This is a genomic window from Paracoccus sp. (in: a-proteobacteria), from assembly GCF_030538495.1.
Taxonomy (GTDB): domain Bacteria; phylum Pseudomonadota; class Alphaproteobacteria; order Rhodobacterales; family Rhodobacteraceae; genus Paracoccus.
Genome location: NZ_JAUNTW010000004.1, coordinates 110,099 through 163,520 on the forward strand (window position 1 = coordinate 110,099; position 53,422 = coordinate 163,520).

Consider the following 53,422-nt stretch of genomic DNA (forward strand, 5'->3'; position numbering starts at 1 on the left):
TGCTGCTGGGTTACGCCAATCATCCAGCGGCGATGACGGATGCGCTTCCCGACATGTACATCTACGGTATGTTTCATTGCCTTACCTTGGCTACACTCATGCAATCTGTAATGGTGTTAGCGGTGCTGGTTGCAGTTTGCGAGTGTAAACAGCGTTAACAGGCCGAATTATGCCTAAAAAGACAGGGTGTAAGATGTCAATGTTGAACTATAATTTCAAAATAGGGCTAATCTGTGAACGAAAATTTTCCGCCTGAAAATTGGCAGGCGATCATACCTATACTTTGTCAGGTCGCCGAGGTGGTCGAATCGCCGGTTCCACAGCGGCAACCGGGGCATGTTCTGGTCCATATGCAGGCGGCGGCGCTGAATTTCGCCGACCTGCTGCAGGCCGAGGGAAAATACCAAGAGGCCCGCCCGACCCCCTTTGTTCCGGGGCTGGAGGGGGCCGGCGTTGTTATGGAAACCGCCCCCGGCTGCGATCTGGCCGTGGGCGACCGCGTGGCAGTGTGGTCGCCCGGCACGATGACGCGGGTGATGTCCGTGGCCGCCGATCGCTGCATCAAAATCCCGGACGGCATCAGCTTTGAACAGGCCGCCGGGTTCCAGATTGCCCATGGCACCAGCCATCTGGCGTTGACGGCGCGCGCCGCGCTGCGTTCGGGCGAAATCTTGGCGGTCTTGGGCGCGGCGGGCGGCGTCGGTCTGACGGCGGTTGAAATCGGCCGCGCCATGGGCGCGCGCGTTATCGGCATCGCGCGCGGGGCTGACAAAGTGCAGGCTGTTCGCGACGCAGGCGCGGATCATGTGATCGACAGTGCGGAATGTGACGATCTGAAAGCGGCACTGCGCGCCCTTGGCGGCGTTGATGTGGTCTATGACCCCGTGGGCGACGTGCCGGGGTTGCAGGCGTTCGGCGCGCTGAAACCCGGCGGGCGGCATCTGATCATCGGCTTTGCCGGGGGCAAACCGCCCGCGCTGCCGCTAAATCATGCTTTGGTTAAGAACATCGCGATCCACGGGTTTTACTGGGGGGCCTATCGCGACATGGACCGCGACGCGCTGTATGACAGCCTGCGCGAACTGTTCCAGATGGTTCAGGATGGCCGCCTGAACCCGCAGCCGGGCCATATCCTGCCCCTGGACCAGATCGCGCAGGGCTATGCGATGCTGCGCAATCGTAAATCCATTGGCAAGATCGTGATAACCATGTGACAAAGCCGTCAGAGACGGCAATCCGGCATTGAAAAACCGGGGCCGCGCACCGATATTGGACCCATCAAGACAGGGGCGCGCGCCCCATCACGACTACGAGGGGAATTATGGCAGATTTCAACACCTATCGCAGCGCCGCGCCGGGCGTCGGCACCCGGCAGGCGGTGATCGATCAGGGCCTGCGGGCCTATATGAACAAAGTGTATGGCCTGATGGCCGTTGGCATGGGCGTGACCGGCGCGGCCGCATATGGCACCGCAACCATGGCCATGTCGAACCCGGCGGTTGCGCAGACGCTGTATGGGTCGCCCCTGAAATGGGTGATCATGTTCGCGCCGCTGCTGGTCGTGTTCGGCTTTGGTGCCGCGATCAACCGGTTGTCGGTGCAGGGCGCAACGGCGGTGTTTTACGGCTTTGCCGCGCTGATGGGCCTGTCGATCAGTTCGATCTTTCTGGTCTATACCGGCATTTCGATCGTTCAGACGTTTCTGGTGACCGCGATTGCCTTTGCCGGCCTGTCGCTGTGGGGCTATACCACGAAAAAAGACATTTCGGGCTGGGGCAGCTTTTTGATCATGGGCGTGATCGGCCTGATCGTGGCGTCCATCGTGAACATTTTCCTGCAAAGCTCGGGGATGCAGTTTGCGATTTCGGTTCTGGGCGTGCTGATTTTCGCCGGTCTGACCGCCTATGACACGCAGAACATCAAAAACACCTATCTGCAAATGGCCGCAGGTGGTGCCGATCAGGATTTCCTGGGCAAATCCGCCATTATGGGCGCGCTGAGCCTGTATCTGAACTTCCTGAACATGTTCATGTTCCTGCTGCAATTCCTGGGCAACCGCGATTAATCGCCGCCCACGGAAAATGCCAAAGCCGGGCCACGCGCCCGGCTTTTTTCATGCGCGCCGTCATGAACAACCCCGGCGCGGGGCCGGGGCTCTGGATCAGAACGGGATTTCGTCGTCGTAATCGGCGCGGCTGCTGCCGCCGCCCTGCGATTGCCCGCCGCCCGACGGGCCACCACGGCTGTAATCGTCATAACCGCCGCCCTGATTGCCGCCGCCGTAACCGCCGCGATCACCGCCGCCGCCGTCGCCGCGACCATCCAGCATCACCAAGGTGCCGCCATAGGCACGCAGAACAACCTCGGTCGTGTAGCGGTCCTGACCGGATTGGTCTTGCCATTTGCGGGTTTCCAGCTGGCCTTCGATGTAAACCTTGCTGCCCTTTTTCAGATAGCGTTCCACGACATTCACCAGACCTTCGGACGTGATGGCAACGCTGTGCCATTCGGTCTTTTCGCGGCGTTCGCCGGTGTTGCGGTCTTTCCAGTTTTCCGACGTGGCGATGCGCAGATTGGCGACCTTACCCCCGTTCTGGAATGTGCGGATTTCCGGGTCGCGGCCCAGATTGCCGACCAGAATCACCTTGTTCACGCTGCCTGCCATTGGTCCGGCCCCCTTGCTGTCTTGTGTTGGCATGGGCTTACCCAGCCAAACCCCGACACGCAAGCGGATGATTGCCATTGCTGCGCCAATTGGCCCACGGAAATGCTGGCGAAACTGGCGTTATGATGTATAAGATCGGCCAAAGGGCAAAGACCCAACACAGGAATGAGGGTGCAAATGCGGATCGGTTTTGCAGGCAAAGCGGGGCTGTATGCGGTGCTGATCACTGCCTTGGCCGCGCCGGTGCAGGCGGATGGGCTGCGTCTTTCGGGCAGTTCGTCGAAATCACGGGCCGAGACATTCGCCCGCCAAACCCGCCTGATGGATTCGCGCATGGCGACGCAATATCAGGGATCGGCGCGGCTGCAACCGAATGCGGGCGCTGCGGCAGCGGTCACCGCGGCAGCCCCGGCGACCACGAATATTCCGCGTTACACGGGCCGGCGCACTGAATATCTGCCCCATGCCCGCGCGGCGGCACAACGCCACGGCATCCCCGAAGATCTGTTCCTGCGTCTGGTGCAACAGGAATCGGGCTGGAACCCGAACGCCCGGTCGCACAAAGGCGCCATGGGTCTGGCGCAGCTGATGCCGGGGACGGCGGCCAAACTGGGCGTGAACCCGAATGATCCGGTTCAGAACCTGAATGGTGGCGCGCGCTATCTGCGGATGATGTATAACCAATTCGGCAGCTGGCATCTGGCCCTTGCCGCCTATAACGCCGGTCCCGGCGCGGTCCAGAAACACAAAGGCATCCCGCCTTACCGCGAAACCCGAAATTACGTCCGCGTCATCTTGGGCGGCTAACGCCAAAAAAAACCAACAAAAAAGGGCGCACCGAAAACCCGGCGCGCCTTCTTTATATGCGGACGAAACCCCGCCCTATCTCTTGTGCCTAAATATCCCGGGGTGAGACGGATCAGAAAAAGGTCCAGTGGACCTTTTTCCGTCGAACGCCCGCCCCCGTGGGGCGGGCTGGGGGGCTGGCCCCCGGCCTATCCGACATAATCACACCTCTTCGATGCGCAATTCCACCGGGTCGTTGACCAGAACGCCGGTGCGGGGCAGGGCCTCGATGGCAAAATCAATCGCGTCGGGGGTGGTTTTGTGGGTCACGATCAGCACCGGCACGCTTTCGGGGCTGTGCTGGCCGTATTGGCGCATCCGGTCGATGGAAATACCGGCATCGCCCAACACCGTGGCGATTTTCGCCAAAGCGCCGGGTTTGTCCTGCAATTCCATACGGATATAGTATGCGGCGGGAACGGCGGTGCGGGCGGGTTGCGACGCGATCAGGCTGTCGGCGGGCTGGCCAAAGACCGGCAGACGGACGCCGCGCGCCACTTCGACCACGTCGGACAGGACGGCGCTTGCCGTGGGGCCTTCGCCCGCACCGGCGCCGCGCAGGACGATCTGGCCGACCTGATCGCCTTCGACCACGACCATATTCGTGCCGCCCGCCAATTGGCCCAGCGGGCTGTCGGCGGGGACCAGACAGGGCGACATGCGTTGTTCCAGGCCCCGCGCGGTCATTTGCGCGACGCCCAGCAATTTGATGCGATAACCCAGATCGGCGGCGCGGCGAATGTCGTCGATGCTGACGCGCTCGATCCCTTCGATTTCGACGGCATCGAAATTGACCTGCGTTCCGAACGCAATCGACGACAGGATCGCCAGCTTATGGCCCGCGTCGATGCCGCCCACATCCAGCGTCGGGTCAGCTTCAAGGTAACCCAACTGCCGCGCCTCTTCGAACACGTCGTCATAGGGCAGACCGGCGTTTTCCATCCGCGTCAGGATGTAATTACAGGTGCCGTTCATCACGCCCATAACGCGGTTAATCTGGTTCCCGGCCAGCGATTCGGTCATGGTCTTGATCACCGGGATGCCGCCCGCGACGGCGGCCTCGAACCGGATGACGCGGCCGTGCTGTTCCGCCAGCAGCGCCAGTTCCTGACCATGCATCGCCAGCAGGGCTTTGTTCGCGGTGATCACGTCTTTTCCGGCGCGCAGAGCGGCCTCGATGCTGTCTTTGGCAATGCCGTTATCGCCGCCGATCAGTTCGACATAGACATCAACCGCATCATCGGTTGCCACATCCATGGCGCTGTCCATCCAGCGATAGCCCGACAAATCCGCATCGCGGTTTTTCATTTTGTCGCGCGCGGTGATGGCGGTGATTTCGACCGGACGCCCCGACCGTTTCGCCACCAGATCGGCGTGTTTCTGAATGATCTTAACGACACCGATCCCAACGGTGCCAAGCCCGGCAATACCAAGGCGCAGGGGGGACGACATGACAGCCTCTTGTCTTATATCTGCTGGGTGTTAGCGCGGCGGGCGTCCGCTTGCAACGCGCAAACGCCGGTCAGGTGGCGTAACGGATGCGTTCTTCGACCACCTCGAACGGAACGGCGGGTTCGTCCTTGGCCGCGCGGATGACCAGAGACGTTTTCACGCTGGCCACATTCGGGGCGGATGTCAGGTGGTTGGTCAAAAACCGCTGAAATCCCGACAAATCCGGCGCCACGCATTTCAGGATAAAGTCAATCTCGCCGTTCAGCATGTGACATTCGCGGACCAGAGGCCAGCCTGCGACCAATTCTTCGAACGCGGACAGGTCGCGTTCGGATTGCGAAGCCAGCCGGACCATGGCAAAGACCTGCACCTCGAACCCCAATTCGCGGGCGTTCACGTCGGCGTGGTATCCGCGGATGAATCCCAATTCCTCAAGCACGCGGACGCGGCGCAGGCAGGGGGGGGCGGAAATGCCGACACGGCGCGCCAATTCCACATTGGTCATGCGTCCGTCGGCCTGCAATTCGGCCAAGATTTTGCGGTCGATGTCGTCCAGTTTCGCGCCGGCCATGCTGCTCTTTCACGGGTTTTCGTTTATTTATCGGAAACTACAATGCGAACGCCAAATGCGCAACAATATTTCTGTTGTCGCGCGCGCGTTGCACAAGACGGGGTGGGGCATTACCTAGGCCCCAAACCAAAAGGGGCGCAAGATGACGGAACATGTAAAACTGCTGATCATTGGGTCGGGGCCTGCGGGCTATACGGCGGCGGTCTATGCGTCGCGGGCGATGCTGAACCCCATGCTGATTCAGGGGATGCAGCCCGGCGGCCAGCTGACCATCACGACCGAGGTTGAAAACTGGCCCGGTGAAACGGAAATCCAAGGCCCCGAATTGATGGTCAAGATGGAGGCGCACGCCCGCGCCATGGGGGCCGATATTGTCACCGATATGGTCACCCGTCTGGATCTGGGGCAGCGTCCCTTTGTCGCCGAATGTGACAGCGGGCGCGTGGTGACGGCGGATGCGGTGATTCTGGCGACCGGCGCACAGGCTCGCTGGCTGGGTCTGCCGTCGGAAGAAAAGTTCAAAGGCTTCGGCGTCAGCGCCTGCGCGACTTGTGACGGGTTTTTCTATCGCGGGCGTGATGTGATCGTCGTGGGCGGCGGGAACACGGCGGTCGAAGAGGCCCTGTTCCTGACCCGATTCGCGTCCAAAGTCACGCTGGTTCACCGCCGCGACAGCCTGCGCGCGGAAAAGATCCTGCAAAAGCGGCTTTTGGAAAACCCCAAGGTTCAGGTGATCTGGGATCACGAACTGGCCGAGGTGACGGGAACCGACGCCCCCCTTGGCGTCACCGGCGCAACGCTGCGGTCCACGAAGGACGGCAGCACGCAGGCCATTGCGGCGGATGGGGTGTTCATCGCGATTGGCCACGCCCCGGCCAGCGAATTGGTGCAGGGTCAGTTGGAATTGCACAATGGCGGCTATGTCCGGGTGGAACCGGGCAGCACGCGGACTTCGGTTCCGGGCGTGTTTGCGGCGGGCGATCTGACCGATCATGTCTATCGTCAGGCGGTGACCAGTGCCGGAATGGGCTGCATGGCGGCATTGGACGCAGAACATTATCTGGCCGCATTGGACGACTGAACGAAAAACGCCCCGCGTTAAGCGGGGCGTTTGGTGTGGCGTTACCGAGGCCCGCCGGACCGTTTGCGCTGCGGCAATTCGCCGGAATGTTCAAACGCGCCCGACGGGTATTTGTCGCGTTCGGTTTCCGCCAAGGCTTTCTTGCCGGGGTCGGCGTCCGGGTCGGACGGATGCAGGGGGCTGCCATCCTCCATCATCGGGTTTGATTCGGCGTTTTCGTCCTTCAGCGCCATGGCTTTTTCGGCCAGCTCTTTTTGCGTCACTTCGTCCTCGGCGTCCTCGGCCGCGCTGTCGCATTCGGTGCCGCGGCTGTCGCGTTCGGCGCGCGCGCGTTCCAGGGCTTCGTTCAGAAAGCTGTGTTTCGACATCGTGCCGGCATTGCCCTGATCGTTGCGGCTTTGACGGTTGCCGATGTCACGCGCGCGGTTGCGGCGGTCGCGCAGGCGGGAAATCAGATCCGACAATTCACGATCCGACAGATTGGACAGCGCCGGGTTGCGCGCCTGATCGGCCAGTTCCAGTTCGTCACGCGACAGGGCGCGGCGTTCATCGGCACTGGCGGGGGCGTGGTGTTGGGTCATGATCGTTCTCCGTTATTTTTTGTTCAACGCGGGGGGCGGACGCGGGTTCCATGGGCAGCGCGCTGCGTTATGGCGAAAAAGCGCCGTTAACCGTTTTCCCCAACTTGCATAACGCGGCAGGGGGCGTTATTCCGCGCCGGGAAGACGCTGGGCCATGATCGCCGCAGCGCAGATATCAACGTGAAATCAAGGCTGAAACCATGACCCATCCGAATCAAACGCCGATTCCCGAACTGTATGTATCCCCCGAAACCGCCGACGCGCTGAAGCATGAGGCCGGGAATCTGCAAAGCTGGGATCTGACCCCGCGCCAGATTTGCGATCTGGAATTGCTGATGAATGGCGGGTTCAACCCGCTGAAAGGGTTCCTGAGCCAGGCCGATTATGACGGCGTGGTCAACGACATGCGCCTGTCGGATGGGTCGCTGTGGCCGATGCCGATCACGCTGGATGTCAGCGAAAAATTCGCCGACGGTCTGGAACCCGGCACCGATATCGCCCTGCGCGACCAAGAGGGCGTGATTCTGGCCATCATGTCGGTGACCGACAAATGGACCCCGAACAAAGCGCATGAGGCGGAAAAGGTCTTCGGCGCCGACGATCTGGCGCATCCGGCGGTGAATTACCTGCACAACGTCGCGGGTCCGGTGTATCTGGGCGGCCCGATCAAGGGCTTGCAGGCACCCACGCATTACGATTTCCGCGCCCGCCGCGAAACGCCGAACGAACTGCGCGCGTTCTTCAAAAAGATGAACTGGCACCGCGTGGTGGCGTTCCAGACCCGCAACCCGCTGCACCGCGCGCATCAGGAACTGACCTTCCGCGCGGCACGCGAAGCGCAGGCCAACCTGATGATTCACCCCGTTGTCGGCATGACCAAACCGGGCGATGTGGACCATTTTACCCGCGTTCGCTGTTACGAGGCCGTTCTGGACAAATACCCGGCGGCAACCACGCATCTGTCGCTGCTGAATCTGGCGATGCGCATGGCTGGCCCGCGCGAAGCCGTCTGGCACGGCCTGATCCGCCGCAACCACGGCGTGACGCATTTCATCGTTGGCCGCGACCATGCCGGCCCCGGCAAAAACAGCGCGGGTCAGGATTTTTACGGCCCCTATGACGCGCAGGAACTGTTCAAGAAACATCAGGACGAAATCGGCGTCGAGATGGTGGACTTTAAGCACATGGTCTATGTGCAGGAAAAGGCCAGCTATTTCCCGGCGAACGAAATCCCCGAAGGCAGCACCGTTCTGGACATCAGCGGCACCGAACTGCGCCGCCGCCTGCGCGAAGGTCTGGACATCCCCGAATGGTTCAGCTTCCCCGAGGTGGTGACCCAGTTGCGCCGCACCTCGCCCCCGCGCGCAAAACAGGGCTTTACCGTGTTCTTCACCGGCCTGTCGGGCAGCGGCAAATCAACCATTGCGAACGCGCTGATGGTCAAGCTGATGGAAATGGGCGGCCGTCCCGTGACCTTGCTGGATGGCGACGTGGTGCGCAAACATCTGTCGTCGGAACTGGGCTTCAGCAAAGAACACCGCGACATCAACATCAAACGCATTGGTTTCGTGGCGTCGGAAATTACGAAAAACGGCGGCATCGCGATCTGTGCGCCGATTGCGCCCTATACCGCGACCCGCCGCGCCGTGCGTGAGATGGTCGAATCCGGCGGCGCCTTTGTCGAGGTTCACGTCGCCACCCCGATCGAGGAATGTGAACGCCGCGACCGCAAGGGTCTGTATAAGCTGGCCCGCGAAGGCAAGATCAAGGAATTCACCGGCATTTCCGACCCCTACGAAGAACCGACCAACCCGGAACTGCGCGTTGACACCACCGACATCGACGTGGACAGCGCCGCGCAGGAAGTCCTGCTGAAACTGGAAGGTATGGGCCTGATCGGTCTGAACTGACACTAAAAAAACCGGCCCCCATGCGGGGCCGGTTTCGTTTAATGCACGCTGACCGGGGCCAGTTCGTTCTGGCGCGCCAGCATGAATGCCATCTGCCGGTCCAGCACCAAGGCCAGACGTTCGCCATCCGTGTCATGAACGGCATAGAGCGTTTCCACCCCGTCCAATTGATCGCGCAGATCCTGCGGCAAGGTTTTGGCCGCGACTTTGCGGACGTAAACGGTGGGCAGACCCGGAGGGTCGGCAAAGTTAAACTTGGTTTCCATATCTGATCCCCTAATTTCGGCTGATCGGGATGGTCTGAACGACGTGTTCGGGGCGGCTGCGGATCAGGTCGATATGCAGCAAGCCGTTTTCCAATTGCGCGGCCTGAACCTGCACCCCATCGGCCAACACAAAGCTGCGCTGAAACGCGCGCGATGCGATGCCCCGGTGCAGGAAAACGCGCCCCTCATCGGGGTCTGCGATTTTGCCGCGGATGACCAGCGCACGATCTTCGGTCGTGATGGTCAGATCGCTTTCCGCAAAACCGGCCACGGCCAGCGTGATGCGGAACCCATCGGGCGCGTGGTGTTCGATGTTATAGGGCGGGTAACCGTCCCCTTTCGCGGCGCGTTCGGCCAACCGCTCTAACTGATCGAAACCCAGCAGATAGGGATGCGATCCCAGCGTTATTTTCGTCATGTTCAGCCCTTTGCGACAGCGACTGTTTCCATACGGCCCCATTATGGCGGCCCTTGTCTTTCGATATGGGCGTCCAACCCCCGGGAAACAAGGGATAATGCAGATGGCAGTTAACAGGCGGGTTTTGCTGCGCTATAACGGCGGGAAATGATTTGATGACGGTCCGCCATGCAGCATATGACCCATGACGAAATTCTGCGCACCAAGCTGGCGGCGTTGCGGGCCGAACATCGCGAATTGGACAACACCATCACCGCGATGCATCAGGAACAGCGCATCCATTCCCTGACCCTGCAACGCCTGAAACGGCAAAAGCTGGCGTTAAAGGACCAGATCACCCGGCTGGAAGACGAGATCACCCCCGACATCATCGCCTGATTGCGGGGGCCTGATTGCGGGCGGGGGGCGGTCGCGTTATGGCGGGGCAACAATCACTAAGGGGGCGTTATGTCAGCACCTGTCGGAATCATTATGGGCAGCCAGTCGGATTGGCCCACCATGTGCGAAGCGGCCACCATTCTGGACGAATTGGGCATCGCCTATGAAACGCGCATCGTCAGCGCGCATCGCACCCCGGACCGGTTGTGGGATTATGGCAAAACCGCCGTTGAACGCGGGTTGCAGGTGATTATCGCGGGCGCGGGCGGGGCGGCGCATTTGCCCGGCATGATGGCGTCGAAAACGCGGGTGCCGGTGATCGGCGTGCCGGTGCAGACGCGCGCGCTGTCCGGGGTGGATTCGCTCTATTCCATTTTGCAGATGCCGAAAGGGTATCCCGTCGCCACTATGGCGATTGGCGCGGCGGGTGCGGCAAATGCGGGGCTGATGGCGGCGGGGATTTTGGCGATCAGCGACGCGGGCATTGCCGAGCGTCTGGATGCGTGGCGTCAGGCCCTGTCCGACAGCATCCCGCAGGAGCCGGTCGATGATTGAAACCATCGGGATTCTCGGCGGCGGTCAGTTGGGGCGGATGCTGTCGGCGGCGGCCAGCCGGTTGGGGCTGCGTTGTCACATCTTTGAACCCGGCCCGGCGATTGCGGGCGATGTGGCGCATCAGGTGACGACGGCGGACTATTCCGACCATGACGCGCTGCGCCGGTTCGCGGAATCGGTCGATGTAATCACCTATGAATTTGAAAATGTGCCGACTTCGGCGCTTGATCTGCTGGAATCGCTGCGGCCCATTCGTCCGAACCGGCGCGCTTTGGCCGTGTCGCAGGATCGGCTGACGGAAAAGCAGTTCCTGAACGATATTGGCCTGACGACTGCGCCCTTTGCCGATGTGCCGGATCGGGACGCGCTGATGGGTGCGTTAGACCAGATCGGCGCGCCCGCGATTTTGAAAACGCGGCGCATGGGCTATGATGGCAAAGGGCAGGTGCGGATCACCGACCCTGCCACGGCCGACTGGACCGGCGCGCCGTCGGTTCTGGAAGGTTTCGTCGATTTCAGCGCCGAAATCAGCGTCATCGTGGCGCGGGGGGCGGATGGGCAGGTCGCGGCCTTTGATCCCGGCCTGAATGTGCATCGCAACGGGATTTTGCACACAACCACGGTGCCGTGTGGGCTGGCGGGGCGGGTGACGACCGACGCGGTGCTGATCGCGGCGAAAATCGTCAACGCCTTGGACTATGTCGGTGTGATGGGGGTCGAATTGTTCGTGACCCCGCGCGGGCTGGTGGTGAACGAAATCGCGCCGCGCGTGCATAATTCGGGCCATTGGACGCAGGCGGGCTGCACCGTCGATCAGTTCGAACAACATATCCGCGCGGTTGCGGGCCTGCCTTTGGGCGACGGGTCGCGTTACGCCGATGTGGTGATGGAAAACCTGATCGGCGATGATGTCGCGCAGGTGCCGGCGCTGCTGGCCGAACCCGGCGCGCAACTGCATCTCTATGGCAAAGGCGCGCCGCGACCGGGGCGCAAGATGGGCCATGTCAACCGGATCACAAAATGACCGTCCGGCTGGCCGTCCGCGCGGCGATTTTGCATTACGACCGGCTGTTGATGGTCAACGCCTATCCGGGGCAGGCCTCTGATCTGTGGTGCCTGCCGGGCGGAGGCGTCGAACCCGGCGCATCGCTGCCCGACAACCTGATCCGCGAAGTGTCCGAGGAAACCGGCCTGACCATCGACGTTGGCGCGCATATCCTGACGAACGAATTCCACGATCCCGACCGTGGCTTTCATCAGGTCGAACTGATCTTTCGCGCGACTTTGGCGGGGCCGGACACGCTGACGCTGACCGACCCGACCGGAGTCGTCAACCGCGCCCGCTGGGTGCGGCGCACGGAAATTGCGTCGGTGCGTCACAAACCGGGGATGCTGGCCCGCGCCGTTTGGGGCCACGGCGCGGCGCTGTATGATCCGCTGGAACGGATCGTAACCTGATCAGGATTTCGCGGTTTCGCTGCCGGGGCGCATCTCGAACCCCTTTTCCAACTGATCATGCGGCGCGACGGGATAGTCGCCCGAAAAACACGCATCGCAATATTGCGGGCAGGCGTCGTTGCGGCCCTGCGCTTCGCCCGCCGCGCGATACAGCCCGTTCAGCGACACAAAGGACAGCGAATCCACCCCAATCCAGTCGCGCATTTCGTCGGTCGTCATGGTCGCGGCCAACAGTTTCGTGCGGTCGGGCGTGTCCACGCCGTAAAAACAGGGCCACGCGGTCGGGGGGCTGGCGATGCGGAAATGCACTTCGGCGGCGCCTGCGTCCAGAATCATATCCTTGATCTTGCGGCTGGTGGTGCCGCGCACCACGCTGTCATCGACCAGAACCACCCGCTTGCCCCGGATCAGGGCGCGGTTGACGTTCAGTTTCAGACGCACGCCCATATTGCGGATCTGGTCGGTCGGTTCGATAAAGGTGCGGCCCATATATTGGTTGCGGATGATGCCCATGCCGAACGGGATGCCGCTTTCCTGCGCGTAACCGATGGCCGCGGGGGTGCCGCTGTCGGGGACGGGACACACCAGATCGGCGTCAACCGGGGCTTCGCGTGCCAGCTCCACCCCGATCTGACGGCGGGTTTCATAGACGGACCGCCCGCCGATGATCGAATCCGGGCGGCTGAAATAGACATGTTCGAATATGCAAAACCGCCCCTCGGACGGCCCAAACGGGCGCGAGCTTTCGATATGGCCCTTGGAAATGACCACCATTTCGCCGGGTTCGATTTCGCGGATAAACTCCGCCCCCACGATGTCTAAGGCGCAGGTTTCCGAGGCCAGAACGAACCCGTCATCCCCGATCTGCCCCAGAACCAGAGGGCGCACGCCCAGCGGGTCGCGCACGCCGATCAGTTTGGTGCGGGTCATGGCGATGACCGAAAACGCACCTTCGACGCGGCGCAGCGCGTCCTTCAGCCGTTCGGACAGGTTGCGCTGAATCGACCGCGCCATCAGGTGAATGATACATTCGCTGTCGCTGCTGGATTGGAAAATCGAGCCGCGTTCAATCAGTTCGCGGCGCAGCGCGGCGGCGTTTGTGATGTTGCCGTTATGGGCAATCGCGCAGCCGCCCATTGAAAACTCACCAAAAAAGGGCTGCACGTCGCGAATGGCGGTGCTGGCCTTGCTGCCTGCGGTCGAATACCGCACATGCCCGATGGCCAGAGGGCCGGGCAGGGTGGCCATCACCTCGGGTCGGGTAAATTTGTCGCGGACATAGCCGAACCGATGCGCGCTTTGAAACCCGTGTTCGGTGTCATAGGACACGATGCCGCCCGCCTCTTGCCCGCGATGTTGCAAAGCGTGCAGACCCAAGGCCACGAAATTCGCGGCGTCGGACACGCCGATCACGCCGAAAACGCCACATTCTTCGTGCAAACGGTCGCTGTCGAAGGGGTGGGCCAGAAAAGGTTGCATCGGCGCGGTCCTGATGGCTGGAGGCTGTCCGGGCTATTTAAGGGCGGTTCCCCCTAAAGTCACGCCCCCACATGGCTGTGAGGGCGCTTTTTTGTCATGTCACTGTCGCAAAGGTTAATTCGCGGTGCAGTGCTGCACCAGCTGTTCATAGCGCGTCACGATCCAGCCCGGCGGATCGGCGGGCAGTTGGCCATCCATATTCACGCGCATCCGTTCAAAGACCTGCGCCGAACGTGATTCTTCGACGATGGCAAGCTGCTGGCTGGTCATCACGCGGTCGTAAACGATGAAGGCAATGGCGACCAACAAAATGCCGCGCGCCACGCCGAACATGAACCCCATGCCCTGATCAATGCCGCCCAGGGCCGACCGCTGCACCACCGACGAAAACAGCGGCGTGATGATCGAAAACACGACCAAAGCCAGTGCAAACACCGCCGCAAAGGCCGCGATCGTCGCCAGTTCACAGCTTTCTTGCAGCGTGCCGCCCAGAACGGGCAGTTGCCCCAGCATCGGGCGCACGACCGGCGCGAACAGGAATGCCAGAACCGCCGCCGCGATCCAGCCCAGAATGGCCAGTGATTCGCGCACAAAGCCGCGCGACCATGCCAGAATGGCCGACAGGACAATGACCCCTGCCACCACTGCGTCAATAATCGTAAATCCGTCCATAAACTGCCCTATGCGCCGGTTTTTGTTAACCTTTGGGGGCGTTCAGCCGGCGCCGAACACATCCCCGACAAATCCTGTCAGATCGGACACGCGCCGGATTGCGGTGCCGTCCATGCCTTCGGGTTTTTGGGCCTCGGGCAAAATCGCTTGTGTGAAACCAAGTTTCTGCGCCTCTTTCAACCTGTTTTCACCTTGTGCAACGGGACGTAACGCGCCCGACAGGCTGATTTCGCCAAAAAGAACGGCATCGGGCGGCAGGGCGCTGTCTTCGCGCGCCGACAAAAGCGCCCCGGCAATCGCCAGGTCGGCGGCGGGTTCGATCACCCGCATCCCCCCCGCGACGTTCAAAAACACATCCAACCCCGCAAAGGGAATCCCGCAGCGCGATTCCAGCACGGCCAGAATGGTGCTGACCCGCCCGCTGTCCAGCCCCACCACCGTTCGGCGCGGACTGGCCAGCGTGGACGGCGCGACAAGCGCCTGAATTTCCGTCAGAACCGGGCGCGTGCCTTCGATGCCCGCAAACACCGCGCTGCCGGGGATGGGCTGGCCGCGTTCGGACAAAAACAGGGCGGATGGGTTCGCGACCTCGGCCAGTCCCGACCCGGTCATTTCGAACACACCGATTTCACCCGCCGGACCAAAGCGGTTTTTTACGCTGCGCAGGATGCGAAACTGATGGCCGCGTTCGCCTTCGAAATACAGCACCGTGTCAACCATGTGTTCGACGACGCGGGGGCCGGCGATCTGGCCTTCTTTGGTGACATGGCCGACCAGAACCACCGACACGCCCCGGCTTTTGGCGAAGGTCACCAATTCATGCGCGGCGGCGCGGACCTGCCCGACGCTGCCCGGCGCGGCCTCGACCTGATCGGACCACAGGGTCTGGACCGAATCAATCACCGCCAGATCGGGGCGTTCATTGTCCAAGGTGGTTAAAATATCGCGCAAATTGGTTTCCGCGCCCAGCCGCACCGGCGCATCGGCCAGACCCAGCCGCTGCGCGCGCATACGGACCTGCGCCGTTGCTTCTTCGCCGCTGATATAGATGGCCTGCGCGCCGCGCCGCGCAAAGGCCGCCGCCGCCTGCAACAGCAGCGTGGATTTGCCGATCCCCGGATCGCCACCAACGAGCAGTGCCGACCCCGGCACCAGCCCGCCGCCCAGAACCCGGTCCAGTTCGACCATCCCCGACAGGCTGCGCGGGGGCGGGGGTTCGGATGTGTTCAACCCGGCCAGAGGCACCGCGCGCCCCTTGGCCGCGCCCAATCCCCGGCCCGGCCCTTGGGACAGAGGGGCTTCTTCGATCACGGTGTTCCATGCGCCGCAGGCATCGCAGCGCCCGGCCCATTTTTTATGTGCAGCACCGCAGGCGGTGCAGGTGAATGCGGTCACGGGTTTTGCCATCCCGCCTTGTTGCACCCAGACGCGCGCGGCGCAAGTTGAGTATTTATGCACAGAAGAAGCCCGGGTCACGTTATTGTCGGCTTGATCTTTGTGCGGGGGGCGGTCAGTTTCGCGCCGAGTTTGTAAGGCAATGCCCGATGTCCAATCCCGCACCGTTTTCCCGATATGAATTTCTGATTGCGTGGCGATATCTGCGCGCCCGCCGTGCCGAAGGCGGCGTCAGCGTGATGACGTGGATCAGCCTGATTGGCATTGCGTTAGGCGTGATGGCGCTGATTGCGACGCTGGCCGTGCGGGCGGGGTTCCGGGCCGAATTTGTCGGCACCATTCTGGGCGCCAATGCGCATACGACCGTGTATATGGCGCCGCAGCGCATCGTGAACGAATACACCGATGACGTGATCATCGTGCCGGGGCGCATCGCCGATTATCAGGATATGGCCGCGTCGTTGGCCGCTGTGCCGGGGGTGACGCGCACGGCGGCCGTGGTCAAAGGGCAGGTGATGGCATCCGCCGCCGACCGGTCGAATGTCGCGCAGGTGTTTGGGATTTCCGCCGATGATCTGGCCGCGATGCCGCGCATTGTGGACCCGGCCACGTCATTCGGGGATCTGGCGCGGTTTGGCGACGGCATCGCGATTGGCACCGGCATTGCGCGCGAATTGGGGGTGACGGTGGGCGACCGGGTGCGGCTGATCTCGCCTGATGGTGCGCGCACCGCTGTGGGGGTGTCGCCCCGCGTCAGCGCCTATGAGGTGGTGTTTATCTTCAGCGCCGGGCGCTATGACATTGATCAGACCCGCATTTATATGCCGCTGGCCGAGGCGCAGGATTATTTCAACCGCGCCGACACCGTGGACGAAATCGAGGTGTTCGTCCGCGACCCCGAACGCGTCAATGACTGGACGCTGCCGCTGTTGCAGGTGGCGGGGCCATCGGCGCAGGTCTGGACCTGGCGCGATTCATCGGGTGAGTTTCTGGCCGCCCTTGATATGGAAGACGACGTGATGTTCGTCATCCTGTCGGTTCTGGTGCTGATCGCGTCCATGAATATCACGTCGGGCCTGATTATGCTGGTGAAAAACAAGGGCCGCGATATTGGCATCCTGCGCACCATGGGCCTGACCGAAGGCGCGGTGCTGCGCGTGTTTTTTATCTGCGGCGCGTTTACCGGGGTGATTGGCACCATTGCCGGGGTGGTGCTGGGCGTGCTGCTGGCGCTGAATGTCGAAGGCATCATGGCGGTGCTGAACAGCCTGACCAGCGGCGGGGCGTGGCAACCTCAGGTGCGCGGCATTTATCGCCTGCCTGCCGAATTGCGGGCGTGGGATATTGGCCGCGCGGTCGGGCTGTCGCTGCTGTTGTCCTTCGCCGTTACCTATTTTCCCGCGCGTCGTGCGGCGCGCATGAATCCGGTCGAGGCTCTGCGTTATGAATAATGTTCTGGAATTGCAGGGGGTTGGGAAAACCTATGGCCTTGGCGGGCCGGCGCCGGTCGCGGTGCTGCGCGATCTGGACCTGACCGTTCAGCGGGGCGAGGTGGTGGCCTTGGTCGCGCCATCGGGGGCCGGGAAATCCACGCTGCTGCATATCGCGGGGCTGCTGGATACGCCCGATGCGGGGCGGGTAATCCTGAACGGGCGTGACATGACCGGGCTGCCGGATCGCGACCGGACCCATGCGCGGCGCAACGAATTGGGCTTTGTTTACCAATTCCACCACCTGTTGCCCGAATTCAGCGCGGCGGAAAACATCATCCTGCCGCAATTGGCCAATGCCGTGCCGGGGCGCGATGCGGCGGCGCGGGCGGCGGATTTGCTGGGCCGGGTGGGGCTGGCGCATCGCGCCGATCACCGCCCCGCGCAGATGTCGGGGGGCGAACAGCAGCGCGTCGCCTTTTGCCGCGCGCTTGCCAATCAACCGGCGCTGTTGCTGGCGGATGAGCCGACAGGGAATCTGGACCCCGACACCTCGGACCGGGTGTTTGATCTGCTGATGGGGCTGGTGCGGGACACCGGGCTGTCGGCGCTGATTGCGACGCATAATCACGATCTGGCCGCGCGGATGGATCGCGTGTTCCGGCTGGATCGCGTTGCCTGACGCCCGCGTTTCGGGCAGACTGGCACAAACGGAAAGGACAGGCGATGAAGGCAACATATCTGGCAGCCGCGGGCGGTTTGGTTTTGGTAGGGGCGATTGCCGCCTGCGCGCCTCGGGTCATTGCTGCCACCGGGGCGCAGGATTACGCCGACTATTGCGCCGCCTGTCACGGGGCCAGCGGTCGCGGGGATGGCCCGGCAGGGCGAGGCATGACGCCGCGCCCGTCCGACCTGACCCTGATCGCGCGCAATCAGGGCGGGGTGTTCCCGATGACGTCCGTCATGGGGCATATCGACGGCTATACCATGGGCCGCAGCGCCAGCCCGATGCCCGAATTTGCGGAGCTGCTGGATGGCCCGTCGGTGATGTATGATGACGGGTCGGGCAAGCGCGTGCCGACGCCTGCGCGGCTGATCGCCTTGGCCGATTATCTGCGCCAGATTCAGCGTTAACCCCCGGCAGAGGGTTCAATGCGGGTCGCGTTCATCAACCGCCTGAAAACATAGTAAAAATACACGATATAGGCCAGCCCCAGCGTCAGGATCGTCAGCAAAATCCAGATCAGCATATGGCCGATGATGTCGCCAAACCCAAAATCAACGCGCAGTCGGCCAATCGGTTGGCCCTGCATGTCCAGAACCACGGTGCGGTTAATGGGCAGGCGCGCCACATAATAGGGCGCGAAAAACGCAGCGATTCCAAAGGTCACGACCGACAGCACGACCCAGATCAGGATCTGCACCACAATATCGCCCAGCCCCATATCGCATTTCAACCGATAGCCGTTCATTTTGCCCCCAAAGGAATCGCTGCGCCCAGCCTTAGCAGGCAAAGCCTAAGAAACGCTTAATCCAGTTCCGCCGCGACCAGCCGGTCCAGTTCCCAGATATAGGCGTCGAAAATCCCCGCCTGATGCAGCCCGTGGACGGTGTTGTGCAGGTATTCCGCGCCCGACCCGGCGGCCCCATTCGCGCGCGCCAAACGCCGCGCCTGTTCCGGGATCGTCAGATCGGCCAGATCAACCCCCACCGGATCGGCGTAAAAGGTCAGAGCGTTTTCAATGCCTTGGTCCGTTTCAACCGTGATCCAGACCGCATTCGCCGCCAATTCATGCGCCACCAATTCACGGCGCAGAAGGGCGCGCATCGCCTGACATTCGGTTCCCGGTTCGATGTCCAGAATCAGCCCCTGACACGTCCCGCCGCGCGCCAATGCCAGCATCAGGCCGGGGGTGTCGGGGCTGCCGCGAAAATGGTCCAGATGGATGCTGAACTGCCGGTGCCAGCCAATCGCCGTCCCGCGACGGCGCGTCGCCACCGAAAACCCCGGATTCCAGATCAGCGATCCATAGGCGAAGACCCGCACCGGGCGCGGGCGTCCGTCCAGCAATTCCCCCGCCAGCCGGTCCAGATCGGTGTCATCCAGCAGCGTGAAATCGGGGCTGTATAGCGGCCCGTCGCTGGGACGCGCGGCGCGGTCCAGATGCGCGCGCGTCATCAGGGGCAGGGGGATGTCAGACATCCAACTCTTCAACGAACTGGGCGTTTTCCTGAATATATTGGAAGCGCAATTCGGGTTTTTTGCCCATCAGCCGTTCGACCAGATCGCCGGTTTCGCCGCCGTCCTGATCGTCGATGCTGACACGGATCAGTTTGCGGGTTTTGGGGTTCATGGTCGTGTCCTTCAGGTCTTTGGCGTCCATTTCGCCCAAACCTTTGAATCGCTGCACGTCGATTTTGCCGCGCCCGCCCAGACCCTTGGCCAGCATCTTTTCCTTTTCCGCGTCATCGGCGACATAGACGCGATGCGCGCCTTGGGTCAGCCGATAAAGCGGCGGGCAGGCCAGATACAGATGGCCTTTGTCGATCAAAGGCCGCATCTGGGTAAAGAAAAACGTCATCAAGAGACTGGCGATATGCGCGCCGTCCACATCGGCGTCGGTCATGATGATCACCTTGTCATAGCGCAGATCATCGACGTTGAATTTCGACCCCATGCCGACGCCAAGCGCCTGACACATATCGGAAATTTCGGCGTTTGTCCCCATTTTGGAACTGGCCGCGCCCAGCACGTTCAGGATTTTACCTTTCAGCGGCAGCAGCGCCTGCGTGGTGCGGTCGCGCGCCATTTTGGCGGAACCACCGGCGCTGTCGCCTTCGACGATGAACAATTCGGTGCCGTCGCGATTCGTCGCGCTGCAATCCACCAGTTTGCCCGGCAGGCGCAGGCGTTTGGTCGCGGATTTGCGGGCGGTTTCCTTTTCCTGTTTGCGGCGCAGGCGTTCTTCGGCGCGCAGCACCAGAAAATCCAAGATCGCCCCCGCCGATTTCGTATCCGAGGCCAGCCAGTTGTCGAAATGGTCGCGCACAGCGTTTTCGACCAGCCGCTGCGCCTCGACCGTGGCCAGACGGTCTTTGGTCTGGCCAACAAATTCGGGTTCGCGGATAAAACACGACACAAGCGCGCAGCCGCCGGTCAGCAGATCGTCGCGCGTGATCTGGGCGGCCTTTTTGTTGTTCACCCGTTCGCCATAGGTGCGCACCCCGCGCAGGATCGCGGACCAGAAACCGGCTTCGTGCGTGCCGCCTTCGGGGGTGGGGACGGTGTTACAGTATGACTGAATGAACCCGTCACGCGAGGGCGTCCAGTTGATCGCCCAATCCACCTTACCCGGTGCGCCCTGACGCGAAAAATCGACCGATCCGGCAAAGGGGCGTTCGGCATAGGTCGTCGTCCCGGTCAGCGTTTCGGCCAGATAATCGGCCAGACCGCCGGGGAAATGGAACACGGCCTCGGCCGGGGTTTCGCCGTCGTCGATTTCGGTTTTCCAGCGGATTTCAACGCCGCTGAACAGATAGGCTTTGGATTTCACCATTTTCAGCAAACGCGCGGGCTTGAAGCGGTGATGACCAAAGATTTGTTCGTCCGGGTGGAACGTCACCGTAGTGCCGCGCCGGTTCGGGGCCGCGCCGATTTTTTCCACCGGGCCTTGCGGGATGCCGCGCGAAAACCGCTGTTCGAACAGCTCTTTGTTCCGCGCGACCTGCACGATCATCACATCCGACAGCGCGTTCACGACTGACGCGCCCACCCCATGCAACCCGCCCGAGGTCTGATAGGCGTCGCCCGAAAACTTACCCCCCGCGTGCAGCGTGCAGAGGATCACCTCAAGCGCAGATTTGCCGGGGAATTTGGGGTGCGGGTCAATCGGGATGCCGCGCCCGTTATCGCGCACGGTGACGGAATAATCGGCCAGCAGTTCGACCTCGATCCGGGTGGCGTGACCCGCGACCGCTTCGTCCATCGAGTTGTCGAGGATTTCGGCAACCAGATGGTGCAGCGCGCGTTCGTCGGTGCCGCCGATATACATGCCGGGGCGTTTGCGGACGGGTTCCAGCCCTTCCAGCACCTCGATCGAGGCGGCAGAGTATTCGGACGCCTGCGCGCCGCTAAGAAGATCGTCGGACATGGGGCCGCCTTGAATTTTGGTCTGGGTGGCGGGATAACGGATGCCGCGCCCAGCGTCCAGTTCCGCCGTTACGCCCGGTCGCGCAACCAATCCGCCAGATCGCCGTCATCAATCGCGCCCTGCGCAAGCGCGATGATCTGGTCGCCGATGTCGTCGTTCAAGTGACTGATGTTGACGCCATTTGCCAGCAGGCAAAGATGCAGTGACCTGAACGCCGTCCGTTTATTTCCATCATTGAAACAATGACCGCGCGCAATCGCCATAGCGTAGGCGGCGGCCAAATCATAAACATCTTCAATCATGCCATAGGCCAGACGATTTTCGACGCGCGCCAGTGCGGCGTCCAGCGATTTGTCGCGCGCACGTCCTGCCAGTTCATGCGGCCCCAGCAGATCGTCATGGATCTGTTCGACATTGTCAGTGGTAAGCGTGAACATCGTTACTTATCCTGCAAATAGTCCAAAACAGGTTGCACATCGGCGCGGCTTTGATCCAGCAATGCCTGAACCTCGTCACGGGTCAGCGCGCGCGCCTGCGGCTCCGTCGCCTGTTCCGGCACCAGATACCCCACCAATTGCGAGTTTTTCAAAATCGCCACAGGCTTACCCCCGGCGCGTTCCAGAACTTTGTGGGGTTCGCGCAGTTCGGTGATGGTGCAGATGTGGTTGGTCAGCAGGCGGGTCATGGCATCCTCCGGGGTTGGGGTTGCCGTGACAATATACATTCGGATGATTATTTCAATGTCATTCCGGTTCGGCCAGCCGCGCCTGCCACATCTGTTGAAACGCCGGGCGGGCCTGACAATCGGCCAGCCATGCCGACAGCGCCGGGAATTGCGCCATCAACGCGCCGTGGCTTTGGGCGTAACGGATCACCTCGGCCATGTTCAGATCGGCGACGGTAAAGCGCCCGCCAACCAGATGCCCATGCGCGGCCAGATGATCGTCAACCACCCTGAGCGGGCGGATCAGGCGTTCGGCGGCGTTTGCGACAATCGCCACATCCTCACCCGATTGCGCCTGACCGGCGCGGTGCAGGAACAGGATCGTCAGCGCGTCGGGTTCAATGCTGGTTGCGGCAAAGAACGCCCATTGCAGCATCTGCGCATCCTCGGAGCCGTCGCGCGGCCCCACCGGCCCGCTGTGCTTGCGCGCCAGATACAGCGTGCAGGCCATGGATTCCGACAGCACCAGATCGCCGTCCTGGATCACCGGAATAGCCCCAGCCGGGGACAGCGCGGTAAATTCGGGGCTGCGCGTGTTCAGAGGCGCATCCGGCCCGCTGGCATCGCCGATGCGATAGGCCTGAATGACGGGGCGCTGTTCAAAATCCAGCCCCAATTCGTGACACAGCCAGATGATGCGCGAGGCGCGCGACCGGGTGACTCCGTGAATGATCAGCATGGTTTGGCCTTTCCTGGGACGCTTTGCCGCAGTGTGAAACCAGATTTTGATCTGGCGCAAGGCGGGGCGGTCCCGCATGTGTCACGAAAATGTCAACATACACCGCCAAGGGGACCGCATATGGACGACACCATCACGCCCGACCTGACCACGCCGACGGATACCGCTGACATGCCGGTTGCGGACCCCGCGCCCGAGCTGGGCCATCTGGACCCGTTGCAGGGCCATGCCCGCCTGCGTCGCCCCTTTGCCCAGCCTGCCGACCCCGCCATGATCCGCGAGGCGTTCGAAAGCGGGCGTTACCCCTATACCGTCGCGCTTGGCCGCCGCGTGTATGAGGCCGAAAAGGCGCGCTTGCAGGCCGAATTGCTGAAGGTTCAGTTATGGGCGCAGGAAACCGGCCAGAAATTCGTGCTGCTGTTCGAAGGCCGCGACGCCGCAGGCAAGGGCGGCACGATCAAGCGGTTCAACGAACATCTGAACCCGCGTCTGGCGCGTGTGGTCGCGTTGCAAAAACCCACCGATCAGGAACGCGGCCAGTGGTATTTTCAGCGTTATATCAACCATTTGCCGACCTCTGGCGAAATGGTGTTTTACGACCGCAGCTGGTATAACCGCGCGGGCGTTGAACGGGTGATGGGGTTCTGCACCGCGCCCGAATATCTGGAATTTATGCGTCAGGCACCCGAATTTGAACGCATGTTGGTGCGGTCGGGGATCCGGCTGTATAAATACTGGTTTTCCGTCACGCAGGACGAACAGCGCCGCCGGTTCCTCAGCCGTGAAACCGACCCTCTGAAGCAGTGGAAGCTGTCGCCCATCGACAAGGCCAGCCTTGATAAATGGGACGCCTATACCGAAGCGAAAGAGGCGATGTTCTTCTATACCGACACCGCCGACGCGCCGTGGACGATTGTGAAATCGAATGACAAAAAACGCGCGCGGCTGAACTGTATGCGCCATTTCCTGTCCACGATTGATTATCCGGGCAAGGATCTGGATGTGGTTCTGCCGCCCGATCCGCTGATCGTGGGGCAGGCCAGCCATGTCGTGCATGGCGCGGCGCATATCATCGGCAATCACCCGGCCTGATGCGACAATCCGCCGACCTGTCATCCTCTGGCGGGTCGGTGATTTGCAAGCCGCGCGCGGCGGCGTTAACTGGTCGCATGAAACACGCCCTGATCACCGCCGCCACCTGCGCGCTGCTGCCGTTATCTGCGGCGGCGCATCCGCATCTGTTCATCGACGCCGGAGTGACGCTGATCTATGACGGTGGCGATTTGACGGCGGTTCAGGTCGAATGGGTTTATGACGATTTTTATTCGCTGCTGATTACGCAGGATTATGGGCTGGACCCGGACGGCGACGGCGTGTTGACCGATGACGAAACCGCCGCTTTGCAGGGCTTTGACAGCGATTGGGAACCCGGTTTCGACGGTCGCCTGTTTCTGCTGGCCGAGGGGCGGCGCATCGCATTGGACCCCGGCCGCGATTTTACCGCCGAATATCGCGACGGTCAGATCATATCGCGCCACATCCGCGATCTGTCGCCGCCGATTGCTGGGGATGGGCTGGTGATCGCGCGCATCTATGACCCTGAATTTTATGTCGATTTCACCGTGCCGAACGCGCCCCATGTGCAGGGCCGCGATGATTGCCGCGTTGATCTGACCCCCGGCGACAATCGCGCCGCTGCCGCCGCCTATCGCGCGGCTGTGGATCAGGCGCTGCGCGATACGGATGCGACCGAAGAAACCGTGATCGTAGACATCGGCGCGGCGGGGGCGGCGGAAATGCGCATCCATTGCGGGGGCGCGTGATGCGCGTTCTGGGGCTGATCGGGGTGCTGGTCGGCGCGGTGCTGGTGGCGCTGTGGCTGACGGGCGGGTTTGACGATCTGCACCACTGGGCCGCGCAGGAACAGCGCCGCGTTCAAAACGCCATGGCCGCCGCGCTGCGTCGTTTGCAAGCGGGTGAGCCGGGCGCGACGGCGGCGCTGCTGTCGCTGTGTTTCGGATACGGGTTTTTCCACGCGGTCGGGCCGGGGCATGGTAAGCTGGTGATCGGCAGCTATGGCTTGGGCGCGGCGGTGCCGTTTGGGCGGCTGGCCACGCTGTCGGTGCTGTCATCGCTGGCGCAGGCGGGGACGGCGGTTCTGCTGGTCTGGGGCGGGATCACTCTGCTGGATTTGGGGCGCGAGGCGCTGACCGATCTGGCCGAAAACCGCATGAATGATCTGGGAACGCTGCTGATTGGGCTGGTCGGTGTGTGGCTGGCCGTGCGCGGGGTCCGCCTGCTGCGTGCGGCGGCGCGGCCCGTTCAGCATCACCACCATCACCATCACCATCACGACGCCCCTTGCGGTTGCGGCCATGCGCACGGCCCGACGCCCGAACAGGTCGCAGGCGCGCGGTCATGGCGCGACGGCGCATTGATTGTCGCGGCAATCGCCGCGCGGCCCTGCACGGGCGCTTTGTTTTTGCTGATCCTGACCTGGCGGATGGGGATTTTCGCAACCGGTATCGCGGGGGTGGTGGCCATGGGGTTGGGGACGGCCTCGGTCACGCTGGCGGTTGCGGGGCTGGCGGTCTGGGCGCGGCGCGGCGGGCTGGGGCTGATCCCCGATCACGGCCCGGCGGCGGTGCTGGCGAAATGGGCGCCGGGCGTGCTGATGCTGACCGCAGGCGCGATTATTGCATTGGTCGCAACCGGCCTGCTGATCTGACCCGCGACCCGACGTCGCGTTGAGGCCCCCGCGATTTGATGCAAATCAAGGTCGCAGGAACCCGATCAACCTAGACCGGAAGCCGCGAAACAGGAACAGACCCATGTCCAAACACGAACCGGCCCCTCCGCCGAGCCTTTACGCATCGCGCGAACCCATCTTTCCCAAACGGGTAAAGGGCTTTTTTCGTTCACTAAAATGGTATGTCATGGCGGTGACGCTGTTGATTTACTATGTCACGCCATGGATTCGCTGGGATCGCGGGCCGAACATGCCCGATCAGGCGGTGCTGGTGGATTTGGCGCATCGGCGGTTCTTTTTCTTCTGGATCGAGATCTGGCCCCACGAATTTTATTTCGTCGCGGGGCTGTTGGTTATGGCCGGTCTGGGCCTGTTTTTGTTCACATCTGCGTTAGGGCGCGTCTGGTGCGGCTATGCCTGCCCGCAAACCGTCTGGACTGACCTGTTCATTCTGGTGGAACGCTGGATCGAGGGCGACCGCAACAACCGCATCCGCCTGCATCGCCAGAACTGGACCGGGCAAAAGGTCCGATTGCGTCTGATGAAATGGACCGCGTGGCTGTTGATCGCGCTGCTGACGGGTGGGGCGTGGGTGTTTTATTTCACCGATGCGCCGACGCTGCTTGTCAATCTGTTCACGCTGAACGCCCATCCCGTCGCCTATATCACCATTGCGATTTTGACGGCGACGACGTTTTTCTTTGGCGGGTTTGCGCGGGAACAAATCTGTATCTATGCCTGCCCGTGGCCGCGGATTCAGGCCGCGATGATGGATGAAAGCACGCTGACCGTGGGCTATCGCGATTGGCGGGGCGAGCCGCGCGGCAAAAGCAGCGATACCCGCGCGGGCGATTGCATCGACTGCATGGCCTGCGTGAATGTCTGCCCCATGGGCATCGACATCCGCGACGGTCAGCAGATGGAGTGCATCACCTGCGCCCTGTGCATCGACGCCTGCGACGAAATCATGGACCGCACCGGCAAACCGCGCGGGCTGATTGATTATCTGACGCTGCATGATGAACAGGCCGAACGGGCGGGCGCGGCACCCAAACCGATCATGTCGCATATCCTGCGCCCGCGCACGCTGCTGTATTTCGGGCTTTGGGCCAGCATTGGGGTGCTGTTGGTGGTGGCGCTGTTCATGCGGTCGGCTGTGGACCTGAACGTGTCGCCGGTGCGCAACCCCACCTATGTGATGCTGTCGGACGGCGCGATCCGCAACACCTATGAAATCCGGTTGCGCAACAAACAGCACGACATCCTGACCTATGATTTCGCGGTCGAAGGTGCCGACGACCTGATCCTGACGATTGAAGGCGAAGCGGACACATCTGCGCAGGTTGATGCCGACCAAACCCTGTCGCGGCGTCTGTATCTGACTGCGCCCGCAGGCAGCCCGCTGGCGCAGCCGGGGGCGGGCAACCGGTCCGTCACGCTGTTTGTGCAGCAAACCGATGGCAGCGCATCGACCCGCGTTGACACCGTATTCCACGGAAGGGGGCAGTAATGGCACGCGAATTGACCGGCAAGCATGTTCTGGTGATCACGGTTGGCGCGTTTGCCGTTATTATCGCGGTCAATCTGGTGATGGCGACCGTCGCGATCCGCACCTTTCCGGGGGTAGAGACGACCAGCAGCTACATCGCATCCCAGCAGTTTGACCGCGACCGCGCCGCGCAAGAGGCTTTGGGCTGGACCAGCGGCGTTGACTATGCCGATGGGGTGCTGACCGTCACCTTGCGCAACGCGCAGGACCGCCCCGTGACGCCCGACGCGCTGTCGGTTCTGGTGCGCCGCCCCACCCATCAGCGCGACGACCACGCCCCCGATCTGCGCCCTGAAGGCGCCGGTCGCTGGGTCGCGGAACTGCCCTTGGACCCGGGCGATTGGAACGTCGATCTGTCCGCTACGGCGGCGGATGGCACGGCGTTTCGTCAGCGCCTGTCGCTGGTCCTGAAACCGGGGGCCTAAGCCATGGCCGATCTGTCCGCCGACCGCGATTATGACACGCGGATCAGCGCCTGCCCGGCCTGTGACGCGGTGCCTTTGGCGCAGCGTCTGGCCGACCGGGCCGAGGTGGCGCGTCCCACAGCCATCATCCTGTCGCTGCCACAGGCGCATTGCGCGACCTGCATCACCGATGTGGAACGCGCCTTGCTGGCGCATCCCGGCGTGCAATCGGCGCGGGTGAACCTGACGCTGCGGCGGGTCACGGTCGAGGCTCCGGGCCTGATGGCCGATGACCTGATCCCGGTTCTGGATCGCGCGGGCTATGAAGCGCATGAGCTGAACCCCGACGCCCTGACCAGCACGACCGCCGACCGCGCCGGGCGTGATCTGCTGATGCGGATTGGCGTGTCGGGTTTCGCGATGATGAACGTCATGATCCTGTCGATTGCGGTGTGGTCGGGCGCGGATGCGGCGACGCGCGATATGTTCCACTGGATCAGCGGCGCGATTGCGTTGCCGACGGTGGCCTTTGCGGGTCAGCCGTTTTTCGCAAGCGCGTGGCGGTCGCTGCGCGCGGGGCGGCTGGGCATGGATGTGCCGATTTCGCTGGCTCTGATCCTGGCCAGTGCCATTTCGCTGTTTGAAACCGCGAATTCCGGGCATCACGCCTATTTCGACGGCGTGGTGATGCTGTGTTTCTTTCTGCTGATCGGGCGGTATCTGGATCATCGCACCCGCGCGATTGCCCGGTCATCTGCCGCCGAATTGACCGCGTTAGAGGTTCCCCGCGCCACCGTCCTGCATGACGGCGAACAGGCGGTGATCCCGGTGGCCGATCTGCGCCCCGGCGATGTGATTCTGGTGCGTCCGGGCGGGCGGATCCCGGCGGATGGCGAAATCATCGACGGGCGCAGCGAAATTGACCGCGCGTTGCTGACCGGGGAAACGCTGCCGGTTCCCGCCGGTCCCGGCCTGATGCTGTCGGCGGGCGAGGTGAACCTGACCGGCCCCCTGACCCTGCGCGTGACCGCAGCCGGTGCGGACAGTTCGCTGTCGCGCCTGACGGCCTTGGTCGAGGCCGCCGAAAGCGCCAAGGGCAAATACACATCGCTGGCCGAACGCGCGTCGCGCGGCTATTCCCCGGCGGTGCATCTGCTGGCGGCGATCAGTCTGGGCGCGTGGTATTGGGCGACGGGCGACCTGCGGCTGGCGGTGAATATTGCGGCGGCGGTGCTGATCATCACCTGTCCCTGCGCCTTGGGGCTGGCGGTACCGGCGGTTGCGACGGCGGCGTCGGGTAAGCTGTTCCGGCGCGGGCTGCTGATCAAAAACGGCACCGCATTGGAACGTCTGGCCGAAGTGGACACCGTCGTATTCGACAAAACCGGGACGCTGACGATGGGGCAGCCGCGCCTGATTTCGACCGACGCGCTGCCTGCGGGGCAGCGCCCGGTGGCGCGCGCCTTGGCCGATGCGTCGGCGCATCCGCTGGCGCGTGCTTTGGCCGATGGTCTGGGCGATGTTGCGCCTGCGGTTCTGGACAGCGTGACCGAACATCCCGGCCATGGCGTGTCGGCCCGGTGGGACGGGCGGCTGGTGCGGCTGGGCCGCGCCGAATGGTTGGGCGCGGATGACGACAGCGACGCCGCGACCTCGGCCAGTTGGTTTGCGGTCGAGGGCGAGGCCCCCGTGCGTCTGGATTTCGCCGATCAGCTGCGCCCCGGCGCGCATGACTGTGTGGCCAAACTGCGCGCGGATGGGCGGCGGGTGATCCTGTTGTCGGGCGACCGTCCGGCGGCGGTTGCGCGTCTGGCCGGTCTGTTGGGCATCGACGAATGGCAGGCCGCCGCCAGCCCCGTGGACAAAGCCGACCGCGTGGACGACCTGACCGCGCAGGGCGCGCGCGTGCTGATGGTGGGCGACGGGCTGAACGACACGGCGGCGCTTGCGCGGGCCTATGCGTCGATCTCGCCCGCTTCGGCACTGGATGCGGCGCGGGTCGCCAGCGATATGGTGCTGACCGGGCATAACCTTGCGCCGGTGGCCGATGCGATCGGCGTGGCGCAACTGGCCACGCGCCGGATCCGGCAGAATTTTGCGATCTCGTTCGGGTATAATATCGTGGCGGTGCCGATTGCACTGGCGGGTTTTGCCACGCCGCTGATTGCGGCGCTTGCCATGTCGATCAGCTCGATCACCGTGACGCTGAACGCGCTGCGATTGGGAAAGAAAGACTGATGGAAGTTCTGGTTGTGCTGATCCCCGTATCGCTGGGGCTGGGGGCCATGGGGCTGATCGCCTTCGTCTGGGCGCTGCGGTCGCGTCAATTTGACGACCCCAAAGGGGATGCGAACCGGATCCTCAGCGATGAATGGGACGATAAACCGCGCCCGGTGGATGAACCGCGCCGCGACTGAGGCCGCGACTGAACCCGCACATCTTTTCTGGAAAAGCCACCAAAGGAAATGGTGGGCGACCCTGGAATCGAACCAGGCATGGGTCTCCCCGGCGGAGTTACAGTCCGCTGCCGCACCTTGCAGCACGTCGCCCCCGATGTGATCGAATGTATCGAACGCCTCGGCGTGGGGGGGTGATTAGCCCGACCGGCGGGGGGCGTCAAGCGGTTTTCGCAACCTTTGGGCTTGCGCGGCGGGCAAAGCGCGCGCAGACAGGCAAAACGAAAGGAACCACCATGACCGACAAACCCGCCAAAGCCAAAAAACCCACTTGGGTGATCGACAAAGAACGCGCCCGCCGGGCTTCGGCTGCGGAAACGGTGTGGCTGTTCGGGCTGCACGCGGTGCGCGACGCCTTGGCCAATCCGGCGCGTCAAAAACTACGGCTGGTGGTGACGCAAAACGCCGTGGCGCGACTGGGCGATCTGCACGGGATGGACCCCGAAATCACCGATCCGCGCGTGTTTGATAAGGCCGTCCCTCTGCCGCCCGAAAGCGTGCATCAGGGCGCCGCGCTTGAGGTAAAACCCCTGAAATGGGGCAGCCTGTCCGAGGTCGCTCTGCGCCAGGCCCCCGGCGAAACGCGCCCGCTGCTGGTAGCACTGGACCGCGTGACCGACCCGCATAATATCGGCGCGATCCTGCGTTCGGCCGAGGTGTTCGGCGCCCGCGCCGTCATCGCCCCCGCCCGCCATTCCGCGCCCGAAACCGGGGCTTTGGCAAAAACCGCGTCGGGCGCATTGGAACGCCAGCCCTATCTGCGCGTCCCCAATCTGGCCGAGGCGCTGACTCAGCTTAAAAACATGGGCTTTATCCTGATCGGGCTGGATGGTCAGGGCGAACGCGATCTGCCCGATGTGGTCGGCGCATTGCCGGGGCGCGCGATTTGTCTGGTCATGGGGGCCGAAGGTCCGGGGATGCGCGAATTGACGATGAAAACCTGTGATCACATCGCGCGGATCCCCTTTGCCGCCGATTTCGGGTCGCTGAATGTGTCGAACGCGGCGGCTGTTGCCCTTTATGCCACAATGCGCGGTTGATTTATCACAACCCTGCGACAATCGGCCCCGCGACGTTGAGATTCGGCCCCGCCCCTGCAAAGTAAACGCAACGTAAATACGATTGCTGCCTGATTCGTCATGAACTATCTTTGCCTGCCCCTGCTGCTGTCTTTGTCGCTGCCCGTTGCGGCCCAGGAATGGGCGCTTGGCGGCTATGACCCTGTGGGATATGCGCAACAGGGCCATGCCACGCCGGGGCGCAACGACATCGCGACCATGTGGCGCGGCAAGGTCTGGCATTTCGCATCCGAAGAAAACCGCCAGCGGTTCGAATCCAACCCGCGCAGTTTCGTTCCCGCCTTTGACGGCAATTGCCCCGTCGCACTGGCCGAAGGACGCAAACAAAACGGCGATCCGCGTCATTTCGCCGTGGTCGGCGGGCAGTTATACCTGCTGCAATCCGATTCGGCGGAACGTCGGTTGCGCCAATCGCCCGAACAGGTGATCGACCGCGCCCGCGACGTCTGGGCCGCGCTGCGCTGATTCGCGTTCACAAAAACGCGACCGGGCTGGAACTTTTCGGACCTGATACCCATTTACATCACATGAACATAGCCCCGGAACGGTTATGTTCGGATCACTGTCCCTCGTTCCGCGACTTGCGCCCGGCCATTCTGGACCGGGCGCTTTTTCTGTGAAACAGGTGGTCGAACAGGAGGATGTGATGACCCAAGATCAGCAGATTGCCGAAATCGCCCGCAGCGCCCGCGTGATTGCCGTTGTGGGCCTGTCCCCGAACGAAGCCCGCCCCAGTTATGGCGTGGCGCGTTACCTGCAATCACAGGGGTTCCGCGTGATCCCGGTCAACCCCGGCCATGCGGGGCAACAGATTTTAGGCGAAACCGTCTATGGCTCGCTGGCCGATATTCCCGCCGATATCGTGGTGGATATGGTGGACGTGTTCCGCAAATCCGACGCCGTGGCTGGCGTGGTGGATGAGGCGATCACCAACCTGCCGCATCTGCGCGTGATCTGGACCCAACTTGGCGTTCGTGACGACGCGGCGGCGGATAAGGCCCGCGCGCAGGGCCTGACCGTCATTCAGGACCGCTGCCCGAAAATCGAATTTCCGCTTTATCTGTAACGCAAAAGGCCCCGGAAACCGGGGCCTTTTTTCATGTAGCGCGTGGATTAACGCGCGGTCTGCATCAGATCGGTGATGCGGCGGACCGATGCGCGGCGGTTTTCGCGAATGTCGCCTTCGGCCCGGATGCGCAGGAATTGTTCGCCATAGCCTTGGGTCACCATGTTTTCCGGCGGCACCTGAAAATATTCCGTCAGGGCCAATGCCACGCTTTCGGCGCGACGATCCGACAGGGCCAGGTTGAACACGTCCGACCCCACGGTGTCGGTATGCCCTTCGATCAGGAACATTTCATGCGGGTTGGCGCGGACCTGATCCTGAATGATCTTGCCCAACGTCGCCAATTGCCGCGCCTGATCCGGCTTGATCGCCGCCGACCCGGTGTCAAAGGTGATCGCGTCGATATTCACCGGCGCAACCAAGGCGCGCACCTCGGGGATGTTGCGGATCTGTGACAGGCTGAAGCGACGATCCAGCACGGTTTCGCGTTGCAGCGCGGCGCGCAGTTCGTCTTCGTTCAGCGGCGCGGTCGTGGTCTGGACCGGAGCCGGCGCGGGCAGCGTCGCCAGATCGACGGGCTGCACGTTTGCGGTGTCGTCGATCAGCGTGGTGGTGACGCCATCCGCCGCGACCAAAGTCCGACGCAGCACGCGCAGATTGGCGTCGCGGATGGTCACAACCTTGCTGCCGTCTTCGCGGGTCACAATGGTGCGCGACGACCCATCGTCAAAGTTCTCGGTCGTCACGGTGCTGCCCGGCTGACGCAACAGGGCGACGTCATCGCGGATCACCTCGGCGCTGCCATCGGCGCGGGTCACGACCACGCGGTCGGGCGCGGCCAGTGCGACCTGACGGTTATTCGCCAGCATCGCGCCGACGGCAATACCGCCCAAGCCCAGCAGAACCGCCGTGGTCAGGTCATTATCGCGGCCACCCGACGCCTGCGCCGGGGCCTGCGTTGACAACGCATCGCGCAGGCTGGTTTCGAAATCCTGACCCGAGGACCGCGCCGTTTCCGCCGTCACCTGTGTTTCCGTCACGTTGCCCGCACCATCGGCGGCCTCAAGCGCCGCCGCATCGGACGGAGCGGTCTCGGTCGCGGCTTCGCGCGATGCTTCGGTTTCTTTGGCGTCCTCTTCGGCGGCGCGCAGAACCATATCGCCTTCGTCATTGACGCGATACATCTGGTTCGCGGCCTCGGCCAGCTGGTAATCGCCGGTTGCGTTCTTTTCCAACACAACCCCGCGCGGAGTCATCACGCGGTCTTCGCCGGTGCAGGGCGGCGTCGCGCCATCCAGACAGGTCAGCGCGTCGGTTTTCAGCCCGCCCGCGATTTCGTCGTTCAGCACACGCGCCAGACGCGGCATGTTGGCCACACGCATCTGCGCCGCATCATCGGTCGCCAGGGTCAGCGTGGTATCCGGCGCGGTCTGCGCGGCCAAAGCGGCGGCCAAGTCATCCACGGCGGCCTTGGTGTCCGCGGCGGTGTCCTGCGCGGCCTCGGTCGCGGTGTCGATCAGTTCCTGTGCGGGGGTGGTGTCCTCGGCTGCGGCCTCGGTGGTTGCTTCGGCCGCAGGTTTATCAGCAGGCTTTTCGCTGGGCCGCGCGGATTCGGTCACCGGGGCGGTTTCAGCGGGTGCCTCGGCTGCGGGTTCCGGCGTGGCTTCCGGTTCAGCGGCGGGTTCAGCCGCTGCTTCCGGCGCAGCCTCAGCCGCAGGCGCAGGTTCTGCAGTTGCCTCGGGCGCGGCTTCAGGCGCGGGTGCAGGTTCAGCCGTCGCTTCAGCCTCTGCCGTCGCCTCAGCTGCAGCCTCAGGCGCAGGTTCGGCCTCGGCGGTCGCTTCTGGCGCGGATTCAACCGCAGGCGCCGCCTCAGCCGGCGCATCCGCCGCAACCTCGGCCAGTTCGGTATCCGTCACCTGACGACCTTCATCGGCCAGAACGATCAGCCCGTTTTCCGCCAGATCAACAACCAACCCGCCCGGCGTCACAAATTCCACACCATCCGCGCAGGGACGACTGGCACCATCGGCACACAGCAACCCGTCACCCGTCAAACCCATCGCCAGTTCCGCCGCCAAATCGGCAGTGCGCCCCGGCTGCGACAGCGCCTGATTTGCGGCCTGCCCGGCGGCGGCGTCATCGGCAATCCGCGTTTCGGCAAATGCCAGATGCGGGGCCAGCAGCGACAGACAGGCGGCAATGGCGGTCGTGTTATGAATAACTCGGCGCATAAACTATCCTTCCCGTTGGGACATATCTGTTGCAACCTTAACAGACGGATCGCCAAAGGGTTCCCAAAACCGCGTTATCGGCCCGTGAACGACCAAGGGCGCAGGATGCCCCGCGCCCTATCTTCTGTGTGCAAATATCCCGGGGGGAATCCGCGGAACGCGGATGGGGGGCTGGCCCCCCTGCGCCGTCAGACGCCTTCGCCCACGAATGCCTTTTCGACCACGAATTCTTTGGGGTCGGAATTGGCACCTTCGCGCAGGCCGAACCCTTCCAGCACCGCCTTAACGTCGATGTTGAAGGCCAGCGATCCGCAGATCATCGCGCGGTCGTTTTCGGGGGTGATCGGCGGCAGGTTCAGGTCCGACAGAACCTTGCCCGACGCCAGATTGTCCGTGATCCGCCCCATCAGAGACGATTCTTCCCGCGTCGTGGTGGGGTAATACAGCAACCGGCTGGCAAAGTCGTCGCCGAACATTTCGGTCAGCAAGGGGTCGTTCTTCAGATCCTCGACCAGCTTGCGGCCATATTCCAGTTCGGACGCCGTGCGGCAGGTGTGCATCATGATGACCTGTTCGTAACGCTCGAACGTTTCGGGGTCGCGCATCAGGGATGCAAAGGGCGCAATGCCGGTGCCGGTGGCCAGAAACCACATGCGTTTGCCCGGCAGCAGAGCATCCAGAACCAGCGTGCCAACGGGCTTCGGGCGCAGGATAATTTCGTCCCCCGGCTGGATGTGTTGCAAGCGGCTGGTCAGAGGGCCGTCCTGCACCTTGATGGAATAAAATTCCAGTTCGTCATCCCAATTCGGGCTGGCAATGGAATAGGCGCGCAGGATCGGTTTGCCGTTCTCATCCGGCAGGCCGATCATGACAAATTCCCCCGACCGGAACCGCAGGCTGGCGGGGCGGGTGACGCGGAACGAAAACAGGCTGTCGTTCCAATGCGTGACAGCGGTCACAGTCTGCGCATCGGGCAGGGTTTTGGGGGCGGCTTGGGCCACGGGCATATCCAATGTCATAACAAACGTTCCGTCTGGTGTTAGTCGATGCAGGCGCGCAGGGAAACCCCGCGATCACCCGGCCAGCTGCGCCCGATGGTCCCATGCCTGCCAATCGGCGCGGGCCAGCCACTGTTCGGCGGGCTGGCGGGCGGCAATGTCGGGGGCGACGTGAACTTCGTCAAAGCCCACACGGCGGGCCATGGCGTATTGATCCGCGATCAGGCGACCCGTGGCGCGCAGCCGCCCCTGATAGCCCAATTCCCGCAGCAAACGCGCCAGCGAAAAGCCGCGCCCATCCGAAAATGACGGAAAATCAATGGCGATCAGGTCGTGGCCCAGATAATCGCCCAGCGTTTTCGGGTCGGTGTCGGGGGCCAGCGTGATTGCTGCGTCTTCGGTCAGCGGGTGAAAGCCGTCATCACGAACGATAATCTGGTCGGTCATGCCGGAACCTTTCCGCGGACCATGCGCCCGCCAATAAAGTGGATGCCACATTCGGTCTTGTCGCTGCCGCGCCAACGGCCTGCGCGTGGGTCTTCGCCGGGTTTTACGGGCGAGGTGCAGGGCGCGCAACCGATCGACGGATACCCCCGCGCGACCAGAGGGTGACGCGGCAGGTTGTTTTCGATCATGTAATCCTGCACGTCCTGCGCGCGCCAATGGGCCAGCGGATTGACCCGCAGCCGCGACGGCTGTTCGGGTTCAAAGAACTGCAATTCCGTGCGCTCGCCGCCCTGAAACCGTTTGCGCCCGGTGATCCATGCGTCAAATCCCGACAGCGCGTTTTCCAGCGGCACGGTTTTGCGGAAATCACAGCAGGCATCGGGGTTGGTTTTGTGCAGATCGCCGTTCGGGTCGTGACGGGCAACATCCGCATCGGACGCGCGGATGATCTGCACATTGGTCAGGCCCAGTTTCGCCGCGACGCTGGCCTGATAATCCAGCGTTTCGGGAAACAGCATCTGCGTGTCAATGAACAGCACCGGCAGACCGGGCGCGACAACCGACACCATATGCAGCAACACCACCGATTCCGCGCCAAATGACGACACCAGGGCGACCTGCCCCAGATCGGGGTCACTGACCGCATGGCGCAGAACGCCCGTTGCGGCGTGGTGGCGGTATCGGTCGTTCAGCCGCGCGGCGCGGCTGTCCAGATCAGCGTCAAGCATCGGCCACCTCGGGATAGAGGGCCGCTTTGAACGGTGCCACGCCAAGGCGGCGATAGGTGTCGATGAACCGTTCCTGCGGATGGTCGCGCAGGTCCAGATAGGCGCGCATCAGGCGGTCGATGGCGGGAACGACCTCTTCCGCCGGAAAGCCTGCACCGGCGCGCTGACCAATGGCCGGAATGTCGTAGGCGTCGCCGCCCAGCGTGATCTGGTAATTTTCGACGCCCGCGCGGTCCAGCCCAAGGATGCCGATATGGCCCAGATGGTGATGGCCGCAAGCGTTGATGCAGCCGGAAATGCGGATGTTCAGGCGGCCGATTTCGTCCTCAAGCCCCTGATCGCGGAAATGGTCCGCGATGTCTTGGGCAATCGGGATCGACCGGGCCGTCGCCAATGCGCAGTAATCCATGCCGGGGCAGGCGATGATGTCGCTGGTCAGGCCCGCATTCGCGGTTGCCAGCCCCGCCCCCCGCAGCGCGGCATAGAGCGCGGGCAGATCGGATTGATGCACATGCGGCAGCGCGACGTTCTGATCGTGCATGATGCGCAGATCGGCGTGGCCATATTGTTCCGCCAGATCGGCCAGCAGGCGCATCTGTTCGGCCGTCGCATCGCCCGGCGTGGCCCCCGGCGCCTTGAGCGTGACGATGACGCTGGCGTAACCCGGTGCGCGGTGCGGGTGCAGGTTGGTGTCGGTCCAGCTGCGGAAGGCCGGGTTGCGGTCACGTTCCGCGGTGAACGCATCAACCGGCGCATCGCGGAAATCAGGCGCGGTGAAACGGTCGCGGAAAATCGCCAAAGCTTCGCGGTCGGCATTGTTAAAGCTGCGGCGGCGGGCGGCAAATTCCGCCTCGATTTCGTCGCGCATCACGTCCAGACCGCGTTCCAGCACGGTAATTTTGATGCGCGCCTTATATTTATTGTCGCGGCGACCGGCGAGGTTAAAGGTGGCGATGATCGCCTCCATATAGGGCAGCAGGTCGGCTTCGGGCAGGAAATCGCGAACGACCTGCGCCAACAGCGGCGTGCGCCCCAAGCCCCCGCCGATGGACACCTGAAAGCCCATCTCGCCGTCCTGACGCACCAGACGCAGGCCAATATCATGCGCCGCAATCACGGCACGATCCTGCGCGCCGCCGGAAATGGCGATTTTGAATTTGCGCGGCAGGAACTGGAATTCCGCGTGATCGGTGGACCAAGCGCGCAGCAATTCGGCATAGGGGCGCGGATCGGCAATCTCATCCGCCGCAGCACCGGCGAACGCATCGGTCGTCACGTTGCGGATGGTGTTGCCTGATGTCTGGATCGCGTGCATCCCCACACGCGCCAATTCGTCCAGCATGTCGGGAATATCGACCAGCTTCGGCCAGTTATACTGGATGTTCTGGCGGGTGGTGAAATGGCCATAACCCTGATCCCATTTTTCCGCCAGCAACGCCAGCACGCGCATCTGATCGGGGCTGATCGTGCCATAGGGGATCGCCACCCGCAGCATATAGGCGTGCAATTGCAGATACACCCCGTTCATCAGGCGCAGAGGGCGAAATTCGTCCTCGGTCAGGCTGCCATCCAGACGGCGTTCGACCTGCGCCCGGAACTGCGCGGCGCGATGACGGACGTAATCGGTATCAACGGGGCGAATATCAAACATTGGCGTTTTCCGACTGACGGGCCTGAATCCCGTGGAAATAATTGGACGGGCCGCGCTGACGGAACGCCTCGCGGAAATGGGTCGGTTCGGGGCCGTTGGGGCCGCGCCGCGCCTCGACCAGATAGGGGCCGACCACGCGGTCGGCCTGACCAATCGCGCGCAGCAGGGCCAGATCGGCAATCGCCTCATCTTCGAACAGGGTGGCTTGGCGCGGGTCGGCGGTCCAGCCATCATCGCACATCCAGATGTTATGACCTTCGCGCAAATCGTTGGCGGTGATGACACCGGGACGCTGTGCCGTGGGGGCAAAGGTTTTGGACATGGATTCGGACCTTTCGATAGGATGCACCTATATAGGATTTTGTTCTGGATTTTGACGAGTATCTGCGAAAAATAAGGACATATCTTAGCGTGGGGGCAAAATGCCAGAACAGAATCGTGAAAAAGCGCCAGATGCGCGAATGAATATCCGTCTGGATGAACTGGACCGCAAAATCCTGTCCCTGCTGCAACGCGATGCCAGCCTGTCGCTGGACCAGATCGCCGAACAGGTGGGCGCGTCGAAAACCCCCGTCTGGTCGCGCATCCGCAAGCTGCGCGACGGGGGCGTGATCCGCGGACAGGTCGCGTTGCTGGACCCCGACGCTCTGGGGCTTGAAGCGTGTTTCTTCGTCCTGATCCGCACCAGCGAACATGACAAAGACTGGGCCGGGCGGTTCCTGCGCGCCCTGCGCGACCGCCCCGAGGTGGTCGAGGCGCACCGGCTGGCCGGTGACATCGACTATATATTAAAGGTGCAGGTGCGGAACGCCCGCGCCTATGACCGCTTTTATCAGTCCCTGATCGCCGAGGTGAAAATCCACAACGTCACCGCACTTTTGTCGATGGAGGAGATCAAGGCGACCAGTGCGCTTCCTATCCCCGACGCGGCGGGGTAAACAGACGCAAAAGGGGGCCGTATGACCTGGACCATCTGGCATAAATCGACCTGTTCAACATCGCGTTTCGTGCTGAACGCGCTGCGCGATGCGGGGGCGGATGTGACCGTGCGCGATTATATCGCGGACGCGCCAACGGCGGATGAAGTGCGCGATACGCTGCGGGTGTTGGGACTGTCCGCGGGGGAACTGATCCGGCGCAAAGAACCGCTGTTTCGGGAATTGGGGCTGGCGGGGGCCGGTGACAACGCGCTGATCGCCGCCATGGTCGCGCATCCGAATCTGATCGAACGCCCCGTTGTTCTGGGGCCGAAATCGGCGTTGTGCCGCCCCAAGGAAACCGTGTTCGACCTGTTGGGGGCGCATGACCCGGCTGGTTGATCTGCCCGATCCCGACGATGTGCCGCTGCTGGACGTGGCCCTGTTGCCGCGCGTCGAACCGGGCGATGATCCGGTTAAGGTGCTGATCCTGTTCGGCAGTTTGCGTAAGGTCAGCTATTCCCGGCTGGCGGCGTTTGAAATGGCGCGGCTGCTGCGGCATCTGGGGGCGGATGTGCGGATCTTTGACCCGCGCGATTTGCCTTTGCCCGATCAGGCCCCCGGTCATCCGGCGATTGCGGAACTGCGCGATTACACGCTGTGGGCGGATGCGATGGTCTGGTCCAGCCCGGAAACCCACGGGCAAATGTCGGGCCTGATGAAAACGCAGATCGACCACATCCCCCTGACGCTGGGCGCGATCCGCCCGACGCAGGGGCAGGTGCTGGCCGTGATGCAGGTCTGCGGCGGCAGTCAGAGCTTTAACGCCGTCAACAATATGCGCATCCTTGGCCGTTGGATGCGGATGTTCACGATCCCGAACCAGTCATCCGTCGCCCGCGCTTATCAGGAATTTGACGCGGACGGGCGGATGCGGGCGTCGCCCTATTACGACCGGATCGTGGATGTGGCGCAGGAACTGATGCGCCTCACCCACCTGCTGCGCCCACATCGCGGGCAACTGGCCGACCGGTATTCCGAACGCCGCGCCGCGCGGGTCTGACCCGCGCTTAGTTCCCGCCCAAAGCCCCCTGCAACGCCCGCATCAACGCATCATCCGAATCGGCGCTGTTGCTGGACGGAGCGGTTTGCGGCGGCGCGTTAGGCGCAGGCGCAGGCGCGGGGGAGGGGACTTGCCCGCTGATGTCCGCTTCGACCTGATTCATCACGCCCGCCAAGGCGGCGGCCAGCGGGTCATCGGCGGAACCGCTGGTGATGACCTTGGGCGTGTTCGGGCCGTCCGACATGATGATGCCGCTGCCGTCCGGCGACACGGTGGACAGGGGCAGCACCTCTAGACCGTCGTGAATATCGGACATGACCGCCTGCCAGATTTCGGCGGGCAAACCGCCGCCGGTCACGCCCTGCAACGGGGTGTTGTCGTCATACCCCATCCACACCCCGGTCACATATTGTTCGGTAAAGCCCACAAACCACGCATCGCGGTAACTGCTGGTCGTGCCGGTTTTGCCTGCGACGGGGCGGTTGCCCAGCTGCGCGCGCCGTCCGGTGCCGGATTCGATCACCTGCTGCATCATGTAAATCAACTGCCCCGCCGCACGTTGGCTGATGACGCGCTGACCATAGCCGCCCAACTGCCCCATCAGCGGCCGGTCATCGCCCGCAATCCGCAGTTCCACCATGCCATAGGGGGCCACGGATGTGCCGCCATTTCGGATCCCCGCATAGGCGCCGGTCAGTTCCAGCAGAGTCGCTTCGGACGCGCCCAGACCCAGCGAGGGGCTGGTGGTCAGGTTGCTGACGATGCCGAAATCATGGGCGATCCGGCGCACAGCATTGCGGCCCACGGATTCCTGCAACCGGATGGTGGCGGTGTTCAGCGACTGCGCCAGTGCCTGCGTCAGCGTGACCATGCCGCGATAATTGCGGGTATAGTTCTGGGGCGACCAGCTGCGCCCGCCGGGGATGCGGATGGTTAAGGGGCCATCTTCGACCCGCGATGACGGCGCATAGCCGCCTTCCAATGCGGCGGCGAACACAAAGGGTTTGAAGCTGGACCCGGTTTGGCGTTTCGCCTGCACCGCGCGGTTGAACGTGCCGTGCGCGGTATTGTCGCGCCCGCCGATCATCGCGCGCACCGCGCCATCGGCGGACATGACAACCACAGCGGCCTGCGCCTGCGATCCGTCGCGCACCTTTTCATCGAACACGCGCTGCAACGCGCGTTCCGCCGCGCGCTGAATCCGCTGGTCAAAGGTGGTGAGCAGCGTCACATCTTCGGTCGTTTCGCTTGTCAGGAAACCGGGGCCGGATTCCATCACCCAATCCGCGAAATATCCCCCCGCGCGGGCGGCGGCGGCCTGTGACAGCGTGGCGGGGTTGGCGCGGGCCTCGGCCAGTTGGGCGTCGGTCAGATAGCCTTCTTCGTTCATCGCGCCCAGGATCACGCTGGCGCGTTCCTGCGCCAGACGCAGATTGGCGGTCGGCGCGTAACGGCTGGGCGCGCGCAACAGACCTGCCAGCATCGCGGCTTGCTGAGTGTTCACATCCGACGCGGGGCGGTTGAAATAACGCTGGCTTGCGGCCTCGAACCCGCGCGCGCCGGCCCCCAGATAGGACCGGTTCATATAGATGTTCAGAATGTCATCTTTGCTGTATTTCAGTTCCATTGCAAAGGCATAGGGAACCTCTTTGATTTTGCGCCACAGGCTGCTGACGCGGCAGGACGCCTCGAATTCGGATTCGTTGGCCCAGCGGATCGGGTCGAATGTTTCGCCCAGACACAGCAGTTTCGCGACCTGAACGGTGATGGTGGACCCGCCCGCGCCTTCGAACGCGCCGCGCCCGGCCTGCATGTTGTTGCGAATGGCGCCCGCGATGCCGCGCGGATCGACGCCCAGATGTTGGTAAAACCGGCGATCCTCGGTCGCGATGACGGCCTGTTTCAGCACGGGGGCGATTTCGTCGCTGGTCACCGCGCCATAGGTTTCGCCACGCCACGCAAACACCCGCCCGTCGCGGTCCAGCATGGTAACGCTGCCGCGCGCGCGCCCGTCAAACAAATCTTCGGGTTCGGGCAGCGATGAATAATAATAGGCTGTGGACAGCGCCAGAATCAGCACAACGACCATGCCCAGCCGCCAGACCGAGCCCCAGATGATGCGCCAGATCAGCACGATCAGGCCGACGATCCAGCCGATCGGTCCACCTGCGCGGCGGGGCTGGCGGCTGTGGCGCTTGACGCGGGTGGCGTCGTCGGATTGCGCAAAGCTGCGTTTGTCCGCGATGGGACGTTTGCCCGAACGCGTCGGGGTGCCGGTGGGTTTTTTCATGCCTGCGTTCCTGCCCGGCCGTTTTTCCGGCCCATTTCCGGCGCAACATACCGTAATTTTTGCGGTTTGTGAATTGCGCTGACCAATCCGTGAAGATGGGGCGCGCAAAACGAAAATTGGCCGCAAATTGCGGCCAATTCGGGCGATTCTGCGCGGATCAGGCGCGTTTGCGGCGCAGCCAGCCCAGACCGGCCAGACCACCCAGCAGCAGGAACCCCGATGCGGGCAGCGGCACCGCAGGCGGGTTCACGGGCGCGGGCGGCGGCAGCGGAATGTCAGTCAGCAAGTCCTGCACCGTCGCGTGATGCAGCATCATCATGTAACGCGTGCCGGTATAATCCGGGCGGCTGATGTCGTTCAGCCAGGTTTGCGCCACGCTGTAAGTCGACCGCGCATTGGCCGAGACGCGGAACCGACCGGCGCTTAGATCATAGCCGTCGTCATGGGTGATTTCCCACAGGGCCAACTGAAACGCAATCTGACCTATGACGGTCTTCATCCCCTCATCCCAAGCGCGGTGAACCAGCTTGGCGATCCGGTCAATGCGTTCCTGATCCAGAATCGTGCGCTTTTCATATGTGACGAGCTGTACCGTCCCATTCGGATTTCTCGCACCGAACATGCCGTGCGACAATTCCAGACAGAAGGCCGTGAATTGGCGGACCTGACCGGCAATGGTGGTTTCCAAGTGGAAACGGCCCACATTGGCAGCGACCCCGTTCCATTCGCCCACATTGTTTCCGGTCGGGTCGGTTTGTTCCGTCGCCCCGCTGCTGCGGCCATAGGTATACGAGACTTCTCTGTAACCCCACAACCCGCCCGCCGTGGTCGAGCCAGCACGGGGTTTATATTTGCCTGTGGCGCCTTCGTTGGTCACCTGATAGCGCAATTGCATTTCATCCGGCCAAACGACCGACGCAGCGCCGGGGGCAGCAACCGCCACAGCCAGAACAGCAGCGCAGGCAGCCGCTTTGATACGGGTAAACATAGGACACCTCACGAACGAATAAACTTGCTGATGGCATACCGATCTTTGGCCATAGCGTCGATTAATTTTTATCCCACCTGACCAAAAGAACAGGTTAACGGTGCCTTGCTGTCATAAAAAACCAGCGATACTGTCGTGATTTTGTAGCAAAGGGCAGGTTTCAGCCCCTTATGCCACCCGCGCCACAACGAAATCCGCCAGATCGGCCAGCATTTGACGAATCGGATGGTCGGGCAGGGCCTTTAACGCCGCCTTGGCCCGCGCCGCCCACGCCAAGGCGTCCGCCCGCGCCGCATCCATGGCACCGTGCCGCGCCATCACGGCCAAGGCGTGGTCCAGATCGCCGTCGCGCTGATCGCCGCGTTCAATCACCCGTTCCCAGAACGCGCGTTCGTCCGCATCCGCCGCCGCCACGGCCTTAATCACCGGCAGGGTCAGTTTGCGTTCGCGGAAATCATCGCCCACATTTTTGCCGATGGTGTCCGTCGCCCCGCCATAATCCAGCAGGTCGTCCACAATCTGAAACGCAATCCCCAAGGCATCGCCGTAATCAAACAGCGCCTGCACCTGATCCGCGGGCGCGTTCGCGATGACGCCGCCCACCTCGGTCGCGGCGGAAAACAGCGCCGCCGTCTTGCCGCGAACCACCTGAAGATAAACGGATTCATCCGTGCGCAGGTCTTGGGCGGCGGTCAGTTGCAGCACCTCACCCTCGGCAATGGTGGCACTGGCATTGGCCAGAATTGCCAGCGTGCGCAGATTGCCGGGTTCGACCATCAACTGAAAACTGCGCGCAAACAGGTAATCGCCCACCAGCACGCTGGATTTGTTATCCCACAGCAGGTTTGCGGTCGGGCGGCCCCGGCGCTGCCGGCTTTCGTCCACCACATCGTCATGCAGCAGCGTGGCGGTGTGGATGAATTCCACCGTTGCCGCCAGATGGATGTGGTAAGGTCCTGAATAACCGACCATATTCGCCGCCGCCAGCGTCAGCATCGGGCGCAGGCGCTTGCCGCCCGCGTCAATCAGATGGGCCGTCACCTGCGGGATGCGAGGGGCGTGTTTGCTGGCCATGCGGTCGCGGATCAGCGCGTTCACCGCGTCCATATCATCGGCCAAGGCGTCAGCCAGTTGATCCAGCGGTTTGCGGGTGTTGTCCTGCACCGTCATGCCTCTAAATGTCATTGCGCCCAAGGGATTGCCACGCCATCGACAAATTCGCAACCGCCCGTTACGATTTTGCTATGAAAGAACTGTTCCGAACCAACGACCCCGTGCGCATTTCCGCCGCCACCAGCCTGCTGCGCGGCGAAGGCATCATGACGTTCGAAATGGACCAGCATATCAGCGTGCTGCACGGAGGCATCGGCGCGCTTCAACGCCGCGTCATGGTGGCGGATCGCGACGAATTCATGGCCCGCGCCGTGCTGCGCGATGCGGGGCTGGATGGCTGACACGCGCATTGATGGGTTTCTGGGCGGGCGTTTGCAGATCGCGCAACCCGCGCGCGGCTATCGGTCGGGGGCCGATGCGGTGATGCTGGCCGCGGCCTGTCCCGCCACGCCGGGGCAGGCGGTGCTGGAACTGGGCTGCGGGGCCGGAGTGGCCAGCCTGTGTCTGGGCTGGCGCGTGGCGGGGCTGGCGCTTACCGGGCTGGAATATCAGGGAAATTATGCCGATCTGGCGCGACAAAATGCCGCGCGGAATGGTGTCGCGCTGCGGGTTCTGACCGGTGATCTGGCCGCGCCACCCGATGATCTGCGCAATGCTGCCTTCGATCATGTGATGATGAACCCGCCCTATTTTCGGGGTGGGACCGCCGCGCCCGATGCGGGCCGCGCGACCGCCCGGCACGAAGACACCCCGCTGGTGGATTGGATCGGCGCGGGGCTGCGGCGGCTGCGTCCGGGCGGCTGGATCACGGTTATTCAGCGCGCCGACCGGCTGGATGGGGTCATCGCGGCGCTGTGGGGGCGGGCGGGGGCGATCAGCGTTTTGCCGATTGCGGCGCGGGCGGAGCGCGATGCCGGTCGCGTGATTGTGACCGCGCGCAAAGGGGCGCGCACGCCCTTGCGTCTGTGCGCGCCGTTCATCATGCATACCGGCCCCGCGCATCGGTGCGACGGGTCCGACCTGACCGACGCCGCGCAGGCGGTTCTGCGCGACGGTCAGGGTTTGGCCCCGTTCATTGCAAAAGTTTCGTGACATCGCCCCCGGTCTGTGCTGCAATCCATCTGCGACACAAACCACAAGGAGGGTGCTATGTCGGTTGCTTCCCATGTCGAAGAGCTTCGTAAGAAACATCAGGTGCTGTCAGATGCGGTCGAAAAGGCGCAGCGCAGCCCCGGTTCCACAGACGCGGAAATCGCGGACCTGAAACGGCAGAAGCTGCGATTGAAGGAAGAAATTTCCCGGCTCGAGCATTAACCAAAACGGCCCGCGATCATCGCGGGCCGTTCGGTTCTGCGGTATGGTTTGCGGCTGGGGTCAGACGAAAAACTGACCGCCATTCGCGCTGATCGTCGATCCGGTGATAAAGCCCGCATCGTCAGACGCCAAAAACACCACAGCCCGCGCGATTTCTTCGGGTTCGCCCAGACGGCCAACCGGAATTTGCGGGATGATGCGTTCGTTCAGCACCTTTTCATCAATCGCGCGCACCATTTCCGTGCCGATATAGCCGGGGCAGATCGCGTTGACGGTGATTCCGGCGCGCGCACCTTCCTGTGCCAGGGCCTTGGTGATGCCCAGATCGCCGGCTTTGGCGGCGGAATAGTTGGCCTGACCCGCCTGACCCTTTTGCCCGTTGATCGAACTGATATTGATCACGCGGCCAAATTTGCGGTCGCGCATCCCGGTCCAGACGGGATGGGTCATGTTGAACACGCCGGTCAGGTTGGTGTCGATGACCTCTTTCCACTGCTGCGGGGTCATTTTGTGGAACATGGCGTCGCGGGTGATGCCGGCATTGTTGACCAGAACGGCGACGGGGCCAAGCTCATCTTCGATCTGTTTGATGCCCGCGGCGCAGGCGTCATAATCCGCGACCGACCATTTATAGGTCTTGATCCCGGTTTCTTCGGTAAAGGCGCGGGCGGCGTCGTCATTGCCGGCATAATTGGCGGCAACGGTATAGCCCGCATCCTTCAGCGCCTTGGAAATGGCGGCACCAATCCCGCGCGATCCGCCGGTGACGATGGCAACTTTTGACATGAAATTTTCCCCCCTTATGTCAAAATCTGTGACGCAACGGTAAGTTGCAAACGCCCTGCGCGCAAGTGTCGCAGGGCGTTCACATTTGTTTAGCGTTCCAGACACATGGCAACGCCCATGCCGCCGCCGATGCACAGCGTGGCCAGACCTTTTTTCGCGTCGCGTCGCTTCATTTCAAACAGCAGCGTGTTCAGGATGCGGCAGCCCGATGCGCCGATGGGATGGCCAATCGCAATCGCGCCGCCATTGACGTTCACGATGGACGGATCCCAGCCCATATCTTTGTTCACGGCGCAGGCTTGAGCGGCAAAGGCTTCGTTCGCTTCGACCAGATCCAGATCGCCGACGGACCAGCCGGCCTTTTCCAGTGCTTTGCGGCTGGCCGGGATCGGGCCGGTGCCCATGATCGCCGGGTCCAGACCTGCGGTGGCATAGGATGCGATGCGGGCCAGCGGGGTCAGGCCACGGCGGGCGGCCTCATCCTCGGTCATGACCATGACGGCAGCAGCGCCGTCATTGATGCCCGACGCGTTCGCGGCGGTCACCGAACCGTCTTTGGTAAAGGCCGCGCGCAGTTTCTGCATCGCGTCCAGCGTGGCACCGTGGCGGATATATTCGTCCTTATCCACAACCGTGTCGCCTTTGCGCGTTTTCACGGTATAGGCCACGATTTCGTCGTCAAAACGCCCGTCTTTCTGGGCGGCCTCGGCCTTGTTCTGCGAGGCGACGGCGAATTCGTCCTGTTGTTCACGGGTGATCGACCAGCGATCCGCGACGTTTTCGGCGGTCTGGCCCATGTGGTAATTGTTGAACGCGTCCCACAGACCGTCGCGGATCATGGTGTCGATCATCTGCAGATCGCCCATTTTCTGACCCGCGCGCAGATAGGCGGCGTGGTTGGACAGCGACATGCTTTCCTGACCGCCAGCCAGAACGATGGAGGCATCGCCCAGAATCACCTGCTGCGCGGCCAAGGCGACGGTGCGCAGACCCGAACCGCACACCTGATTGATCAGCCATGCCGACGCCTCTTGCGGCAGGCCGGCTTTGATATGGGCCTGACGGGCGGGGTTCTGGCCCTGACCGGCGGTCAGCACCTGCCCCAGAATGGTTTCGCTGACCTCGGCCGGGTCGATCCCGGCGCGTGCCACAACTTCGCGCAGGACGGCGGCGCCCAGATCGGATGCGGGAACATTCGCAAATGATCCCAGAAAACTGCCGACCGGCGTGCGCGCGGCGGAAACGATAACGGCTTTGGTCATGATTTCTCCTTCCCAGAGGTCCGGCGTGGCCGGTGGTTCGGCCACAGGATGCGGTTTCGTATCGTCACGTCAAGCCGTTCATGCCGATTGCGCCCGAAAAACCGTCATCGGTTGGCCACGGCGGGTGGAGTGGTCAGCGGCGGGGCCATGGTCGGGGCGCCGAAATAATAGCCCTGCAAACAGTCGATCCCGGCACCGATCAGGAAACTGGCATCTTCGGCGGTTTCGACCGATTCCGCGACGGTAAACATATCGAAATGATGCGCAATCGACATCAGCGCCCGCGTCAGCACCTGATTATCCGGGTTTTTCGAGATGCTGCGAATGAATTGCCCGTCAATTTTGATCATATCAAAGCAAAAATCGCGCAGATACCGGAACGATGTATAGCCCGCGCCGAAATCGTCCAAGGCCAGACTGATGCCGTGATCCTGCACCTCATACATGAAATCCTGCACCTGTTCGGGCAGCCCCATGGCTGAACTTTCGGTGATTTCCAGAATCAGCCGTTCGCCCAGATGCGGATCATCGGCCAGCCCGTTTCGCAGGGTGGTGATCCATTCGGGATAGTCGATGGACCGCGCCGACATATTGATGGACAGCCGCATCGCCGGATCCTGCGCCAATGCGCGCAGCCCCAAGCCCAGCGACAAACAGTCAATCTGCCGCCCCAATTCGGTTTTTTCCGCTGTGGGCATGAATTCTTTCAACGGGACAATGCGCCCGGTTTCGTCGATAATGCGGATCAGCCCTTCGTAAAAAGCGGGGGTTTCCGTGCGCCCCGCCTGCACAATCGGCTGAAAGGCCAAAGCCCCGCTGCCCCGCTGCACAGCGGCGCGCACCATGGACAGGGTTACGCTGTCCTGATGGCCGATCGCGCTGTCCAATGGCGAACCTGCTGTTTGGGTCTTGCCGTATTCCACCACCGATTCCCCTTATTTGAATCACTTTGTTGCACATTGCACATCATGGCTTAATTTCAGGTAAACCGGGATGGTTTTTTCAACTGTAGGTTAATTGATGAATCAGCGATGCGGATGGTGCGGGGATGACCCGGTTTATGTCGATTACCACGATCACGAATGGGGCGTGCCGGTGCGTGATGGGCGGCAATTGTGGGAATTGTTAACGCTGGAATCGTTTCAGGCGGGCCTGTCATGGATCACAATTCTGCGCAAACGTGACGCATTTCGGCAGGAATTTCAGGGCTTTGATCCGGTTCAGGTCGCCCTGTGGGATGACGCCCGGATCGCGCGCGCCTTAACCAATCCGGGCATCGTCCGGCATCGCGGCAAAATCGCCAATACGGTAAAAACTGCACAGCTTTTTAATCAATTTGATTCAACCGAAGCGTTTGCCGATTACCTCTGGTCCTTTACCGGCGGGCAGGTCGTGCAAAATAACTGGCCCGATTTGTCGCATGTGCCGGCATCCACCCCCGAATCAACCGCGATGTCAAAATCGCTGCATGACCGAGGGTTCCGATTCTGTGGGCCGGTGATCTGTTATGCGTTTATGCAGGCGGCGGGGATGGTGAACGATCACGTCACCACCTGCCACCGTCATGCGCCGGTCAGGGCGCTGTCATCTGCATAATCAAGGCCTTGGCCGCGTCGGAATCCCATTCGGCATCGCCCAGGTAACGCGCGACTTCGTTCCCGTCGCGGTCGATCAGCACCGTGACCGGCAGCCCCATCACACCCATATCGCGCGCCATCTGCTGCCGGTTATCCAGCAAAACCGGCAGGTGTTTCACGCCGACCTCATCAAAGAACGCGGTGATGCGGTCCACGGAATTGCGGCCGGTGGCGATGGTCACGACCTGAAAATCATCGCCGCCCAATTCGGCTTGCAGGTTGTCTAACGCCGGCATTTCGTGACGGCAGGGGGCGCACCAGGTTGCCCAAAAGTTCAGCAACACCACCTGACCGCGCCAATCGGCCAGACTGTGCGTGCCGCCGTCGGGGTCGGTAAAATCCACATCGCTGACGGGTTTCGGCGCATCCGCAACGATCAGCTTGGACAGGCCGCCATCCCGCGCCGCCTGCCAATCGGGTTCCGCGGCCAAGGCGGTGTTTGCACCCAAAACCAGTGATGTATAGAACAGGAACGAACGCAGCATTTTGATCTCCGAAGGACTGACCATGACTGAACGGCCCGACACCGCAGACGCCGCCAACACCATGTGGGGCGGACGATTCGCCGCAGGGCCGGACGCGATTATGGAGGCGATCAACGCATCCATCAGCTTTGACCAGCGGCTTTATGCCCAAGACATCCGGGGCAGTCAGGCCCATGCCGCCATGCTGGCCGCACAAGGTATCATCAGCGATACCGATGCGCAGGCCATCCGTGAAGGGCTTATCACGGTCTTGTCAGAGATCGAGGCCGGAAATTTCCCCTTCCAGACCGCGCTTGAGGATATTCACATGAATGTCGAAGCCCGGCTGAAGGACCTGATCGGTGAACCGGCGGGGCGGCTGCACACAGGCCGGTCGCGCAATGATCAGGTCGCAACGGATTTCCGCCTGTGGGTGCGCGATCAATGCGACGCCGTAATGGCGGGGCTGACCGCGCTGATCAACGCGGCATTGGGGCAGGCGCAGGCGGGGGCCGATTGGGTCATGCCGGGATTCACCCATCTGCAAACCGCGCAGCCGGTGACATGGGGGCATCACATGATGGCCTATGTCGAAATGTTCGGGCGCGATCTGTCACGGTTCCGCGATGCGCGGGCGCGAATGAACGAATCGCCTCTGGGGGCTGCGGCCTTGGCCGGGACGGGCTACAGGATTGACCGCAACGCGACGGCGCAGGCATTGGGGTTTGACCGCCCCATGGCCAACAGTCTGGATGCCGTCAGCGACCGGGACTTTGCGCTGGAATTTTTGTCCGCCGCCAGCATCTGCGCGGTGCATCTGTCGCGTCTGGCCGAAGAACTGGTGATCTGGTCATCGGCGCAATTCCGGTTCGTGTCCATGTCGGACAAATGGTCCACCGGGTCGTCGATCATGCCGCAAAAACGCAACCCCGACGCGGCGGAACTGATCCGCGCCAAAATCGGCCGGATTCTGGGGTCCACCGTGGCGCTGTTCACGGTGATGAAGGGCCTGCCGCTGGCCTATTCCAAAGACATGCAAGAGGATAAAGAACAGGTCTTTGACGCCGCCGATAACCTGATGCTGTCGCTGGCGGCTATGGCGGGGATGCTGTCGGACCTGACCGCGAATCGCGACCAGATGGAGGCGGCGGCATCGGCGGGCTTCTCCACGGCCACCGATCTGGCCGATTGGCTGGTGCGCGAATTGGGCCTGCCGTTCCGCGACGCCCACCATGTCACCGGATCACTGGTCGCAAAGGCCGAATCGGCGGGGATCGACCTGCCCGACCTGACGCTGGCCGACATGCAGGCGGTGCATCCCGGCATTACGCAGCAGGTTTATGGCGTGTTGGGCGTGCATAATTCCGTCGCCTCGCGTCAAAGCTATGGCGGCACCGCCCCGGATCAGGTCCGCGCCCAAATCGCCCGCTGGCAGGCCGCACTGAATCCGTGACCGCCCGCCCGCGGCACGGTCGCGATCTGAGTATTTGGACACAGAAGAAGCCACGCCGTCGCACATCATGCGCAACCGGGGTTTCTTCTGTGCATAAATACTCAAAAACGCACCGCCGCGTCTGGGTGGGGCGGTGCAAAAGGGGCGCTTGCATGGCGGCGGGCGGCCCATCATAAACGCGCGGAACATGCGGGGAATAAACATGCGACTGGCTGTGATTGCGCTGATGCTGATGGGGGTGGCGAGCTGTGGGGTGGATGGCCCCCCCGAACGCCCGGTTGAGCAGCAATTTGGCGTCACCATCGGCGGGCAGGCGCGTATTGGCGTGGCGGGACGGCTGTAATGGATCATTTTCACTATCAAAACGGGGTGTTGTGCGCCGAGGATGTGCCGCTGTCGCGCATCGCGCAGCAGGTCGGGACGCCGGTTTATGTCTATTCCGCCGCGACGCTGACCCGGCATTTTGGGCTGTTTCAGCAGGCGCTGAACTGGACCGATCATTTGGTCTGCTTTGCGGTCAAGGCCAACAGCAATCTGGCGGTGCTGAAACTGCTGGGCGATCTGGGCGCAGGTATGGATGTGGTGTCGGGCGGCGAATATGCCCGCGCGCGTGCTGCCGGGGTGCCGGGGGATCGCATTGTGTTTTCGGGCGTCGGCAAGACTTTGCCCGAAATGCGCATGGCAATCGACGGCGGCATCCGTCAGATGAATCTGGAATCCGAACCCGAAATGCGCGCGCTGTCAGAACTGGCCGCGTCCATGGGCGCTGTCGTGCCGGTTGCGGTGCGGGTCAACCCGGATGTGGATGCCAAAACGCATGAGAAAATCGCCACCGGCAAGTCCGAGAATAAGTTTGGCATCCCGATTGCGCGCGCGCGTGAGGTTTATGCCGAAGCCGCGCGTCTGCCGGGTCTGCGCGTCGTGGGCATTGATGTGCATATCGGCAGCCAGTTGACGGATTTAGAGCCCTATCGCGCGGCCTATGGCAAGGTGGCGGAACTGACGCAGGCGCTGCGGGCGGATGGGCATGACATCAGCCGTCTGGATCTGGGTGGAGGGTTGGGCATCCCCTATCGCCGCGACAACAACGCGCCGCCTCTGCCCATCGAATACGGGCAGGTGATCCGCGACACCGTGGGGCATCTGGGCTGCGAAATTGAGATTGAACCGGGCCGCAACATCGTTGGCAATGCCGGGGTTCTGCTGTCGGGCGTGATTTTCGTCAAACAGGGTGAGGGGCGCGATTTCCTGATTCTGGATGCCGCGATGAATGATCTGATGCGTCCGGCGATGTATAACGCGCATCACGATATTGTCCCGGTGGTGGAGCCGGCGGTCGGGGCGGCGGTTCGGCCCTATGACGTGGTGGGGCCGGTCTGTGAAACCGGCGATACGTTCCAAAAGGGGGCCGAATTGCCCGAAATGGCGGCCGGTGATCTGGTCGCGTTCCGGTCGGCGGGGGCCTATGGCGCGGTGATGGCGTCGGAATACAACACGCGGCCATTGGTCCCCGAAGTGTTGGTCAGCGGCGATCAATTCGCCGTCATCCGCGCCCGCCCGACATATGACGACATTCTGTCGCGCGATATTATCCCGGAATGGATATAGCGCCGCACAATCGCGACAGGGCAGAACCGGGGGCCGACTGCCCCCGGACCCCCGTGGATATTTCCGCACAGAAGATAACCCGCCGCGCCCTTCACCTGACCCGTTGGGGGATGATCTGGGAACGGGTGGCGGCGGCGTTTTGGCCGCTGTTTACAGCCGTGGCGATGCTGTGGGCGGGGTTTGCTTTGGGCGCGGTTGCGGTTTTGCCGTGGCTGGCGGGCTTATTGTTTCTGGGCGTGATTGCGGCGGCGGTGTGGGGCGGGTTGCGGTTTCGGCCTGTGCGTGCGGCTCAGGTCGTGGATCGGTTGGATCGCAGTTTGCCGGGGCGTCCGCTGACCGCGCTGTCGGATCAGGTGGCGATTGGCGATGATGGCGCGTTGTGGCGCGCGCATCTGGCGCAGATGCAGGCCGTGGCGGGGGCTGCGCGCGCGGTGCCGCCCGATGCGGGGCTGGCGCGG

Annotated in this window: 62 protein-coding genes and 1 tRNA gene (2 of these 63 cut by a window edge); 33 read left to right on the forward strand and 30 right to left on the reverse strand. The window is 62.7% G+C overall.

Annotated features, from left to right (window positions below; genetic code table 11):
* Window positions 1-77, reverse strand: the beginning of a protein-coding gene (locus Q4G20_RS04970) for a helix-turn-helix domain-containing protein (protein ID WP_303342275.1). Its footprint begins 283 nt before the window's first position; the window shows 77 of its 360 coding nt (coding positions 1-77); the start codon lies at window positions 75-77; the stop codon falls past the left edge of the window.
* A gap of 156 nt (window positions 78-233) precedes the next feature.
* Here Q4G20_RS04970 and Q4G20_RS04975 point away from each other — a divergent pair, with 156 nt between their 5' ends.
* Together Q4G20_RS04975 and Q4G20_RS04980 are read left to right on the forward strand one after the other, a co-directional pair.
* Window positions 234-1,214 (forward strand): NADPH:quinone oxidoreductase family protein, encoded by a 981-nt coding sequence (locus Q4G20_RS04975; RefSeq protein WP_303342276.1) that lies wholly within the window; start codon window positions 234-236, stop codon window positions 1,212-1,214.
* 107 nt (window positions 1,215-1,321) lie between these two features.
* Entirely contained in the window at window positions 1,322-2,065 is a 744-nt protein-coding gene (locus Q4G20_RS04980; RefSeq protein ID WP_303342277.1) for a Bax inhibitor-1/YccA family protein, read from the forward strand.
* A gap of 96 nt (window positions 2,066-2,161) precedes the next feature.
* Here Q4G20_RS04980 and ssb read toward each other — a convergent pair whose 3' ends face one another.
* On the reverse strand, window positions 2,162-2,665 hold the full coding sequence (ssb, locus tag Q4G20_RS04985; RefSeq protein WP_303342278.1) for a single-stranded DNA-binding protein: 504 nt from the start codon (window positions 2,663-2,665) through the stop codon (window positions 2,162-2,164).
* 177 nt (window positions 2,666-2,842) lie between these two features.
* Here ssb and Q4G20_RS04990 point away from each other — a divergent pair, with 177 nt between their 5' ends.
* Window positions 2,843-3,472: a lytic transglycosylase domain-containing protein gene (locus Q4G20_RS04990; protein ID WP_303342279.1), complete on the forward strand. Its 630-nt coding sequence runs from the start codon at window positions 2,843-2,845 to the stop codon at window positions 3,470-3,472.
* A gap of 201 nt (window positions 3,473-3,673) precedes the next feature.
* Here Q4G20_RS04990 and Q4G20_RS04995 read toward each other — a convergent pair whose 3' ends face one another.
* Entirely contained in the window at window positions 3,674-4,963 is a 1,290-nt protein-coding gene (locus tag Q4G20_RS04995) for a homoserine dehydrogenase (RefSeq protein ID WP_303342280.1), read from the reverse strand.
* 70 nt (window positions 4,964-5,033) lie between these two features.
* On the reverse strand, window positions 5,034-5,534 hold the full coding sequence (locus Q4G20_RS05000; protein WP_303342281.1) for an Lrp/AsnC family transcriptional regulator: 501 nt from the start codon (window positions 5,532-5,534) through the stop codon (window positions 5,034-5,036).
* Window positions 5,535-5,676: 142 nt separating this feature from the next.
* On the opposite strand from Q4G20_RS05000, the gene trxB reads away from it, so the two are divergent.
* Window positions 5,677-6,615, forward strand: coding sequence for a thioredoxin-disulfide reductase (gene trxB, locus Q4G20_RS05005; protein ID WP_303342282.1), 939 nt, complete (start codon window positions 5,677-5,679; stop codon window positions 6,613-6,615).
* A 41-nt stretch (window positions 6,616-6,656) separates the two neighbouring features.
* Here the strand turns inward: trxB and Q4G20_RS05010 are convergent, their stop codons facing one another.
* The gene (locus tag Q4G20_RS05010; protein ID WP_303342283.1) at window positions 6,657-7,196 is read right to left on the reverse strand and encodes a hypothetical protein; all 540 of its coding nucleotides are present in this window, start codon (window positions 7,194-7,196) and stop codon (window positions 6,657-6,659) included.
* A 200-nt stretch (window positions 7,197-7,396) separates the two neighbouring features.
* On the opposite strand from Q4G20_RS05010, the gene Q4G20_RS05015 reads away from it, so the two are divergent.
* Entirely contained in the window at window positions 7,397-9,106 is a 1,710-nt protein-coding gene (locus tag Q4G20_RS05015; protein WP_303342284.1) for a bifunctional sulfate adenylyltransferase/adenylylsulfate kinase, read from the forward strand.
* A 38-nt stretch (window positions 9,107-9,144) separates the two neighbouring features.
* On the opposite strand, the gene Q4G20_RS05020 is transcribed toward Q4G20_RS05015, so the two are convergent.
* A complete protein-coding gene (locus tag Q4G20_RS05020; protein WP_303342285.1) occupies window positions 9,145-9,372 on the reverse strand; it encodes a DUF1150 family protein in 228 nt (75 codons plus the stop codon).
* Between the two features lie 10 nt (window positions 9,373-9,382).
* A complete protein-coding gene (locus Q4G20_RS05025) occupies window positions 9,383-9,790 on the reverse strand; it encodes an Hsp20 family protein (protein ID WP_303342286.1) in 408 nt (135 codons plus the stop codon).
* Window positions 9,791-9,958: 168 nt separating this feature from the next.
* Between Q4G20_RS05025 and Q4G20_RS05030 the strand changes: the two genes are divergently transcribed.
* The 4 genes from Q4G20_RS05030 (at window position 9,959) to Q4G20_RS05045 (ending at window position 12,181) form a co-directional block, all read left to right on the forward strand.
* Window positions 9,959-10,168, forward strand: coding sequence for a YdcH family protein (locus Q4G20_RS05030; RefSeq protein WP_303342287.1), 210 nt, complete (start codon window positions 9,959-9,961; stop codon window positions 10,166-10,168).
* 69 nt (window positions 10,169-10,237) lie between these two features.
* The gene (gene purE / locus Q4G20_RS05035; protein WP_303342288.1) at window positions 10,238-10,723 is read left to right on the forward strand and encodes a 5-(carboxyamino)imidazole ribonucleotide mutase; all 486 of its coding nucleotides are present in this window, start codon (window positions 10,238-10,240) and stop codon (window positions 10,721-10,723) included.
* Window positions 10,716-11,747: a 5-(carboxyamino)imidazole ribonucleotide synthase gene (locus Q4G20_RS05040; protein WP_303342289.1), complete on the forward strand. Its 1,032-nt coding sequence runs from the start codon at window positions 10,716-10,718 to the stop codon at window positions 11,745-11,747. The genes purE and Q4G20_RS05040 overlap by 8 nt, the downstream gene beginning before the upstream one ends.
* A complete protein-coding gene (locus Q4G20_RS05045) occupies window positions 11,744-12,181 on the forward strand; it encodes an NUDIX domain-containing protein (protein WP_303342290.1) in 438 nt (145 codons plus the stop codon). The genes Q4G20_RS05040 and Q4G20_RS05045 overlap by 4 nt, the downstream gene beginning before the upstream one ends.
* Here the strand turns inward: Q4G20_RS05045 and purF are convergent, their stop codons facing one another.
* The 3 genes from purF to radA form a co-directional block, all read right to left on the reverse strand.
* Window positions 12,182-13,660, reverse strand: coding sequence for an amidophosphoribosyltransferase (gene purF / locus Q4G20_RS05050; protein WP_303342291.1), 1,479 nt, complete (start codon window positions 13,658-13,660; stop codon window positions 12,182-12,184).
* Window positions 13,661-13,774: 114 nt separating this feature from the next.
* A complete protein-coding gene (locus Q4G20_RS05055) occupies window positions 13,775-14,332 on the reverse strand; it encodes a CvpA family protein (RefSeq protein ID WP_303342292.1) in 558 nt (185 codons plus the stop codon).
* Window positions 14,333-14,374: 42 nt separating this feature from the next.
* The gene (gene radA / locus Q4G20_RS05060) at window positions 14,375-15,739 is read right to left on the reverse strand and encodes a DNA repair protein RadA (protein WP_303342293.1); all 1,365 of its coding nucleotides are present in this window, start codon (window positions 15,737-15,739) and stop codon (window positions 14,375-14,377) included.
* A 137-nt stretch (window positions 15,740-15,876) separates the two neighbouring features.
* On the opposite strand from radA, the gene Q4G20_RS05065 reads away from it, so the two are divergent.
* From Q4G20_RS05065 to Q4G20_RS05075, 3 genes are read left to right on the forward strand one after another with little or no spacing between them, the layout of a single operon-like run.
* Entirely contained in the window at window positions 15,877-17,178 is a 1,302-nt protein-coding gene (locus tag Q4G20_RS05065) for a lipoprotein-releasing ABC transporter permease subunit (protein WP_303342294.1), read from the forward strand.
* Window positions 17,171-17,839 (forward strand): ABC transporter ATP-binding protein, encoded by a 669-nt coding sequence (locus tag Q4G20_RS05070; protein WP_303342295.1) that lies wholly within the window; start codon window positions 17,171-17,173, stop codon window positions 17,837-17,839. The genes Q4G20_RS05065 and Q4G20_RS05070 overlap by 8 nt, the downstream gene beginning before the upstream one ends.
* A gap of 44 nt (window positions 17,840-17,883) precedes the next feature.
* The gene (locus tag Q4G20_RS05075; RefSeq protein ID WP_303342296.1) at window positions 17,884-18,291 is read left to right on the forward strand and encodes a c-type cytochrome; all 408 of its coding nucleotides are present in this window, start codon (window positions 17,884-17,886) and stop codon (window positions 18,289-18,291) included.
* Here Q4G20_RS05075 and Q4G20_RS05080 read toward each other — a convergent pair.
* The 6 genes from Q4G20_RS05080 to Q4G20_RS05105 all read right to left on the reverse strand — a co-directional run bounded on the left by Q4G20_RS05080 (window position 18,288) and on the right by Q4G20_RS05105 (window position 22,711).
* Window positions 18,288-18,629, reverse strand: coding sequence for a DUF6693 family protein (locus tag Q4G20_RS05080; RefSeq protein ID WP_303342297.1), 342 nt, complete (start codon window positions 18,627-18,629; stop codon window positions 18,288-18,290). The genes Q4G20_RS05075 and Q4G20_RS05080 overlap by 4 nt on opposite strands.
* A 56-nt stretch (window positions 18,630-18,685) precedes the next feature.
* Window positions 18,686-19,360 (reverse strand): gamma-glutamylcyclotransferase, encoded by a 675-nt coding sequence (locus tag Q4G20_RS05085; RefSeq protein ID WP_303342298.1) that lies wholly within the window; start codon window positions 19,358-19,360, stop codon window positions 18,686-18,688.
* Window positions 19,353-21,308: a DNA topoisomerase IV subunit B gene (gene parE / locus Q4G20_RS05090; RefSeq protein WP_303342299.1), complete on the reverse strand. Its 1,956-nt coding sequence runs from the start codon at window positions 21,306-21,308 to the stop codon at window positions 19,353-19,355. Before parE ends, Q4G20_RS05085 begins: the two co-directional genes overlap by 8 nt.
* Before the next feature lie 68 nt (window positions 21,309-21,376).
* On the reverse strand, window positions 21,377-21,745 hold the full coding sequence (locus tag Q4G20_RS05095; RefSeq protein ID WP_303342300.1) for a type II toxin-antitoxin system death-on-curing family toxin: 369 nt from the start codon (window positions 21,743-21,745) through the stop codon (window positions 21,377-21,379).
* A gap of 2 nt (window positions 21,746-21,747) precedes the next feature.
* Window positions 21,748-21,993 carry a hypothetical protein gene (locus Q4G20_RS05100; protein WP_303342301.1) on the reverse strand — a complete coding sequence of 82 codons (246 nt, stop codon included), beginning with the start codon at window positions 21,991-21,993 and terminating at the stop codon, window positions 21,748-21,750.
* Window positions 21,994-22,051: 58 nt separating this feature from the next.
* On the reverse strand, window positions 22,052-22,711 hold the full coding sequence (locus Q4G20_RS05105; protein ID WP_303342302.1) for a glutathione S-transferase family protein: 660 nt from the start codon (window positions 22,709-22,711) through the stop codon (window positions 22,052-22,054).
* A gap of 120 nt (window positions 22,712-22,831) precedes the next feature.
* On the opposite strand from Q4G20_RS05105, the gene ppk2 reads away from it, so the two are divergent.
* The 7 genes from ppk2 (at window position 22,832) to ccoS (ending at window position 29,830) form a co-directional block, all read left to right on the forward strand.
* Window positions 22,832-23,803, forward strand: coding sequence for a polyphosphate kinase 2 (gene ppk2 / locus Q4G20_RS05110; RefSeq protein ID WP_303342303.1), 972 nt, complete (start codon window positions 22,832-22,834; stop codon window positions 23,801-23,803).
* 77 nt (window positions 23,804-23,880) lie between these two features.
* The gene (locus Q4G20_RS05115; protein WP_303342304.1) at window positions 23,881-24,534 is read left to right on the forward strand and encodes a DUF1007 family protein; all 654 of its coding nucleotides are present in this window, start codon (window positions 23,881-23,883) and stop codon (window positions 24,532-24,534) included.
* A complete protein-coding gene (locus Q4G20_RS05120) occupies window positions 24,534-25,439 on the forward strand; it encodes a nickel/cobalt transporter (protein ID WP_303342427.1) in 906 nt (301 codons plus the stop codon). The genes Q4G20_RS05115 and Q4G20_RS05120 overlap by 1 nt, the downstream gene beginning before the upstream one ends.
* A 103-nt stretch (window positions 25,440-25,542) precedes the next feature.
* The gene (gene ccoG / locus Q4G20_RS05125; protein WP_303342305.1) at window positions 25,543-26,970 is read left to right on the forward strand and encodes a cytochrome c oxidase accessory protein CcoG; all 1,428 of its coding nucleotides are present in this window, start codon (window positions 25,543-25,545) and stop codon (window positions 26,968-26,970) included.
* Window positions 26,970-27,434 carry a FixH family protein gene (locus Q4G20_RS05130; RefSeq protein ID WP_303342306.1) on the forward strand — a complete coding sequence of 155 codons (465 nt, stop codon included), beginning with the start codon at window positions 26,970-26,972 and terminating at the stop codon, window positions 27,432-27,434. The genes ccoG and Q4G20_RS05130 overlap by 1 nt, the downstream gene beginning before the upstream one ends.
* Window positions 27,435-27,437: 3 nt before the next feature.
* Entirely contained in the window at window positions 27,438-29,651 is a 2,214-nt protein-coding gene (locus Q4G20_RS05135) for a heavy metal translocating P-type ATPase (protein WP_303342307.1), read from the forward strand.
* Window positions 29,651-29,830, forward strand: coding sequence for a cbb3-type cytochrome oxidase assembly protein CcoS (gene ccoS, locus Q4G20_RS05140; RefSeq protein ID WP_303342308.1), 180 nt, complete (start codon window positions 29,651-29,653; stop codon window positions 29,828-29,830). The genes Q4G20_RS05135 and ccoS overlap by 1 nt, the downstream gene beginning before the upstream one ends.
* Window positions 29,831-29,879: 49 nt before the next feature.
* Here ccoS and Q4G20_RS05145 read toward each other — a convergent pair.
* Window positions 29,880-29,963: transfer RNA gene (locus tag Q4G20_RS05145), tRNA-Tyr, on the reverse strand.
* Window positions 29,964-30,105: 142 nt separating this feature from the next.
* Here Q4G20_RS05145 and rlmB point away from each other — a divergent pair.
* The 3 genes from rlmB (at window position 30,106) to Q4G20_RS05160 (ending at window position 32,014) form a co-directional block, all read left to right on the forward strand.
* Window positions 30,106-30,909: a 23S rRNA (guanosine(2251)-2'-O)-methyltransferase RlmB gene (gene rlmB, locus Q4G20_RS05150; protein ID WP_303342309.1), complete on the forward strand. Its 804-nt coding sequence runs from the start codon at window positions 30,106-30,108 to the stop codon at window positions 30,907-30,909.
* A 99-nt stretch (window positions 30,910-31,008) separates the two neighbouring features.
* Window positions 31,009-31,413 carry a YHS domain-containing (seleno)protein gene (locus Q4G20_RS05155; protein WP_303342310.1) on the forward strand — a complete coding sequence of 135 codons (405 nt, stop codon included), beginning with the start codon at window positions 31,009-31,011 and terminating at the stop codon, window positions 31,411-31,413.
* Window positions 31,414-31,594: 181 nt separating this feature from the next.
* Window positions 31,595-32,014: a CoA-binding protein gene (locus Q4G20_RS05160; RefSeq protein ID WP_303342311.1), complete on the forward strand. Its 420-nt coding sequence runs from the start codon at window positions 31,595-31,597 to the stop codon at window positions 32,012-32,014.
* A gap of 47 nt (window positions 32,015-32,061) precedes the next feature.
* On the opposite strand, the gene Q4G20_RS05165 is transcribed toward Q4G20_RS05160, so the two are convergent.
* From Q4G20_RS05165 to Q4G20_RS05190, 6 genes are all read right to left on the reverse strand, one after another.
* The gene (locus Q4G20_RS05165; RefSeq protein WP_303342312.1) at window positions 32,062-34,245 is read right to left on the reverse strand and encodes an OmpA family protein; all 2,184 of its coding nucleotides are present in this window, start codon (window positions 34,243-34,245) and stop codon (window positions 32,062-32,064) included.
* A 188-nt stretch (window positions 34,246-34,433) separates the two neighbouring features.
* Window positions 34,434-35,264, reverse strand: a complete 831-nt coding sequence (locus Q4G20_RS05170) for a ferredoxin--NADP reductase (RefSeq protein ID WP_303342313.1) — start codon at window positions 35,262-35,264, stop codon at window positions 34,434-34,436.
* Window positions 35,265-35,318: 54 nt separating this feature from the next.
* On the reverse strand, window positions 35,319-35,690 hold the full coding sequence (locus Q4G20_RS05175; RefSeq protein WP_303342314.1) for a DUF934 domain-containing protein: 372 nt from the start codon (window positions 35,688-35,690) through the stop codon (window positions 35,319-35,321).
* A complete protein-coding gene (locus Q4G20_RS05180; protein ID WP_303342315.1) occupies window positions 35,687-36,418 on the reverse strand; it encodes a phosphoadenylyl-sulfate reductase in 732 nt (243 codons plus the stop codon). Before Q4G20_RS05180 ends, Q4G20_RS05175 begins: the two co-directional genes overlap by 4 nt.
* Window positions 36,411-38,069 (reverse strand): nitrite/sulfite reductase, encoded by a 1,659-nt coding sequence (locus Q4G20_RS05185; protein WP_303342316.1) that lies wholly within the window; start codon window positions 38,067-38,069, stop codon window positions 36,411-36,413. Before Q4G20_RS05185 ends, Q4G20_RS05180 begins: the two co-directional genes overlap by 8 nt.
* Entirely contained in the window at window positions 38,062-38,391 is a 330-nt protein-coding gene (locus tag Q4G20_RS05190) for a DUF2849 domain-containing protein (RefSeq protein ID WP_303342317.1), read from the reverse strand. Before Q4G20_RS05190 ends, Q4G20_RS05185 begins: the two co-directional genes overlap by 8 nt.
* 139 nt (window positions 38,392-38,530) lie before the next feature.
* Between Q4G20_RS05190 and Q4G20_RS05195 the strand changes: the two genes are divergently transcribed.
* Genes Q4G20_RS05195 through arsH form a run of 3 tightly spaced genes read left to right on the forward strand, consistent with a single transcriptional unit; the run spans window position 38,531 to window position 40,049 of the window.
* A complete protein-coding gene (locus Q4G20_RS05195) occupies window positions 38,531-39,007 on the forward strand; it encodes an Lrp/AsnC family transcriptional regulator (RefSeq protein ID WP_303342318.1) in 477 nt (158 codons plus the stop codon).
* 21 nt (window positions 39,008-39,028) lie between these two features.
* Entirely contained in the window at window positions 39,029-39,388 is a 360-nt protein-coding gene (locus Q4G20_RS05200) for an arsenate reductase family protein (protein WP_303342319.1), read from the forward strand.
* Window positions 39,372-40,049: an arsenical resistance protein ArsH gene (gene arsH / locus Q4G20_RS05205; RefSeq protein ID WP_303342320.1), complete on the forward strand. Its 678-nt coding sequence runs from the start codon at window positions 39,372-39,374 to the stop codon at window positions 40,047-40,049. Before Q4G20_RS05200 ends, arsH begins: the two co-directional genes overlap by 17 nt.
* Window positions 40,050-40,056: 7 nt before the next feature.
* On the opposite strand, the gene Q4G20_RS05210 is transcribed toward arsH, so the two are convergent.
* From Q4G20_RS05210 to Q4G20_RS05220, 3 genes are all read right to left on the reverse strand, one after another.
* Complete coding sequence (locus tag Q4G20_RS05210; protein WP_303342321.1) at window positions 40,057-42,339, reverse strand: transglycosylase domain-containing protein; 2,283 nt, start codon at window positions 42,337-42,339, stop codon at window positions 40,057-40,059.
* A gap of 157 nt (window positions 42,340-42,496) precedes the next feature.
* Window positions 42,497-43,327 carry a VPLPA-CTERM sorting domain-containing protein gene (locus Q4G20_RS05215; RefSeq protein ID WP_303342322.1) on the reverse strand — a complete coding sequence of 277 codons (831 nt, stop codon included), beginning with the start codon at window positions 43,325-43,327 and terminating at the stop codon, window positions 42,497-42,499.
* Between the two features lie 168 nt (window positions 43,328-43,495).
* Window positions 43,496-44,497: a polyprenyl synthetase family protein gene (locus Q4G20_RS05220; protein WP_303342323.1), complete on the reverse strand. Its 1,002-nt coding sequence runs from the start codon at window positions 44,495-44,497 to the stop codon at window positions 43,496-43,498.
* A gap of 8 nt (window positions 44,498-44,505) precedes the next feature.
* On the opposite strand from Q4G20_RS05220, the gene Q4G20_RS05225 reads away from it, so the two are divergent.
* From Q4G20_RS05225 to Q4G20_RS05235, 3 genes are read left to right on the forward strand one after another with little or no spacing between them, the layout of a single operon-like run.
* On the forward strand, window positions 44,506-44,781 hold the full coding sequence (locus Q4G20_RS05225; protein ID WP_368660779.1) for a DUF2007 domain-containing protein: 276 nt from the start codon (window positions 44,506-44,508) through the stop codon (window positions 44,779-44,781).
* Window positions 44,774-45,532: a tRNA1(Val) (adenine(37)-N6)-methyltransferase gene (locus tag Q4G20_RS05230; protein ID WP_303342324.1), complete on the forward strand. Its 759-nt coding sequence runs from the start codon at window positions 44,774-44,776 to the stop codon at window positions 45,530-45,532. Before Q4G20_RS05225 ends, Q4G20_RS05230 begins: the two co-directional genes overlap by 8 nt.
* Before the next feature lie 57 nt (window positions 45,533-45,589).
* Entirely contained in the window at window positions 45,590-45,754 is a 165-nt protein-coding gene (locus Q4G20_RS05235) for a YdcH family protein (RefSeq protein WP_303342325.1), read from the forward strand.
* Between the two features lie 60 nt (window positions 45,755-45,814).
* Here the strand turns inward: Q4G20_RS05235 and phbB are convergent, their stop codons facing one another.
* The 3 genes from phbB to Q4G20_RS05250 form a co-directional block, all read right to left on the reverse strand.
* Window positions 45,815-46,540 (reverse strand): acetoacetyl-CoA reductase, encoded by a 726-nt coding sequence (gene phbB / locus Q4G20_RS05240; protein ID WP_303342326.1) that lies wholly within the window; start codon window positions 46,538-46,540, stop codon window positions 45,815-45,817.
* An 89-nt stretch (window positions 46,541-46,629) separates the two neighbouring features.
* A complete protein-coding gene (locus Q4G20_RS05245) occupies window positions 46,630-47,802 on the reverse strand; it encodes an acetyl-CoA C-acetyltransferase (RefSeq protein WP_303342327.1) in 1,173 nt (390 codons plus the stop codon).
* A 104-nt stretch (window positions 47,803-47,906) separates the two neighbouring features.
* Window positions 47,907-48,647: an EAL domain-containing protein gene (locus Q4G20_RS05250; RefSeq protein ID WP_303342429.1), complete on the reverse strand. Its 741-nt coding sequence runs from the start codon at window positions 48,645-48,647 to the stop codon at window positions 47,907-47,909.
* A 175-nt stretch (window positions 48,648-48,822) separates the two neighbouring features.
* On the opposite strand from Q4G20_RS05250, the gene Q4G20_RS05255 reads away from it, so the two are divergent.
* On the forward strand, window positions 48,823-49,398 hold the full coding sequence (locus Q4G20_RS05255) for a DNA-3-methyladenine glycosylase I (RefSeq protein ID WP_303342328.1): 576 nt from the start codon (window positions 48,823-48,825) through the stop codon (window positions 49,396-49,398).
* Here Q4G20_RS05255 and Q4G20_RS05260 read toward each other — a convergent pair.
* A complete protein-coding gene (locus Q4G20_RS05260; protein WP_303342329.1) occupies window positions 49,376-49,924 on the reverse strand; it encodes a TlpA disulfide reductase family protein in 549 nt (182 codons plus the stop codon). The genes Q4G20_RS05255 and Q4G20_RS05260 overlap by 23 nt on opposite strands.
* Window positions 49,925-49,946: 22 nt before the next feature.
* Between Q4G20_RS05260 and argH the strand changes: the two genes are divergently transcribed.
* From argH to Q4G20_RS05280, 4 genes are all read left to right on the forward strand, one after another.
* A complete protein-coding gene (gene argH / locus Q4G20_RS05265) occupies window positions 49,947-51,356 on the forward strand; it encodes an argininosuccinate lyase (protein WP_303342330.1) in 1,410 nt (469 codons plus the stop codon).
* Window positions 51,357-51,558: 202 nt separating this feature from the next.
* Window positions 51,559-51,699 (forward strand): hypothetical protein, encoded by a 141-nt coding sequence (locus Q4G20_RS05270; protein ID WP_303342331.1) that lies wholly within the window; start codon window positions 51,559-51,561, stop codon window positions 51,697-51,699.
* Window positions 51,699-52,964 (forward strand): diaminopimelate decarboxylase, encoded by a 1,266-nt coding sequence (gene lysA / locus Q4G20_RS05275; RefSeq protein WP_303342332.1) that lies wholly within the window; start codon window positions 51,699-51,701, stop codon window positions 52,962-52,964. The genes Q4G20_RS05270 and lysA overlap by 1 nt, the downstream gene beginning before the upstream one ends.
* A gap of 53 nt (window positions 52,965-53,017) precedes the next feature.
* Window positions 53,018-53,422: the beginning of a DUF4175 domain-containing protein gene (locus Q4G20_RS05280; RefSeq protein WP_303342333.1), read on the forward strand. Its footprint extends 1,986 nt past the window's final position; only the first 405 of its 2,391 coding nucleotides appear in the window; its start codon is at window positions 53,018-53,020; its stop codon lies off the right edge, out of view.

Excerpts from the sequence above, each read along its gene's own strand:
- ccoG (WP_303342305.1), top strand. The coding sequence starts at position 25,543 with ATGTCCAAACACGAACCGGCCCCTCCGCCGAGCCTTTACGCATCGCGC.
- rlmB (WP_303342309.1), top strand. The coding sequence starts at position 30,106 with ATGACCGACAAACCCGCCAAAGCCAAAAAACCCACTTGGGTGATCGAC.
- Q4G20_RS05180 (WP_303342315.1), bottom strand. The coding sequence starts at position 36,418 with ATGCTTGACGCTGATCTGGACAGCCGCGCCGCGCGGCTGAACGACCGA.
- lysA (WP_303342332.1), top strand. The coding sequence starts at position 51,699 with ATGGATCATTTTCACTATCAAAACGGGGTGTTGTGCGCCGAGGATGTG.
- Q4G20_RS05230 (WP_303342324.1), top strand. The coding sequence starts at position 44,774 with ATGGCTGACACGCGCATTGATGGGTTTCTGGGCGGGCGTTTGCAGATC.
- Q4G20_RS05070 (WP_303342295.1), top strand. The coding sequence starts at position 17,171 with ATGAATAATGTTCTGGAATTGCAGGGGGTTGGGAAAACCTATGGCCTT.
- Q4G20_RS05000 (WP_303342281.1), bottom strand. The coding sequence starts at position 5,534 with ATGGCCGGCGCGAAACTGGACGACATCGACCGCAAAATCTTGGCCGAA.
- Q4G20_RS05025 (WP_303342286.1), bottom strand. The coding sequence starts at position 9,790 with ATGACGAAAATAACGCTGGGATCGCATCCCTATCTGCTGGGTTTCGAT.
- Q4G20_RS05225 (WP_368660779.1), top strand. The coding sequence starts at position 44,506 with ATGTCATTGCGCCCAAGGGATTGCCACGCCATCGACAAATTCGCAACC.
- Q4G20_RS05260 (WP_303342329.1), bottom strand. The coding sequence starts at position 49,924 with ATGCTGCGTTCGTTCCTGTTCTATACATCACTGGTTTTGGGTGCAAAC.
- phbB (WP_303342326.1), bottom strand. The coding sequence starts at position 46,540 with ATGTCAAAAGTTGCCATCGTCACCGGCGGATCGCGCGGGATTGGTGCC.
- Q4G20_RS05040 (WP_303342289.1), top strand. The coding sequence starts at position 10,716 with ATGATTGAAACCATCGGGATTCTCGGCGGCGGTCAGTTGGGGCGGATG.
- Q4G20_RS05065 (WP_303342294.1), top strand. The coding sequence starts at position 15,877 with ATGTCCAATCCCGCACCGTTTTCCCGATATGAATTTCTGATTGCGTGG.
- parE (WP_303342299.1), bottom strand. The coding sequence starts at position 21,308 with ATGTCCGACGATCTTCTTAGCGGCGCGCAGGCGTCCGAATACTCTGCC.
- Q4G20_RS05135 (WP_303342307.1), top strand. The coding sequence starts at position 27,438 with ATGGCCGATCTGTCCGCCGACCGCGATTATGACACGCGGATCAGCGCC.
- Q4G20_RS05130 (WP_303342306.1), top strand. The coding sequence starts at position 26,970 with ATGGCACGCGAATTGACCGGCAAGCATGTTCTGGTGATCACGGTTGGC.
- Q4G20_RS05020 (WP_303342285.1), bottom strand. The coding sequence starts at position 9,372 with ATGGAAACCAAGTTTAACTTTGCCGACCCTCCGGGTCTGCCCACCGTT.
- Q4G20_RS05185 (WP_303342316.1), bottom strand. The coding sequence starts at position 38,069 with ATGTTTGATATTCGCCCCGTTGATACCGATTACGTCCGTCATCGCGCC.
- Q4G20_RS05220 (WP_303342323.1), bottom strand. The coding sequence starts at position 44,497 with ATGACGGTGCAGGACAACACCCGCAAACCGCTGGATCAACTGGCTGAC.
- radA (WP_303342293.1), bottom strand. The coding sequence starts at position 15,739 with ATGGCAAAACCCGTGACCGCATTCACCTGCACCGCCTGCGGTGCTGCA.
- Q4G20_RS05155 (WP_303342310.1), top strand. The coding sequence starts at position 31,009 with ATGAACTATCTTTGCCTGCCCCTGCTGCTGTCTTTGTCGCTGCCCGTT.
- Q4G20_RS04980 (WP_303342277.1), top strand. The coding sequence starts at position 1,322 with ATGGCAGATTTCAACACCTATCGCAGCGCCGCGCCGGGCGTCGGCACC.
- Q4G20_RS05085 (WP_303342298.1), bottom strand. The coding sequence starts at position 19,360 with ATGTCTGACATCCCCCTGCCCCTGATGACGCGCGCGCATCTGGACCGC.
- Q4G20_RS05250 (WP_303342429.1), bottom strand. The coding sequence starts at position 48,647 with ATGGTGCGCGCCGCTGTGCAGCGGGGCAGCGGGGCTTTGGCCTTTCAG.
- Q4G20_RS05200 (WP_303342319.1), top strand. The coding sequence starts at position 39,029 with ATGACCTGGACCATCTGGCATAAATCGACCTGTTCAACATCGCGTTTC.
- Q4G20_RS05010 (WP_303342283.1), bottom strand. The coding sequence starts at position 7,196 with ATGACCCAACACCACGCCCCCGCCAGTGCCGATGAACGCCGCGCCCTG.
- Q4G20_RS05195 (WP_303342318.1), top strand. The coding sequence starts at position 38,531 with ATGAATATCCGTCTGGATGAACTGGACCGCAAAATCCTGTCCCTGCTG.
- Q4G20_RS04995 (WP_303342280.1), bottom strand. The coding sequence starts at position 4,963 with ATGTCGTCCCCCCTGCGCCTTGGTATTGCCGGGCTTGGCACCGTTGGG.
- Q4G20_RS05100 (WP_303342301.1), bottom strand. The coding sequence starts at position 21,993 with ATGACCCGCCTGCTGACCAACCACATCTGCACCATCACCGAACTGCGC.
- Q4G20_RS05080 (WP_303342297.1), bottom strand. The coding sequence starts at position 18,629 with ATGAACGGCTATCGGTTGAAATGCGATATGGGGCTGGGCGATATTGTG.
- Q4G20_RS05075 (WP_303342296.1), top strand. The coding sequence starts at position 17,884 with ATGAAGGCAACATATCTGGCAGCCGCGGGCGGTTTGGTTTTGGTAGGG.
- Q4G20_RS05170 (WP_303342313.1), bottom strand. The coding sequence starts at position 35,264 with ATGACATTGGATATGCCCGTGGCCCAAGCCGCCCCCAAAACCCTGCCC.
- Q4G20_RS05120 (WP_303342427.1), top strand. The coding sequence starts at position 24,534 with ATGCGCGTTCTGGGGCTGATCGGGGTGCTGGTCGGCGCGGTGCTGGTG.
- Q4G20_RS05175 (WP_303342314.1), bottom strand. The coding sequence starts at position 35,690 with ATGACCGACCAGATTATCGTTCGTGATGACGGCTTTCACCCGCTGACC.
- Q4G20_RS05055 (WP_303342292.1), bottom strand. The coding sequence starts at position 14,332 with ATGGACGGATTTACGATTATTGACGCAGTGGTGGCAGGGGTCATTGTC.
- Q4G20_RS05255 (WP_303342328.1), top strand. The coding sequence starts at position 48,823 with ATGAATCAGCGATGCGGATGGTGCGGGGATGACCCGGTTTATGTCGAT.
- Q4G20_RS05015 (WP_303342284.1), top strand. The coding sequence starts at position 7,397 with ATGACCCATCCGAATCAAACGCCGATTCCCGAACTGTATGTATCCCCC.
- Q4G20_RS05105 (WP_303342302.1), bottom strand. The coding sequence starts at position 22,711 with ATGCTGATCATTCACGGAGTCACCCGGTCGCGCGCCTCGCGCATCATC.
- Q4G20_RS05245 (WP_303342327.1), bottom strand. The coding sequence starts at position 47,802 with ATGACCAAAGCCGTTATCGTTTCCGCCGCGCGCACGCCGGTCGGCAGT.
- Q4G20_RS05160 (WP_303342311.1), top strand. The coding sequence starts at position 31,595 with ATGACCCAAGATCAGCAGATTGCCGAAATCGCCCGCAGCGCCCGCGTG.
- arsH (WP_303342320.1), top strand. The coding sequence starts at position 39,372 with ATGACCCGGCTGGTTGATCTGCCCGATCCCGACGATGTGCCGCTGCTG.
- Q4G20_RS05115 (WP_303342304.1), top strand. The coding sequence starts at position 23,881 with ATGAAACACGCCCTGATCACCGCCGCCACCTGCGCGCTGCTGCCGTTA.
- Q4G20_RS05190 (WP_303342317.1), bottom strand. The coding sequence starts at position 38,391 with ATGTCCAAAACCTTTGCCCCCACGGCACAGCGTCCCGGTGTCATCACC.
- ccoS (WP_303342308.1), top strand. The coding sequence starts at position 29,651 with ATGGAAGTTCTGGTTGTGCTGATCCCCGTATCGCTGGGGCTGGGGGCC.
- trxB (WP_303342282.1), top strand. The coding sequence starts at position 5,677 with ATGACGGAACATGTAAAACTGCTGATCATTGGGTCGGGGCCTGCGGGC.
- ssb (WP_303342278.1), bottom strand. The coding sequence starts at position 2,665 with ATGGCAGGCAGCGTGAACAAGGTGATTCTGGTCGGCAATCTGGGCCGC.
- purF (WP_303342291.1), bottom strand. The coding sequence starts at position 13,660 with ATGCAACCTTTTCTGGCCCACCCCTTCGACAGCGACCGTTTGCACGAA.
- Q4G20_RS05215 (WP_303342322.1), bottom strand. The coding sequence starts at position 43,327 with ATGTTTACCCGTATCAAAGCGGCTGCCTGCGCTGCTGTTCTGGCTGTG.
- Q4G20_RS05030 (WP_303342287.1), top strand. The coding sequence starts at position 9,959 with ATGCAGCATATGACCCATGACGAAATTCTGCGCACCAAGCTGGCGGCG.
- ppk2 (WP_303342303.1), top strand. The coding sequence starts at position 22,832 with ATGGACGACACCATCACGCCCGACCTGACCACGCCGACGGATACCGCT.
- Q4G20_RS05235 (WP_303342325.1), top strand. The coding sequence starts at position 45,590 with ATGTCGGTTGCTTCCCATGTCGAAGAGCTTCGTAAGAAACATCAGGTG.
- Q4G20_RS05270 (WP_303342331.1), top strand. The coding sequence starts at position 51,559 with ATGCGACTGGCTGTGATTGCGCTGATGCTGATGGGGGTGGCGAGCTGT.
- Q4G20_RS05095 (WP_303342300.1), bottom strand. The coding sequence starts at position 21,745 with ATGTTCACGCTTACCACTGACAATGTCGAACAGATCCATGACGATCTG.
- Q4G20_RS05165 (WP_303342312.1), bottom strand. The coding sequence starts at position 34,245 with ATGCGCCGAGTTATTCATAACACGACCGCCATTGCCGCCTGTCTGTCG.
- Q4G20_RS05045 (WP_303342290.1), top strand. The coding sequence starts at position 11,744 with ATGACCGTCCGGCTGGCCGTCCGCGCGGCGATTTTGCATTACGACCGG.
- argH (WP_303342330.1), top strand. The coding sequence starts at position 49,947 with ATGACTGAACGGCCCGACACCGCAGACGCCGCCAACACCATGTGGGGC.
- Q4G20_RS04990 (WP_303342279.1), top strand. The coding sequence starts at position 2,843 with ATGCGGATCGGTTTTGCAGGCAAAGCGGGGCTGTATGCGGTGCTGATC.
- purE (WP_303342288.1), top strand. The coding sequence starts at position 10,238 with ATGTCAGCACCTGTCGGAATCATTATGGGCAGCCAGTCGGATTGGCCC.
- Q4G20_RS05210 (WP_303342321.1), bottom strand. The coding sequence starts at position 42,339 with ATGAAAAAACCCACCGGCACCCCGACGCGTTCGGGCAAACGTCCCATC.